Source organism: Phocaeicola salanitronis DSM 18170, from assembly GCF_000190575.1.
Lineage (GTDB): Bacteria > Bacteroidota > Bacteroidia > Bacteroidales > Bacteroidaceae > Phocaeicola > Phocaeicola salanitronis.
The window spans coordinates 2,016,700-2,074,370 of the sequence record NC_015164.1; the positions used below are offsets into that span (position 1 = coordinate 2,016,700).

The window sequence follows — 57,671 nt, forward strand, 5'->3', positions numbered from 1 at the left end:
ATCGTATATTCATTCGTTTGTGAAATATTTCTTCGGACAAATTTTGCAGGAACACCTTTATACCTTTTAATGGGGCAAGAAGATAATGCATATTACACAGATATGATAAATATGCAACGAGGTATTATGGATTTTCGCTTACAGTCCATTTTTGCCCATCCTCTTTCTCTTGGGCAGTATTTTCTTCTGCTTGTCCCTATATTCCTTTGTAAAAGCCGAATGCTAAACGAAAGATTCAGGTGGTTCATGATAATACTTTTAAGCATTGGCATTTTCCTATCCGGCACACGCGGCGCTTTATTCCCCTTAATATTGATTGTAGGATTATTCTTAATGAAAGAAAAGATTCGTTTTGTGTATAAACTGATTCTGACGCTTCCTTTTTTAATCGTTCTCTACACCTTTATGCCTTTAAATTTTCAACGGGATATTGATAAATATTTCACCTCATTTGCAACATACATTCAATTTTGGGATGATACGAAACAGAGTAAAAGTGAAATCGAAGGTTCATCCATGAGTATGCGTTTCGAACAATTCGAAGCTGCTAATGATGAAATTAAAGATAATCCTTTATTTGGAAAAGGACGAATATATAGAGAGTATTATCAAGACCATCATAACCAATTGCATCCAAAGCTCTTAGGATATGAAAGTTTTGTATTATTGAAGTTGGTAGAACAAGGTTGGATAGGGCTTTGCATGTTCATTTTATTAATATTCTATATGTATCGCATATTCAAGAATACTTATTGTAATGTGTGGATTTTGCAATTACTATTTATAGCATTTTTCTTATCCACACTTATGACGGGAATACGCCCATTCTCGTTTTTAATATTGGGCATGTCTGCAGTTATAGTTTCTAATCAAAAATCACTTTCCTCTCACTATACAAATGTTAAACCCTTATGAAAACAAAAATCGTATACGCTGTTACAAGTGACGAGACAGACTTTTATTTAGAACAAACATTGGTTTCTGTATATTCATTACGCTTGTATAATCCAGAGACAAGAGTAGTGTTGATTGTTGATGACAAGACAAATGACACATTGATAGGTAAAAGGGCTAAAATATTAGAATACATTTCAGATAAAGTTGTAGTAAATATTCCTGCTAAGTATACTAAAAAAGAGAGGTCCAGATATCTGAAAACAACAATACGACAACATATTGAAGGAGCATATCTTTTTATTGATTCTGATACAATCATAACAGATAATTTGTCTGATATAGACAATCTTTTAGATAAGGGGATTGATATAGCAGCTGTAAAAGATAGTCATTGTGATTTTAAAGATATGCAAAATTATAAATTAATACTTTCAAGAGCACATATAATAGGTTGGGACACAATACTCAAAAAAGATACAATTCATTTCAATAGCGGTGTAATGTTTGTTTGTGACAATAATTTTACTCACAAATTTTATGATGAATGGCACAACAATTGGATATATGAATTACATAAGGGGTTATTTTATGACCAATTAGCATTAGCTTATACAAATCAGATGTTAAAATATCCAATAAAAGAACTTGATGGAATATGGGACTGCCAAATATGTCAAGATGGTCTTAGTTATTTGTATAAAGCTAAAATAATCCATTACTTTGGAGAAATAGGGAATAGAAGTGCTTACTATTTTCGCAATATAAATGTTTTTGAAAAAGTAAAAGAAAGTGGAAATATCCCTCAAACATTGATTCCCTTTATAAGGAAAGGAAAAGGAGCTTTTATAGGACATCATTTTGTTTGTGACGATGTAGATTTCATGCAATCATTTTTATATAAGCTTTATCGTCGTTTCCCCAAATTGTTTAAAACCATAAATTCCGTTATTGAATGTTCTTTCAAATTACTGCATAAGAAGAGATCGGTAAAATAAAATACTATCTATAAAATTAAGCCTATTACTCGCTCAAATTTGATTTGTTAAGTAAATAATACAGTGAAAATAAAAATATTGATGGATGTTTCTGTAATTATAGTTAATTATAATACCAAGAGTATTACAAACGAATGTATAAAGAGTGTAATTTCTCAAACTAAAGACGTTTCTTATGAAATTATTTTAGTTGACAATAACTCTCAAGATGGGAGTATAGATTACTTTAGCAATGATAAAAGAATATGTTTTATAAAATCAAATAGAAATATAGGATTTGGCAGAGCTAACAATTTAGCATTAAAAAGAGCAAAAGGGAAATATATTTTTTTACTGAATTCTGACACAATCTTATTGAATGATGCAATTTCTATTTTTTATGAGAAAATGGAAAAAGCTTCTAAAAATATTGCTTGCATTGGAGCTTATTTATTAGATAAAAATTTTTGTCCTAATCAGTCTTACGGAGAGTTTCTTACGGTAAGACGTATTTTAAAAATGGCTTTAAATTCTTATTCTAAGAAATTTCATCAGAAAAATAAACAAACATATTGGGGGAAACATTATGATTGGATGGAAGTTGAAATGGTGATAGGAGCAGATTTATTTATTAGAAAAGAAGTGATTGACAAATTAGGAATGTTTGATGAAACATTTTTTATGTACCACGAAGAAAATGACATGCAACGTCGTTTTAACAAATCGGGGTATAAAATGGCATTAATTTTAGGTCCTCAAATAATTCATTTAGAACAAGCAAGTTCTTCAACGTTTACACTCATAGATAAAAAAATAATGAGCGAAAAAGGTATGTTTAATTATATGCGTAATTGGACATCCCAATGTGGTTTCTATTTTTTGAAAACAATTTATATCATACTAAAACTTCCAATGCTTTTTGATAAGAGATATTCACTTTATGACGTATATAGATACCTGAAATTTTTAATCAATATAGATTACAAGCGATAATTAAATGAATTTGAAAATCTTAGTATTTACAGGCGGATTAGGGAATCAGCTGTTTGAATACGCTTTTTACCTCCATTTGAAAAGGAAGTTTCCTAATGAACGGTTTTATGGATTGTATGGAAAGAAATTAGCAGAACACTATGGACTGGAACTTGACAAATGGTTCCGTGTAAATCTTCCTTCACAACCTTGGTGGGTATTGCCTGTGACCGGACTTTTTTATCTATACAAACAATGTTTCCCAAACTCCCGATGGCTGGATTTAAACCAGCGTGACTGGAAACATCCTAAAGCAATAGTCTTTTTTCCTTTCAAATTTAATAAGCGCTTCATTCCAAATAAACAAAATTGGATTCAGTGGAAAGTAGATGAATCTGCTTTGTCTGAATATAATCGGAAAGCGTTGGTTGAAATACGACAATCGAATGCCTGCTTTGTACATGTCCGCCGGGGAGATTATCTGTCAGTTAATTATAAGACCTTGTTTGAAGGTTGCTGTACATCAGAGTACTATCAAAGAGCATTAGCACAGATGAAAGAAATGCATCCCGACGTGAGATTTATTTGCTTTTCGGATGATATCCCATGGATGAAAAAGAATTTAGAGCTGGGAGATAATGCGTTCTATGTAGATTGGAATGTAGGGAAAGATTCTCCTCTTGATATGTATCTTATGTCGCAATGCCGCCATGCCATTATAGCCAATAGTACCTTTAGTTATTGGGGAGCCAGATTAGGTCAAGAAAAAGAATGCGTATTTTACCCAAAGAAATGGTGGAATAGTGAACACGGGAATCCGGATATATTCTTGGACAATTGGATAGGTTTATGATGATTGATACTATGTCATCCAAATTTGATACATAGCATAATAACACATTCCCTTATAGATACATATTGCCGAAAAACTTTTCACAAAACAATGAACATTTTATTCTTATTGAAATCTTTCGAAATTGGCGGTGTAGAAGTCGTAACTTCTATACTTGCCAATAAATTTGTTTCAGAAGGACATCAGGTTATTTTGTGGGCATTTTATGAAAAAAATCCCTCATTAGAGAATCGATTAGATAAACGTATTGAACTTGTATATAACAAAGGTTTTAGTTTTTGTAAGGAAAATGTGGAGTCTTTGCGAAGCATATTAATAAGAAAAAATATTCAAGTTGTTATCAACCAATGGGGACTGCCGTATATCCCGGCAAAGGTTTTAGACAAGGCGAGAAAAGGGCTTGCTATCAAAACAATTGCCGTTTATCACAATTCGCCGGACAGCAATGCAAGAATAAAAGAGGTGGAGATAGCTTTGTCGCAAACAACGAATCACTTGAAACGCTGGATGCTGCAATGCAAGAAGTTTGCATTCAAGCAAATCACCAGCCAAAGCATGCGCTACGTTTACAACCATAGCGACCTATACATGGTATTGTCTCCCAGCTTCATTGATAAATTTAAAGATTTCACAGGCATCAAGCATCCCAATCATTTGATTGTGCAGACCAATCCTATAACAATAGACACTACAGGATTCCAGTTGGATTTGACACGAAAGCAAAAAGAAATAATCTATGTCGGAAGAATCGACTACAATCAGAAACGAGTTTCACGAATTATAGAAACATGGAGCTTGCTTGAAAATAAATACCCGGATTGGTCCGTAAAAATAATAGGAGACGGACAAGAAAGAAAGCAATTAGAAGAAATGTGCAAATCATTGAAACTTAAAAGAGTATCTTTTGAAGGCTTTCAATCACCAATCGAATATTATAAAAAAGCATCTATACTTATTTTGACTTCAGAATACGAAGGATTTGGTCTTGTAATTGTAGAAGGTATGTCGTTTGGTGTAGTACCCGTAGTCTATGGAAGCTACTCCGCCGTGTACGACATTATCAAACACAAGGAAAACGGCATGATTGTACAGCCACAGAATGGTAAGTTTGAGGTAAATGAAATGGCTAAGCAATTGACTTTTGTCATAGAGAATGAATCCAAACGGAATGAAATGGCGCAAAATGCCATGCTGACCAGCAAGCGTGATTACTCATTGGAAAACATTTATCGGTCATGGAAAGAGGTATTTGATGAATGGATGCAATAATCTCATCATTGTTTTTGAGTGGTTTATTCATTTATTTTTCGTACATTTGTTTCGTCAACCCATTAAGCACATGCCATCATGGAAAAAACGGTCAAGAAAATACCTTACGGTATCGCTGATTTCGAACAGGTTCGGAACGAGAATTCTTATTATGTGGACAAGACGATGTATCTCCCTTTACTGGAAGATACAAATAATTTCCTTTTCCTTATCCGTCCACGCCGTTTCGGCAAGAGCGTGTTCGTCAGCATGATGCGTGCTTATTATGACATCGCCAAAGCGGACAAGTTCGACAAATTGTTCGACGGGTTGTGGATACAGCAGCACCCTACGCCGCTAAAGAACACTTTTCAGGTGATTTATTTCGACTTCTCGCTGATAGGCGGGCGCAATGAGGAGGAACTGGAATATTATTTTGACCAGTATTGCGGGATGGTGCTCGACATGTTTGCCACGACTTATGCGGCATTTTATGGTGAAGGGTTCGCCGAGGAAGTCAAGGGACGGCAAGGAGCAAGAAACAAACTGAACTTCATCCACATACAGGCTAAGGGGAGAGGCTATCCGCTTTACCTGATTGTAGACGAATACGACAACTTCACCAACGTCATACTTTCGGACGGAGGCAAGGAAATGTTCCGCAAGCTGACACATGCCAGCGGTTTCTACCGTGACTATTTCAAAATCTTCAAGGCGATGTTCAGCCGGGTGTTCCTGATTGGCGTGTCACCCGTAACGCTCGATGACCTTTCCAGCGGTTATAACATCGACTGGAACATCTCGCAAGACCCGAACTTCAACCACATGCTTGGTTTTTCTGAGACGGATGTCCATGCGATGTTTCAATATTATAAAGACAACGGCAAGCTCCGTGCGGATGCCGACATCGACAGGATGATGGCGGAGATGAAACCGTGGTACAACAACTATTGCTTTGCCGAAGAATGCCTGAACGATGACCGTTTGTATAATTGCGACATGGTGTATTATTACCTGCGCCATCAGATGCTTCATGCCCGTCCTCCACGTGAGATGGTGGACAAGAACATCCGCACGGACTACAAGAAACTGAAGATGCTTGCCGACATCGACCGGGGCAACCAACGGGAGAGCCGCATGAGTGTGATTGAAGAGATTGCAGCGACCGGCGCAGTAGTAATGACCTTGAAGACTTCTTTTCCTGCCGAATATGTGACGGATGACAACAATTTCCGCAGCCTGCTCTACTATTACGGGTTGCTGACCATGGGAGAAAATTATGGGAACATGGTCAAGATGGTGATTCCGAACAATTGTGTAAAAGAACAGTACTGGAGCTTCATGCGGGATTACTATGACCGCAGTTTCAAGATAGACAGCATCCCGATGGAAATGGAGATGACACGCATGGCATTGAACGGCGAATGGGAACCTTTTGTCCGCCGTATTGCCAATGCTTACCGGGAAAACTCTTCCATACGTGACAGCATCTTGGGCGAACACAACCTGCAGGGATTCTTCAAGGCATATCTGGCGCTAAACTCCCTTTACTTGGTAGAACCGGAAATCGAGTTGAACTATGGTTACAGCGACTTCCTGTTGTTGCCCGACAGGATGCGTTATCCGAAAATAGCGCACAGCTACATTATGGAACTGAAGTATGTGAAACCAACGGCTTCGGATGCCGAAGTGGAGGAGAAAAGCCGGGAAGCCGATACCCAATTACAGAAGTATAGCCGGGACAGGGTGGTTCTCCAAATCAGTGAAGGCACGCAGCTGCACTTGCTGAAGGTGGTTTTCAGAGGAGCAGAGATGGCGGTATGCAAGGAACTGTGAATCTGCAGATAGCATCAAACCATGAGGATAATTTTCAAAATGAATATCCGCAAACATCCCATGTAGGGGCGTATCGCATACGCCCGAATGTGTCCACTTATCCACGCGGATGCCTTCAGGGCGTATGCGATACGCCCCTACAGCCAATTAGGGAAAAGGCGGATATTCATGTTGATTTATAATCTGATATTGTAAATTTCTTAAACACTAATTCTACATTTTACTATACTTTATCGGCATCAAAATATGCATTTTCTGCCTCTATGATTTGAAAATTTAGCGTCAATATTTCGCAGGCTTGTCATGGTATCAACCTTTCCGGATAGTATCCTTGCAAGACGCAGCCGGTTGCATAAGCCTGCGAATATAGGTGCGGCGGCAAACGCATATAGGCTCTTTCGCTGTAAGATTAATAATCTTCAAGCTGCAAGATTATTAATCTTACAAGCGGAAGATTATTAATCTTACAGCGAAGGAAGCTATCTGCGCCGAAGCAAGAAGATAATAACGGCAAGCTTTTTAACTAACCTGAATATGAAAGCACAATTTAGTAATGCGCGGCGAACGGAGACGGCATACCGGAACCGTGACATCAACAAAATGCACAAATCCATGCCGCGCATAGTATAATACACTATAAATTGTTAATTCCTATAACACTCAAAAGTTCATCTTCTTGATTTTTAAGAGAGCGAACGCTATTGAGTGTTTACACTTGCACCTATACAAATATGAAAAAGCGTAAATCTAAAATCTGCCTTGTCAGTTCTTGCGGCGGTCACTTCATGGAACTGATACAATTACTTCCGTTGGTTGAGAACAAGCAATATTACATCATTACGGAAAAGAACGTAGCATCTACAGCTTCCGTAGAGAAGCATCCGCATCATTATTTAGTCCAGCAAGAACGTGGAGGCATGAGCTTTATCTTTAAGTTCTGTTGGAATATCCTCCTTTCTTTCATCTATTTCATCATCGAAAGACCGACCACGGTGATAACCACGGGAGCAGGAGCATCTTATCCAACTTGCCTGTTCGCATGGTTGTTCAAGTGCAGAATTATCTATGTGGAAAGCTTTGCTAAGTTGGATAGCAAATCGGTTACGGGTAAAATGCTCTATCCTTTTGCTGACTATTTCTTTGTGCAATGGCCGGAAATGAAAAAAGTATATCCGAAAGCCATTTATAGCGGAAGCGTTTATTAAAAATGGGATGCCCGACTTCCTTTGATAGGAAAATTATTTATCGTTCTTTGACATATTGACACTATGGATAAAATAAAATTGTTTGTCCCACTTGGAACCCAGAAGTTTCCATTCGGGCGTATTATCACAGCCTTGAATCAATTGGTTGGTCAAGGCAAATATAAAGCAGACGAGATAGTGATGCAATCCGCACTCTATCCAGTGCAACCGGAGTTCACGCATTTCGGACTGATTCCGAATGAAGACTTTAATCGTTATATGAGAGAAACGGAAGTCGTAGTCACTCATAGTGGAGTGAACTCCATCATTTCGTGTATGGAAATGGGAAAACCTTTAGTAGTCTGTCCCCGCCTTCATGAATACGGGGAACATGTGGACAACCATCAGATAGAAATCGCCACACTGATGCACGACAAATATGATGTGCTGATTTGTACGGACATGAAAGACTTGCCAGAACTGATAGAAAAGGCAAAGGCGCATAAATACAAATCGTGGGTGAGTCATAGGGAAGAATTGCTGGATACAATCAGAGAGTTGATAATTTAAGAGAATTATAGTCAATCAGAAATGAAATGCAAAAATCATTTGCTTGTCACGCCGGATTTGTAATCCGAAACCATTAGTTGAGGATGCGGATTACAATTGACTTCGTCGACCTACGGTTCCGCCACGTAGGATAAACGACCGCAATTACCAGCTTCCCGTATTGAAAGCTGTGCGGAATGCCCTGCATCAGATTCTGGCCTGCCGATATAAGAACCCTCGTATAGAACTGTCTCCGATGCGGTTTGTTATGGATGAGCAAACAGAAGAAGGCAGCAGAGAAGTACGGATAGAGCAAATGAGCGACGGATATCGGATTATGGTAGCCATGGTAGCGGATATTGCGTCAAGGCTTGCCGAGGCAAACCCGAGCAATGAAAACCCATTGGACGGAAAGGGAATCGTATTGATAGATGAGGCCGACTTGCATCTGCATCCTGCATGGCAGCGGAAAATTTTGCATGATCTTTCAGAAGCTGTTTTGAATTTATCGTGCGATGATTTGGGATGAGTTTTTGAGGCATTTTCGCTTCTGTGATGAGGAAGATAGCGGGCTATCTGACGAAGAACAGGAGCGGAAAGGACCAAAAAAATCGCCCAAAGCACACACGAAAAAGGATACATCAAGCCAAGAAAAACTTTTTGGAGAAATTCAAAACAGCTTCTCAGATGTTTTTAGGAATATCCAGTTTATAGTAACAACCCATAGCCCATTGATAGCTATGGGAGCCGCCGATATAGCTCAGATTTTAGTATTTGATGAAAAGGGAAAACTGCATGAAACAGAAGCGGACGTTTATAGCACCTATGATGTGGGGCAGGTTTTAATGAGCAATTTGTTTAACTTACCTACAGACCGTGCACCACAATGGGACAACATGATAAAGGAACGCTATGATTTACTGGAGAAATCAGAAACTGCTTTGAATTTATCGTGCGATGATTTGGGATGAGTTTTTGAGGCATTTCCGCTTGTGTGATGAGGAAGATAGCGGGCTATCTGACGAAGAACAGAAGCGGAAAGGACCAAAAAATCGCCCAAAGCACACACGAAAACGGATACATCAAGACGAGAAAAACTTTTTGGAGAAATTCAAAACAGTTTCTCAAATTTATCAGAAACGGACAAAAAAAGATTGGACGAGTTGGAAACAGAACTATCCGGTTTATCTTTTGGCGAAAGCGAGGAAGAAATCAAAGCGCGAAAATTGATTATTGATGCCAATCAGGAGTTAAAAGGGAGTTATAGGTAGTTATCGCCCGCCAGTGCGGGCCGGGAGTTAGATGCCAATACCTTTTCCACCGCTTTCAGAAGAAAAGCTATAGACCTTTAACTCCTGAACGAAGTGATAACTCCTGTGAAACTTAACTACGTTTAACTCCTGATTCGCATGTATGGATTTTTTCGCAATTCATTTCTGGTTGACTATGTAGTCATCTCACTTCCGTCTCGCCCTCGATGAACTGCTCCATAAAAAGATTCTCACCATCGAATACAGCATACGAAAAATCCGAAATCCAATCTCCCAAGATAAGTATCCGTGTCGTACGGCTCAACATCAAATCGAGCATAATATGCCGGTGCCCAAAGATAAAATAATTAATATCCGAATGCGTCCTCAGATAATCCTTGGCAAACAATACCAAAGGCTCCTTATCCTCGCCCATATAGGGAGGCTCCTTGCCTCCCTCACGCTTCAGGCGGCTGTGTTTTGCCCATTCCAAACCTAATTCCACACTCCAACGCGGATGCAAGGCAGAAAACATGCGCTGCAATGTATGGCTATGAAAAACAGTACGCAAAAAACGGAAGCTACGGTCGTCATCTCCCAGCCCGTCTCCATGGGCAAGGAAAAACTCTCTCCCATAAATCTCACAAGTCAAAGGTTCCCGGTGCAAAATCGCCCCACATTCCTTCTCTAAATAATCGCCGCACCAAATATCGTGGTTTCCGATGAAGAAATGCACTTCTACCCCCCGGTCGGTCAACTCGGAAAGTTTTCCCAAGAAACGGGTATAGCCTTTGGGCACCACCAGTTTGAACTCGTACCAGAAGTCGAACATATCGCCCAAGAGATAAACAGCCGCAGCCCGATCCTTGATGCTATCCAGAAAATTCACCAATCGGCGTTCTTGCGTACGGCTGTGCGGAATCGCCCTCGAACCTAAATGTGCGTCCGACAGAAAATAAACATTCTTCATCGCTTCCATCATTCTGTAGTTTTACAAGAATCCCAATTCCAATTTTGCCTCCTCACTCATCATGTCCTTATCCCATTCGGGTTCGAACACCAAATTGATTTGTGCCGCATTTACTCCTTCCACCGATTCTATTTTCTGACGGATGTCTTCCATAATAAAATCGGCTGCCGGGCAATTGGGAGCTGTCAAAGTCATATCAATCGACACGTCACCGCTGTCCTGCAAGTCTATCTTGTAAATTAAGCCCAAATCGTACACATTAACCGGTATTTCAGGGTCATAAACAGTTTTCAGCATCTCTATTATCCGTTCTTCTATCTTCAGCTTTTCATCATTATCCATGTCATTTCCATTTTTCAGTACGGGACAAAGATAATAGAAAAATGTGAGAAACTGAGAGCCTGTTTAAATTTTCCAATAAAGTAATATTCTATCAGGTTCTTTTTCGTTTGTTTCCGGTCTGTTTTCCCGATTTTATTCGTCAGATAGCCCGCTATCCTCCTCATAAAATCAGAAAAACATCCTCGAAAACAATTCGCAAAATTAACCTGAGCAAAATTTATAGTAGAACAAAATTGGTTTGCGAAAATACGGAATGCAGTAGAGACGTCACATTGTGGCGTCTCCCCAACCGCAGGGATGCTATATGTTTTTGTATGTGAATGTCTTGCGGATGCATTCAGAGACGCCACAATGTGACGTCTCTACTAAAAACAGGCTATAGTTTTTCGCAATTCATTTCTGATTGACTATAAACAGGCTCTGAGCAGAATTGCAAAAGAATGATTAAAGCTTTCCTTCATCTGAATAACTGTAATAAGCGCCATCGGTCACTATCAGATGGTCGAGCAAACGGATATTCATCGTAGCAGCCGCTTGCCGGACAGCTTGTGTCAAACGGTCGTCATCACTACTGGGCACCGTACTCCCCGACGGGTGATTATGGCATACGACCAATGATACGGCACGTTTCAGCAGCGCTTCGCGCAGGATACAACGTACATCCACTTGCGTAGCAGCCAACCCTCCCTGGCTGATACGCATCCTATCGATAACCTTAGAAGACTGGTTAAGAAGCAATATCCAGCATTCCTCTACGGGCAAGTCGCACATCAACGGATGAAACAATTCGTAAATGTCTTTCGAACAGCGTATCAGCTTGCGCTCTTTCGGTGTTTCTTCCGCACGCCGTTTCCCCAACTCGGAAGCTGCGAGGACTGTTACCGCCTTTGCCGGACCGATGCCCTTGAAACGGCACAAATCTTCGATACTCGCCTTTCCCAATTCATTCAAGCTATTGTGATAACGGTCAAGCACCCTACGCATCAAGCCGACAGCAGACTCTTCGGTATTCCCCGAACCAATCAAAATAGCAAGGAGTTCCGCATTACTCAACGCGAAAGCACCTTGCTGCATCAATTTTTCCCGCGGACGGTCTTCTTCCGCCCACTGGCTAATAGTCAATTTCTCATCCATTACTGATAAAAGTTCTTTTCAAATGCGGCGAACTCGCCTTCCTTGCACACACAGCGTTTCCACCACGCCGAAAGGAAGCCTGTTCCGTAGCCTATCAATTGAATAAACGCAGCAATTACGGAAAGTACACCAATGAAAAGACTTTTATTTCGAATAGAAGCATCTATTAAAATAACCAATACAAATACCAACAAAAGCGACAAGCTCCAAGGGAAAAGCCAAGAGCTAAGCAAAATGGCACAAACGCCCAAAGTAAACAATGCCGGCAGGGTATGCACCAACTTCAACGATTCCGGATATTTCTTATAAAGATTGATTCGCGCAATACCGGAATTATAGACTTGCTTGAAGAACTTCCGCCAGCCGGTACGCCGCTTGTGCCACACCCATGCCTCGGGGAATAGGCGGCAACGATAACCAGCCTTAAAGATTCGAATGCTGAAATCAATATCCTCGCCAAAACGCATCTTCGAGAAACCACCTAACGCCTGATATACATCTCTCCGCACTCCCATATTGAAACTGCGAGGATAAAATTTATCCATTTTTTTCTTCCCACCCCGGATACCTCCCGTAGTAAAGAACGAAGTCATGGCATAATTAATCGCCTTTTGCACACGCGTGAACGAATCATGCGCACGGTCGGGACCGCCAAAAGCATCGGCGGGTTCTCTTTGCAACTCCTCTTCAACCGCATCCAAATAGTTTGGCGGAAGCACACAATCGGAATCTAAAATCAGAAGATATTCTCCCCTGCTCCGCTCTGCACCAAAATTACGTGTCTGTCCGGGACCGGAATTAGGCTTTCTCAAATAATGAATATTCAATAAGTCAGCATATCGGTCTACTACAGACTCACACGGCACAGAAGAACCGTCCTCAACCACCAACACTTCAAAATCCTGAAAATGTTGTTTGGTCAGGCTGTCCAACAATTCGTCTACTTCATCCGGACGATTGTACACGGGTATAATCAATGAATACCGCATCACCTTTTCAATTTAGCACGCAACACCTCAATAATGGCAGGCATCAACGAAATGACAATAATAGCAACTAACAATAATTTCAGATTCTTCTGCACAAAAGGAAGATCGCCAAAGAAATATCCTGCATAGCAAAACAAAGCGACCCACAAAGCACCGCCAATCAGGTTGTAACACATAAAATAATAATAATGCATTTTACCCATACCTGCCACAAAAGGAGCGAACGTACGGACTATCGGAACAAAGCGGGCAATAATAATAGTCTTGCCTCCATATTTCCGGAAAAATTCATGCGTCTTGTCAAGATAGCTTTGCTTAAATATCTTGGAATTGGGATTACTAAACAATTTCTTTCCCAAGAAATGCCCAATCATATAATTGCAGGAATCTCCGGCTACAGCAGCTATAAACACCACCAGCACCAATGTATGTACTTCCAGAGGCATATCCGGCAAAGCGGTTATTGCACCAGCTACAAACAACAACGAATCGCCAGGAAGAAAAGGAGTCACAACCAATCCTGTCTCGCAAAATATCACCAAAAACAAAATAGCATAAGTCCATGTATGGTAATTCTGCACAATCTCGATCATATACTGGTCGATATGCAAAATAAAATCTAGTAGAAAATCCATTCTATGAAAATATAAAGAATTGCCTGATAAAACAACAAGAGGACACTGAGCAAAGAAGTCATATTCATGACCTTTTTCAGTGTCCTCCCATTTTTAATTTAAAACAAAATATGCCTCATACAATATTAAGGTTGGAGTCCTTCCAATGCCTGTTTAGCAGTAGCATTTTCAGGATCGATTGCAAGAATCTTCTCCCAATAAACCTTAGATTGTTCATATTCTTCTTTCACAAAATAATAATATCCCAAATAGCTTTCGCACTCGATAAGTATATTCTTCGAAGCTTTCGGATTCTGCTCTAAGACAGCCAATGCTTTTTCATAATACGGCTTTGCCAAACCTTGAGTGGTTTCAGGGTCGAGCATCGCGTTCGTACGCGCACGCCAGAAATTACCCAAATAATTATTAGGCACACGTTCAGCCACTTGAGCGAAAATCGTATCAGCTTCTATCAAATAAGCCTTCATCTGAATGGTATCAACGGCAGCAACGACAGGCGCTTCCGCTTGAGTAGTATCAGCAGCCGCTGCAGACAATGCCCCGGCAGCCATATAATACAAACGTCCGAACATAAACAAGTCTGTAACTTCAGCCTTATCCTTCATTTCATCCAAATATTGTTTATAAAGACGAATCGCTTCCGGATAATTCTGAACTTTCTGCATTGCTTCTGACGCTTCCTTCGCAATTTCAGGATGCACATTCGCGTCATCAGCCTTCATGGCTTTATCGAACTCGACCATTGCTTTGTCGATTTCATTATTTGCCGCATACAAACGTGCACGATACAAATAATCCATGTATACGTAATCCGGATTGCTCGGGTCTGCAAAGAACACATCACTTGCCTGAATACCTTCTGCATACGCCTTTGTCTCATACAAATCGTACATCTTCAAACGCTTCAGCAGATGGTTATCGGCTTCCATAGACAAACCCTTATTCACCATTTCCAAAGATTGGGCATAATCCTTGTTCAAGTAAAGCAGCATCGAATAACGGGAATAATCCTGTACGTCAGGCTGTCCCTTCTTCATATATTCATCAAATACCTGCTTTGCCTTACTATAACTACCCATTTGATAATAAGCGTTCGCCAGCTCACGGTCTACACGGAGTTCATCGGGATGTTTTTCCTTCAGCTTCAGCAACATATTTACAGAAAGCTGAGGATTTACACCGATATAGGCATTGGCATATTTATAATAAGCCTCAAAACAATTTTCATCAAACAATATCGCTTGTTCATAATAGCCACAAGCTGTACCGACATCTTTTACAGACAATGCAATATCACCGTTCAAGACATAGCTTGCACCATTCTTTGAATCAGCCTTTCTTGCATCTTCTGCATATTCTTTCGCTATATCTGTCTTGCCATTGTCCAAATAAGCTTTTCCAATGGCAGCCAACAAAGAAGCATTCTTTTTATTTTTACCTTTCAGAAGTTCATTGAACCCATCTTCAGCCGCATCCGGATTATCTTTAATCTGCGCCGCAATTTTCTCTATCTGCTGTGTCAAGTCAGAAGAAAGCGGTTCCTGCGCATACAATGAAGCAGATAATAAAAAACTGAAGCAAATCGCACTTAAAAATCTAATTTTCATAACTATATATTAAATTCTTATTAAAACTCATCTTTCACGTTTACCAAACGAACAGGCTGCGTTGCCGGTACAATGCCTGACTTCAGAATAATGCGTTGACCTCTTTCACCGGTCAAGAACCTCATCAGACCGGTAGGCAAAGCCGTACGCGGATCGTTTATCAAAATAAATACATCGTGAACCAATGGATATTCTCTCAAAGCAAGGTAAGCCTGGTATGGCTTATAACTATTACCAACCGTTGCATATCCTGAGCCGCTGACCGCCATTACCTTCACCGCTTCATTAAACGAAAGACGAGTAGAATCTGCCGAATTGCCAACCCAATTTGCTCCGATCACTCCCAAAGCATTGGGGGTTTTAGACACATAATCGATAACCTCATCATTCGATTTCAGAGCGGTAAGTGTGGAAGCCAACTTCTCACCTCTACAGATTGAATCGATAGCATAATGAATAGTCCCGGAATTAGGATTGTCGAACACAACACTCAAGTCTCCTAAACGAGATTCAGGATTCAACTCTTTCCAGCTCGTCATCTCCCCTGTGAGGATTTTGCGGAACTGCCCTACCGTAATCAATGAATCCGTATTTTCCGGATGTGTGATTAAGGCAATTCCACTGATAGCCATCAGGACAGATTCAGGAAAGAATTTCCGTGTATGAAAAGAATTCAGTTCTTCTTCACTCAACCGACGGTTTGCAACTACCAGACGCACACTGTCTTGCAAAAACAATTTGATGGCATCTACTTCGCTGCAATAGATTGGAGTGACTTCTGCTTCAGGGAACAATGCCCGGTACACCTGCAACTCTTCTTCCATTATCGGTTTCAGAGATTCGTCTACCGCTATCTGTATCGACCCCGAATACCACGTCTGCCCGTCACTCTTTGTTGCCTTATTGTTGCAAGAAACCAACAGCAAGAGAAGACAAATACATGCGACTAAACTTCTTTTCATACACGCATCCTTTATAATAATAAATTACTGCAATCTAAATACAACCGGCAAAGTGTAATATACAGGCACATTACGTCCGTTTTGCTTACCCGGAATCCATTGTGGCATAGACTCTACCACGCGAACGGCTTCCTTATCACAATACGGGTCCAAAGAACGCAATACCTGAACATCTTCAACCTTACCAGAAGCAGACACGACGAATCTCAAGATTACACGTCCTTGAATACCGTTTTCTTGAGCGATAGCCGGATAACGCAAGTTCTTGGAAATGTACTTCATCAATTCCTGTACACCACCCGGATACTGCGGCATCTGTTCTACCATCGTATACGGTTCTTCTTTTTCTTCAGCCGGAGCTTGAGTAAGCGCTTCCAAATCGGCGATATCCACAGCATCCAAATCATCCGAACCTTCTACGTCCTTAATAGAAATCTGAACCTTAGACTCAGTCAATTCATCCTGACTCTTCAATTCATCTTCGTCTGCCACTTCTTCATCCTTCTTGATGACCGGAGCGGTAAACTTGATGGTACTCTTCAACTGAGGAGGAGGAGCAATCTGTTCAACCGGTTTTACAATTTCCTCTTGCTTCGGTTCCGGTTCATCCAACTGAGAAAGCTGGGTTACTTCTGTCATCACCTCTTCTTTCTCCGGAATCGCCATCTTAATCAACCGCGGAAGGGAAAAACCTACAGCAGCAACTACAATCACGATAATGATAGCAGCCAGCTGACGTCGACCAAAATCGCGACGCATCTTATATGCGCCATACGCTTTATTTTTATCTTTGAAAATGAGGTCACACCATTCCAAAGAAATCAAATCTATTTTTGCCATATATTTTCTTTTTTAGGTGTTACACATTTCAACTTACTGCCTCACTGCTCAATTGACCTTTCGAATTGTAGTTGTCAATCAAGAATTGGTCACCTTCTGTGATGTCCACGATTACATACTTACCAATACTGCAAATCTGCATCTCGTCCAATGCATCAATCAAGTTCTTGTAAGTCGACTTGTCTGTTGCCTTGATAATCACCGTCGGTGTATTCTTCGCGCCCTTAATTTCAGAGACTTGTTCCTTGTACTCGTCTTCTGTAATTTCCAGATTCGCCTTCTTCACTTTCAGCTCTTCCACTTTCTTTACAGCATCGTAGTTCTTGCGAAGCAATACCTTACGGATGCCATCAGCCGTGTAAGTAGTTTCTTTCAAAGAAGTATAATCTTCGTAGTTGGGCTCTCCTTCATAATAATAAATCTTATTATTCGCATCGAGCAACAACGTAATAGCCTGCGAAGCCTTTACCTTGTTCTGCTGATCCTCAGTAATATTTTCATCATTAGTAGGCATACTGATTTCCATCGTTTGAGGCTTGCTCAAAGAGGTACACAGCATAAAGAAAGTGATCAGAAGCATGTTCATATCCACCATCGGCGTAAAGTCGACACGGACAGCCATTTTCTTCTGCTTCGAGCCTTTTCCTTTTTTGCCTCCACCATTATCTTGTATTTCAGCCATATTTTAACTTCTCCTTATTTTTATTCGTCAGACATTTTTTTCAATGAAGTAATCAGATTGTATCTGTTTTCCTTCAAATCTTGAAGAGAACTCATCACGTTCTTGATGACAGAATAAGGAGTGCTTTGGTCGGCCTTGATAGCGATGCGCAGGTCACGGTTTGTCATGCGTGCGTTACGTATCCAAGACTTGAACTGATTGTCCACACTGTCACAAGGGATTCCGTAATCCTTCAATATCTTGTCCTGCTCTTCGCCCGGAAGCGCAAGGAACTGCTTCATGTTCTTCATCGGAACGCCGAATGTCTGGAATACAGAGAACTTCTTAATCTCCTCAGGAGTGAAGGTCAGGCCATATTCTTTCCCTACTGCTTCCAATGTAGCTGCCATATCCTGTTGCTTGTCAAGACTCATGAAAATCTTGCCACTCGGCTCGACAAGAATCTGCAGGATGTTCGTTTCCGGAATCTTGATTTCGGAAACCGAACCCGGAGTAACGACCTGTACCGGCTCTTTCTTGATGAAGTTACCTGTCAACATAAAGAAAGTAAGCAGCAACACGGTCACGTCACTCATGGCAGTCATGTCGATAAACATGGACTTCTTTTTAATTTGAACTTTACCCATAATTAACTATTTAAAAATTAGTTATACGATTCGTTTACACGAGAGACTACCGTCAGTCCCTTCGATTATTTATGGGTAGCGTTGAATGTCTGTACGATAGAGAAGCCTACTTCGTCAAGGCTGTAAGTCAGTTTATCAATCTTGTTAGTAAAGTAGTTGTAAGAAATAACTGCCAACGCACCAGTCAAGATACCGAATGCAGTGTTGATCAAGGCTTCAGAAATACCGGTTGACAACGCAACTGAGTCAGTACCACCACCAGCAGACAGAGCGGCAAATGAACGGATCATACCGATAACTGTACCGAGCAATCCCATCAATGTACCCAGTGTAGTAATCGTACCGATAATCGGCAAGTTCTGCTGCAACATCGGCATTTCCAATGCAGTAGCTTCTTCCAATGACTTCTGGATAGCCAATACCTTCTGGTCTTTGTCCAATTCAGTGTTTGCTTCCATTTCGCGGTAAGTCTGCAAAGTTGCACCTACTACGTTTGCAACAGAACCACGTTGCTTGTCGCACAATGTTTGAGCAGTCTGCATGTCGTTCTTTGCCAAAGCGTCTTTGATTTGAGCTACGAATTTAACCAATTTACCACGGCCGAAAGCAGCACGGATAGTGAAATAACGTTCAACGCTCAATGCAATAACAGTCAGCAACAATGTCTGGATAACCGGTACGACAACACCACCTTTGTAGATAGTACCCAACATGTTACCCGGCAGCGGGTGGTTATTCGGGTCATTATTCATAAAGTTCGAAGGATCTCCCAACACGAACTTATAAATACACAATGCAACGATAAAGCATGCGATAATAACTAAACCAGCAGCTTCAATTCCCTTAAATCCTTGTTTTTGTTTTTTAGTAGTTTCCATAAAATTACTTGTTTTATTAATTAGAAATTATTGAATGTCAGTAAAAATAGTAAATGCAATTAAATAGGTTTTACAACCTCCGATACACTGCTGTACCGGAGTAAGAACAACTAAAATAAAACCGCTAAATGATAATCTTTCTCAACGCAAATACATAGTATTCGCTTGGAAAGATCACACAATGAAAATGGGTTGACGGGAAACGTTTGATTTTCCCAGCCAACAGCCCTACATCACGCAGGGAACAATAATGCAGCAACAAACGCAAATGCGTGTTTTGCCCTTGTATCGCACAACGGCGGAACCGCGCTGTATTACCTTTATAATAAAGAGCCAGATGAGAAAGATCGCAACTTAAGTTCCGAATCCGTTCAAGCCCTCTATGAATGGCATGGAACAGCACGCTCCCTTCGTTCAACTCATCACCATAAAATTCACGGATAGCCTCTTCCTCTATTGCAAGAGGAGCCAATGCTGCATGTGTTTCTCCAACCACAAACATCAAAGAAAACACAAACAATATACGACCAATCCATTGTTTCATGATATAGCGTTGTTCTTCCTTTTTCACGACACAAAGAAAAAGTAAATTCATGACATATCAAAATATAGAGGTGTTATTTTGGTTTAAAATCGAAATTTTATTTAAATAAATGCCCCGATATTACAAAACAATCGTATAAACGCCCCTTATGTCTGAACAAAAACCGCCTTATCCGTGTTATCAGACAGCCTTCTTTTATTTTTCAAAGCCAGCCGCTCATCCAAACGCCGGATGCCGTTTCATCCGGAAACGCAAATAGCCGCACACGCCCTCGCTTATAATTCCGCTGACCCGCGAAGCTATCTCCATCCCCGAAGGCAACTACTTGCACTACCCCTGAAAATAGACACGCTTTACCCGATTGGACACGCTGGTCAGGATTTCGTAAGGGATGGTACCGAGTGCCTCAGCCAGTACCGTCACCGGCAAATCATCTCCAAAGATGATAGCCTTGTCCCCTTCCTTGCAATCAATATCCGTCACATCAATCATGCATACATCCATGCAGATATTGCCAACATAGGGTGCCTTCTTCCCGTTCACCAGGCAATAAGCGTGCCCGTTGCCCAAATGCCGGTTCAGCCCGTCGGCATATCCGATAGGGATAGTGGCAATCCGCGAGTCGCGGTACAAGACCCCTTTCCGGCTATAACCTACAGTCTCATCCGCCGGAATATCATGTATCTGCAAGATGGTGGTTTTCAACGTGCTTACATTATGTAAAATATGGTTGGTAAACGGGTCTATGCCATACAGCCCGATGCCCAGCCGCACCATGTCGAACTGTGCTCCCGGATAACGCTCTATGCCTGCCGTATTGCATACATGACGCAAGATTTTAACCCCGAATCCGGCTTGCAGCTCAGCCGCCGCGGCTTCGAACGTCTCAATCTGTTTCCGTGTAAACGCATCGAAGCGCTCCGAGTCGCTTCCTGCCAAATGCGAGAAGACCGAACGGGGAATAACCGCCGACTGGCGGTGCAAACGTTCTACCAGGCGCTGCATATCCTGATGCGGAGAGAATCCCAAACGGTGCATACCCGTATCTATTTTGATATGAATCGGGAAATTAGACACCCCTTCACGTTCTGCTGCCTTTATCATTTCCTCCAGTATCGGGAATCCGTAAATATTCGGCTCCAGCCGGTAAGCGAACATGGTCTTGAATGCCGTAGCTTCAGGATTCATAATCACAATCGGACACGTAATGCCTGCCTTGCGCAAGTCGGCACCTTCATCCGCCACAGCTACCGCCAGGTAATCCACCCGATGCTCTTCCAATGTTTTTGCCACTTCGAACGGACCGGCTCCATACGCCGATGCCTTCACCATGCACATCAGCTTCGTTTCCGGCTTCAGCTTATTGCGGTAATAATTCAGGTTATCCACCAACGCATTCAGGTTGATTTCGAGAATCGTCTCATGTACTTTCAGTTCCAGAAAATCCGAAACGGCGTCAAAATGGAAAGCGCGTGCACCTTTTATTAATACAATGTCATTCCGCAACGTTTCCAGCACACCCGATGCCATCAGCTCTTCAGTCGTAAGGAAGAACTGCTTTTCCTTCACATCGAAACGGGAAGACGATGCGGATATCTCCTCGCCTACTCCAATCAGCCGGTCTACTCCGCGGCTATGCACCAGTTCTGCCACTTGCCGGTAGAGCAATTTGCCCGGCTGCCCCGTCTCCAGGATATCCGACAAAATCAATGTGCGCCGGCGCGCTTTATCTTCCGAACGTCTCGCCATGAAATCAAGCGCGATATCCAATGAAGCGAAATCCGAGTTATAACTATCGTTTATCAACACACAGCCGTTTTTGCCTTCTTTCACCTCCAGACGCATAGCCACCGGTTCCAGATGTGCCATCCGCTCGGCTATCACCTCCGTAGGTACCATCAGATACAAAGCCACCGCCAGGCAATGCAATGAATTTTCAATCGAAGCGTCGTCGATATAAGGGATGCGGAATTCCTTAAAAAAACCCAGATAACGGTACTTGATGGTAGTGCCCGCCGCATCTTTTTCGATTTTCTCGATAAAAAGCGGACGTTCAGGGTCCTTCATCGACCATGCGATTTCACGAGCTGTAAACAAGGACTTCGACACGCAATCCCGAATCAGTTCGTTATCGCCGTTATACACTATCACATCACATTCCTTGAACAAAAGCAGCTTTTCCATGCACTTGTCCTGCAACGAAGAGAAATTTTCCTGATGCGCCCCGCCGATATTGGTCAGCACACCGATAGTCGGACGGATAATCGGCTCCAAGGTTTCCATTTCACCCATTTCAGAAATACCGGCTTCGAAGATTCCCAATTCGGTATGTTCGTCCATCATCCATACAGACAAAGGCACTCCGATTTGCGAATTATAGCTGCGCGGCGAACGGATGATTCGCTTGTCCGGACTCAACAACTGGTAAAGCCATTCCTTCACGACGGTCTTTCCATTGCTTCCGGTTATTCCGATTACGGGCACCTGATATTGTTCCCGATGTTTCCCCGCAAGGCGTTGCAGGGCTTTCAACACATTGCCTACCACCAGAAAATTCACATCGGTGCAGTTTTTCATTTCTTCCGGAACCTCTGCAACCACAAAGTTATACACACCTCGCGCATACAATTCCGGGATGTATTTATGCCCGTCATTGCGTTTGGCCTTCAATGCGAAAAAAAGCGTTTCCTCCGGGAAACACAATGAACGGCTATCGGTCAGAATCCAACTGATGGATGCTTGCCGCTCTCCGATACGGGTTGCCCCCACCACAGAGACTATTTCTTCAATCGAGCTTGACATAGTTCTATTTCATTTTGGACGTCTAAGTACGTGAATTTTTCTTTTAGCTCTTCTATGTTTAACAGTATTTGACTTAAAAAACGCCGATATTGTTCCGATTCCGCGTCAAACGGACGATGAGCCAAGGCTTTTTTCACCTTTTCCCATGCATCAAGGAAACTTCGTGCCGAAGGAGAAAAGAACGTCTTGCCGAAACATTCCCACAAATAATCAACCGCCACCGAAGAGGGATGCAGCATATCATCGGCATAAAAGCGGTAATCGCGCAACTCGTCCATCATGATTTCGTATGAGGGGAAATACAGACAAGAAGGATATTGCCCGGTCAGGCGCTGGATGGCAAGCAGCAGCACCGCTTTGCTCACCTGATTGCCATGCATGCCGTCCTTAATATGCCGGATCGGGCTTACGGTAAACAAACAATGCATACGAGGGTTGAGCGAAAGCAGTCTTTCTATCAATGCGCCGTACGCCTCAACGATATCCTCCACCTTTAATATATACCGGTTGAAAAGACGTTCCGGCAATTTATGGCAATTCCCTACAACCTCACCCGTTTCTTTCCATTCGTACACCCAAGAAGTCCCCCAGGTGAAAATCATCCATTGAGTTTGGGCAAGCGTTTCTTCTGCCTGCCGGATACGCGCGTTTATCTTCTTCAGGCATTCCTCCGCACTTCCCGATGAGAAACTGCCATGGTGCATCAGGCTCAGCCAAACGCCCCGCTCACACTTCAAATCAGATTCTTCGTATCGCTTATGACACAATACCTGTCCCAGTGCATTGGCTATCGACAAAGGATTATACAACACGCCGAAAGGATTCACATCACACCGGAATTTATTGTCTATAAACAGTTTTCCTATATTTTCCGCGAAACAAGACCCCCATAGCATCAACCTATCCGAATGATTGATAAGAGGCACATTCACAGGCAATTCGACTTTCGTTCTAAATTCCATAAACAAACCGCATTCGTTATTTTTGGTACAAATGTAACACAATATGCATATTTATTGTACTTTTGTAGCGCATAATATTGAACTTAATTCAGATGGAACAAACTACGTCTTACAAATTGTTGAGTAAAATAGACAGCCCGAAGGATTTGCGCCAACTACCTGTCGAGTCTTTACCTGAAGTCTGCAAAGAGCTCAGGGAAATGATTATCGATGAACTTTCGCGCAACCCCGGACACTTCGGGTCGAGTTTGGGAGTCATCGAGTTGACAGTTGCTCTACATTATATATATAATACGCCCTACGACCGTATTGTGTGGGATGTAGGCCATCAGGCGTACGGACATAAAATCTTAACCGGAAGGCGCGACCGTTTTTGCACCAACCGGAAACTGAACGGGCTATGCCCTTTCCCCTCTCCCGCCGAAAGCGAGTATGACACATTCACCTGCGGCCACGCTTCCAATTCCATTTCGGCTGCATTGGGCATGGCTGTAGCCGCAGACAAGAAAGGAGAAGCCGACCGTCATGTCGTAGCCGTTATCGGCGACGGTTCCATGAGCGGAGGATTGGCTTTCGAGGGACTGAACAATGCTTCATCCATCCCCAATAATCTGCTCATCATCCTGAATGACAACAACATGGCCATCGACCGAAGTGTCGGAGGCATGAAACAATATCTGCTCAACCTGCAGACCTCGGAAGGCTACAACCGCCTGCGGTACATCGTTTCCCAAAAGCTGCATAAGATAGGCATTCTGAATGATGAACGGCGGAAGAGCCTGTTGCGGTTCAACAACAGCCTCAAATCTGTTCTTGCCCAACAGCAGAACATCTTCGAAGGAATGAACATCCGATACTTCGGACCGGTAAACGGACACGATGTCTGTGCCCTTGCCAAAGTATTGAAAGAAATAAAGGACATGAAAGGCCCTAAACTGCTGCATGTCCATACAGTAAAAGGAAAAGGATACAAGCCGGCAGAAGAAGAAGCGACCATTTGGCACGCCCCCGGCATGTTCAATAAAGAAACCGGCGAACGCATCGTAAAAGATACCACCGGCATGCCTCCCCTTTTTCAAGAGGTATTCGGAAATACCTTATTGGAATTAGCGGAGCAGAACGAAAAGATCATCGGAATTACCCCTGCCATGCCTACAGGATGCGCCATGAACATTCTGATGAAAGCCATGCCCGACAGGGCATTCGACGTAGGCATTGCCGAAGGGCATGCCGTCACGTTTTCGGGAGGAATGGCGAAAGAAGGATTGCTGCCGTTCTGCAACATCTATTCTTCTTTCATGCAACGTGCCTATGACAACATCATCCACGATGTAGCCATTCAAAAGCTGAACGTAGTATTGTGCTTAGACCGCGCCGGCTTGGTAGGCGAAGACGGACCGACTCACCACGGTGTATTCGACATGGCTTATCTCCGTCCGATTCCGAACCTGACCATTGCCTCGCCTTACGACGAACACGAATTGCGCCGGCTGATGTACACAGCCCAACTTCCCGACCAGGGACCGTTCGTTATCCGGTATCCGCGGGGAAGAGGCACGCAAGTCGACTGGAAATGTCCATTAGAAGCAATCCCCATAGGCAAAGGGCGAAAGCTGAAAGAAGGTGCAGACCTGGCTGTAATCACCATTGGCCCCATCGGGAACAATGCGGCTAAAGCCATTGCAGAAGCCGAAGGGCAAACCGGCAAAAGCATCGCCCACTACGACCTGCGCTTCTTAAAACCGCTTGATAAAGAAATGCTGCACGAAATCGGGAAGAAGTTCCGGTTCATCGTTACCGTAGAAGACGGCGTATTGAAAGGAGGCATGGGAAGTGCCATTCTGGAATTCATGTCAGACAACGGCTACACACCCGTAGTGAAACGACTGGGCATTCCCGACCAATTCATCCAACACGGACCGGCAGAAGCCTTGCAGGCTATTTGCGGAATAGATAAAACAACTATTTATCACACACTTACTCATATTCTGAACTCATGAAAATCATCATTGCAGGTGCAGGAGCCGTAGGCACACATTTAGCGAAACTGCTGGCAAACGAAAAGCAGGACATCATCCTGATGGATGAAAATGAAGAAAGATTAGGAAAGTTAGGAAATAACTTTGACCTGATGACGGTGAACATTTCTCCTACCTCCATCTCCGGCTTGAAAGAAGCCGGTACAGCCAATGCAGACTTGTTTATAGCAGTCACCCCCAATGAAAGCCAAAACATGACGGCATGCATGCTTGCTTCCGGATTGGGAGCCAAGAAAACCGTAGCCCGCATCGACAATTACGAATACCTCTTGCCCAAGTATCAGGAGTTTTTTGCCCAACGGGGCGTCCATTCGCTTATCTACCCCGAAATGCTGGCGGCCAAGGACATTGTAGACGCGGTAAAGATGAGTTGGATACGCCAATGGTGGGAATTTGCCGGAGGCGCCTTGGTCCTGTTAGGAACCAAGATGCGTGAAACAGCGGAAATCCTGAACATTCCCCTCTATGAATTGGGCGGACGCAACATTCCGTTCCACATTGTTGCCATCAAACGGGGAAACGAAACCATCATCCCGCGAGGCGACGATTCCATCTTGCTGAATGACATAGTCTATTTCACAACAACAAAGAAATACATCCCCTATATCCGGAAAATTTCCGGAAAAGAGAGCTATGCCGATGTGCGCAATGTCATGATTATGGGCGGAAGCCGCATTGCCGTACGTACGGTGCAATACATGCCCGAATACATGCGCACCAAAATTATCGAGAACGACCTTGCCCGATGCAACCGGCTGACCGAACTGGTAGACGACAAAGTAATGATTATCAACGGAGACGGACGCGACTTAGACTTATTGACCGAAGAAGGCATCCAAAATACAGAAGCGTTTGTCGCTCTTACCGGAAGTTCGGAAACCAATATCCTTGCCTGCCTTGCCGCCAAGCGGATGGGCGTCAGCAAAACGGTGGCCCAGGTGGAAAACATCGACTACATCAGCATGGCGGAAAGCATGGACATCGGTTGTGTCATCAACAAGAAATTCATCGCGGCAAGCCACATTTACCAAATGATGCTGGATGCCGATGTATCCAACGTAAAATGCCTGACCTTCGCCAATGCCGATGTAGCTGAATTTACCGTCAAGGCAGGCGCACGCATCACCCGTACCCAAGTAAAAGATGCCGGATTGCCCAAGGGAGCGACCATCGGAGGGCTGATACGGAACGGCGAAGGAATCCTGGTTACAGGTAACACTACCATCCAAGAGAACGACCATGTCGTGGTATTCTGCCTGAATATGATGATTAAGAAGCTGGAAAAATTCTTCAACTGACACCTGCCATTCTACAAATGCAATCTAACGGCGTTGCCGGTACGATTACTAATTGTCATGCCACACTATTACTAATCATCACGCCACACGATTACTAATTGTACCGGCAACGCAGCCATACATCTTTCCGTTCAAGAACAAATCCTGCGGATTACGCAGCCCGGCCTTACAGAATGAAACACAGAGACACGAAGGCACAGAGTTTTTTATAGTCAATCAGAAATAAAATGCGAAAAAACATTTGTCATGCTGAACGAAGTGAAGCATCTCGGATGCGCCCACGTGGATGTACACGAGATCCTTCACGTTCGTTCAGGATGACAATACATCAAGATTTTTTCGCAAACCAATTTTGTTCTACTATAATCGACAATTGTTAATTCCTCCGTGCCTCTGCGCCTCTGTATTCAATAAATTGCCCGTAAGGCTGTTCGAGGAATTCACTGTCTTTATTTACCCGCAAATTCTTTTATTTTTATGCCGCCGTACGCCCTGCTTATTAAAAATAAATATGTATCTTTGTCGCGTTTTTGAACAGGCAGCAATGAAAAGACAGAAAAGCCCCATGCCCACATCGATATGCTCTCTTGTCACGTCCTTGATAAGAGATTGGGCAACATGCGCTTTCCCGTTGGCTTGTTCCCGCTCCATTCGTAGAGAAATATCACTAAATATCAATTATATATATGTTTTTTACGTTTTTAGTTGTTGCTATCTTGACGGCAGTAGTGCTCGTGGTAGCAGCACTGACTATTTCAAGACTAATCGCGCCACGCTCGTTCAATCCTCAGAAAGGCGAGCCTTATGAGTGCGGTATCCCGACGCGCGGACAGTCGTGGGTACAGTTCAAGGCAGGCTATTACCTGTTTGCCATTCTGTTCCTCATGTTCGACATCGAAACCGTATTCCTCTTTCCGTGGGCGAATGTGGTGAATGAAGTCGGTGCTTATGCATTAGTGTGTGTGTCATTCTTCTTATTGGTATTAATTTTAGGCTTAGCTTACGCTTGGCGGAAAGGAGCGCTGGAATGGAAATGAAAAAGCCGAAAATCCGTTCGATGAAGTACGATGAGTTCAAGAACAATGATTACTTGGAACGTCTCGTACAGCAAGTAAACCAAGACGGAGCAGGTGTCATTCTGACCACTTTCGACGAACTGATTAATTGGGGACGAAGCAACTCGGTATGGGGACTCTTGTTGGGTACCAGCTGTTGCGCCATCGAATTTATGGCGTTAGGAGCAGCCCGCTACGACATGGCACGCTTCGGATTCGAAGTAACACGCAACTCCCCTCGTCAGGCAGACGTATTGGTCGTTATGGGAACCATTACCTACCGCACCGCACCGGTCATGAAACGTTTGTACGACCAAATGGCAGAGCCTAAGTATGTGGTTGCCGTAGGCGGTTGTACCATTTCCGGAGGCCCGTTCATCAAGTCATACAATGTCGTAAACGGCATCGACAAGGTAATCCCTGTCGACGTGTATATCCCCGGTTGCCCTCCGCGTCCCGAAGCTTTCTATTACGGGCTCATGCAGTTGCAGCGCAAAATGAAGGTAGAGCGCTACTTGGGTGGCGTAAACCGCAGTCATGCTCATGACGAAGGGACAGAAAATGAAACCGAAAAGGCGAAAGGAGGAGAACAATGAAACGTGACGATGTACTGAAAATACAAGGAGCTGAAGTGTGTGCAGGAAACGCAGGCGTAATCAAACTGCCGCTCAGCGAATTCCGTAAAGTGATGGAAGGTCTGCGCAACGACCCGCAAAGTCCGATGGATTTCTTGCGTGAAATTGTAGGTATGGACTGGGGAGAAGAAGGTTTAGGAGCAGTCTACTTCATGGAATCGACCGTAACAGGCGATACCGTAGCCATCCGGACCGCTACAACCGACCGTGAAGAAGCTTATCTGCCTACCGTAAGCGACTTGTGGAAGACCGCACTGATTAAAGAACGCGAAGTATATGATTTCTTTGGCATCCGTTTCATCGGACATCCGGACATGCGCCGTCTCTTCTTGCGTGAAGACTGGATTGGATGGCCTCTCCGCAAGGATTACGACATGAATTCGAATCCGTTGCGTCTGGACAATGAAATCAATGCCGATATTACGAAAGAATACCGCCTGATGCCCGACGGCACCCTGCAAGGCTTCGACAATCAAGTCTTTGGAGAAGACGATTTCGTGGTAAGCATGGGACCGCAGCACCCTTCTACCCACGGTGCGTTGCGTATGCGCATCGCGCTCGACGGTGAGTTCGTCAAGAAGGTAGACCCGATTTTAGGATACATCCACCGCGGCATCGAGAAGATGAACGAAAGCCTGACTTATCCGCAGACATTGGGCATGACCGACCGCTTGGACTATTTGAGCGCGCATCAAAGCCGCCATGCGTTGTGCATGTGTATCGAGCAGGCTGCCGGCATCGAAATCTCCGACCGCGCCAAATACATCCGTACCATCATGGACGAACTGCAACGTATTGATTCACACTTGTTGTTCTATTCTTGTCTGGTATTGGATATGGGTGCGATGACACCGTTCTTCTATGGCTTCCGCGAACGTGAAATGGTGCTCGACATCTTCGAAGAGACTACCGGCGGACGCCTCATCCAACATTACAACGTCATCGGCGGTGTGCAGGATGACATTCATCCTACTTTCTGCCAGAAAGTAAAAGAGTTCATCAAGCACCTGCGCAGCGTCATTAAGGATTACCACGACATTTTCACCAACAACGTCATTGCCGATACCCGTATGAAAGGCGTAGGCATTCTGTCAAAAGAAGACGCCATATCATTGGGATGCACCGGAGGTACCGGACGTGCTGCCGGATGGGCAAACGACGTACGCAAGCGTCATCCGTACGGATTGTACGACAAGGTAGACTTCCGCCAAATCACGTACAATGAGTGTGATACCTTCGCCCGCTACATGGTTCGTATGGACGAAATCATGGAATCCTGCCGCATCATCGAACAACTTATCGACAACATTCCGGAAGGCGAATTCCGCGTGAAGACCAAACCGATTATCAAGTTGCCGGAAGGCATCTGGACATCGGCTGTGGAATCAAGCCGTGGCGAGTTCGGCGTTATGATTGAAAGCCATGGCGACAAGACTCCGTACCGTATGCACTTCCGTTCTACCGGTTTGCCGTTGGTACAAGCCATGGACACGATGTGCCGCGGATGGAAATTTGCCGACTTGATTGCTATCGGTGCTTCGGCTGACTTTGTGATTCCGGATATCGACCGGTAAAAAAGAAGAAACAACGTTCAAAATTAAGTATTACAAATATGAACCAAGCATTTTTAGATTATTATAACCTGCAACCGCTTTGGGAACTCATCCATTCTGCCTTGTGCAGTGTGATGCCCGAAGGACTTGCCATTTTTCTGGAATGTGTCGTTGTAGGCGTTATTATTATGGTAATGTATGCCGTGCTTGCCATCATCCTTATTTATATGGAACGTAAGGTCTGCGCGGCTTTCCAGTGCCGTATCGGTCCGAACCGCGTAGGAGGTAAAGGCGGATTGCTGCAAGTGCCTGCCGACGTCATCAAGATTCTGATTAAGGAAGTCTTCAAGCTGAAGAACGCCGACCAGCTCTTGTACGCCGCGGCACCGTTCTTAGTCATTCTGGCTTCTATCCTGACTTTCTCCTGCCTGCCCTGGCATAACGGCGGGGAAATCCTGCACATGAACATCGGTATCCTTTTTGTGCTGGCTGCCTCTTCAATCGGTATTTTGGGAATCCTGCTTGCCGGCTGGAGCAGTAACAGCAAATATACCCTTATCGGTGCCGTGCGAAGCGGTGCGATGCTCATCAGCTACGAAATCTCTATCGGACTGATTGTGTTGACCATGGTCATGCTGAGCGGGACAATGGATATCCACGAAATCGTTATGGGACAGGCGAACGGCTGGAACATCTTCAAGGGGCACCTCATTGCCGTAGTGGCATTCGTCATCTATCTGATTGCCGGAAATGCCGAAGCCAACCGTGGCCCGTTCGACCTTGCCGAAGCCGAACAGGAATTGACTGCCGGATACCATACCGAATATTCAGGTATGCACTTCGGATTCTTCTATCTGGCAGAATACCTGAACCTGTTCATCACAGCCGGAATCGCTACTACCCTCTTCCTGGGAGGATGGATGCCGCTGCACATTGCAGGCCTCGACGGATTCAATGCTGTCATGGATTACATTCCGGGCATTGTCTGGTTCCTGGGCAAGACATTCTTTGTAGTCTTCCTGCTGATGTGGATTCGCTGGACCTATCCCCGTCTGCGTATCGACCAGGTTCTGACCTTGGAATGGAAATACATCATGCCGCTGTCACTGGTAGTCTTGCTGGTAATGGCAGTTTGCAAAGTTTATGGACTCGTTTTTTAATATAGAATAACAATGGAAAGTTTCAGCGACTATATAAAAGGGTATGCTTCAGGACTGAAAAGCCTGCTAGTAGGGCTTCGCACTTCAATGAAAGTATTCTTGGAGCCGAAAGTGACCGAGCAGTATCCTGAAAACCGTCATACCACGCTACACATTCCCGAACGCCACCGTGCACGGCTGACAATGATTCACGACGAAGAGAATCACCACCATTGCATCGCGTGCGGGCTGTGTCAGATGAATTGTCCGAACGGCACCATCAAGCTCACGACCGAAATGCGTGAAGATGCCGACGGGAAAAAGAAAAAAGTATTGGTCAAGTATGAGTACAACTTAGGCTCGTGCATGTTCTGCAACCTGTGTGTGAACGTTTGTCCGCACAATGCCATCGAATTCTGCAACGACTTCGAGAATGCGGTGTTCGAGAAAGACAAACTCGTCCTGACCCTTAACCATGAAGGTTCAACCCTCGCTAAATAATCAATAGGACATGGAAATAATGGAACTATTATCATTTCAAAATATCGTATTCTACGTAGTAGCGGCAGCCATCGCGCTCTGTTCTGTACTTGCCGTAACCTCGGGCAAGCTTCTGCGTGCGGCTACCTACTTGCTGTTTGTCCTTTTCGGTACTGCGGCTATCTTCTTCATGCTCGGCTATACCTTCCTGGGTGCAGTCCAGCTGATGGTTTACGCCGGAGGTATCATCGTTTTGTATGTGTTCTCCATAGCCTTGACCCGTTCGGACAAAGACATGAGATACAAAATCAGCAAAGCACGGCTCTTCAGCGTACTTGCCACCACCGTGGTAGGCGCCGCATTGGTCCTCTTGCTGCTTTTCACCAATGGATTCGCCCTCAATGCCATCCCGTTGGGTGAGGAACTTCCTTCCCGCGAGGTCGGCATGGCACTCATCGGAACCGAGAAATATCAATTTGTATTGCCTTTCGAGGTAGTCAGTGTATTGCTGCTGGCATGTATGATTGGCGGCATCCTGATTGCACGGAAAGAAAAATAACTGGAGGATTAGATTTATGGAAATACATGTAATACATTACCTGGTTATCAGTACCATCATGATGTTTTGTGGCATTTACGGATTCTTTACCCGCAAAAACCTGCTGGCACTGCTCATTTCCGTTGAGCTCATGCTGAACGCAACGAACATTAACTTTGCCGTATTCAACCGTTATCTTTTCCCGGGACAGCTGGAAGGACATTTCTTCACCCTGTTCGGCATTGCCATTGCCGCAGCCGAAACAGCCGTAGCGATTGCCATTATCATCAATGTGTACCGCAATGTGAAACAAGTCCTTACCGATGACATCACCGACTTGAAAGGATAACTAAAACATTTTATCGATTATGGAATATACAATTCTGATACTCGCGCTACCCGTCCTGAGCTTTCTGATACTGGGGCTGACGGGCATGTACATGAAACATCGTGTGGCAGGGCTTATCGGTACGCTCTCACTCGCGGGAGTGACGTTTCTGAGCTACCTCACTGCCTACGAATACTTCACGGCTCCGCGCACAGCTGAAGGAGTCTTCGAAACGTTGATGCCTTGGAACTTCCAATGGCTGCCGTTCAACACCTCGCTGCACATCGACATGGGAATCCTGCTCGACCCGATTTCCGTCATGATGCTGGTAGTCATCTCTACCGTCAGCCTGATGGTGCACATTTATTCATTCGGTTACATGAAAGGCGAAGTCGGCTTCCAGCGCTACTATGCGTTCCTGTCGCTCTTCTCGTTCTCTATGCTGGGACTGGTGCTCGCCACCAACATCTTCCAGATGTACGTGTTCTGGGAATTGGTGGGTGTGTCTTCTTACTTGCTCATCGGATTCTATTACACGAAGCCCGAGGCTATCGCTGCCAGCAAGAAAGCGTTCATCGTAACCCGTTTCGCCGATTTGGGCTTCCTTATCGGTATCCTGATTTACGGTTTCTATATGGGAACCTTCACCTTCACTCCCGAACAGGAACAACTGATGAAATGCGGCATGTTGCTGCCGTTGGCGCTTGGACTGATGTTCATCGGCGGTGCCGGTAAGAGTGCCATGTTCCCGCTGCACATCTGGCTGCCCGATGCCATGGAAGGCCCGACTCCGGTCAGTGCCCTTATCCATGCCGCAACCATGGTCGTTGCCGGTGTATACCTGGTAGCCCGCATGTTCCCGCTGTTCATCGGCTATGCGCCCGAAACCTTACATCTTGTAGCCTACGTGGGTGCCTTCACCGCATTCTATGCGGCTTCCGTAGCCTGCGCCCAGAGCGATATCAAGCGTGTGCTTGCCTTCTCTACCATTTCACAAATCGGTTTCATGATGGTAGCCTTGGGTGTCTGCACCACTGCCGACCCGCACGAAGGCGGACTGGGATACATGGCAGGCATGTTCCACTTGTTCACTCACGCCATGTTCAAGGCTTTGCTGTTCCTCGGCGCCGGATGCATCATCCATGCCGTTCACAGCAACGAGATGTCTACCATGGGCGGCTTGCGCAAGTATATGCCGATTACCCACATCACCTTCCTCATTGCCTGTCTGGCGATTGCAGGTATTCCTCCGTTCTCGGGCTTCTTCTCTAAGGACGAGATTCTGACCGCCTGCTTCCAGTTCAGCCCGGTAATGGGATGGATTATGACGATTATTGCCGGTATGACCGCATTCTACATGTTCCGTCTGTATTACGGCATCTTCTGGGGAACTGAAAACAAAGAACTGCACGCACACCATACACCTCACGAAAGCCCGTTGTCCATGACTTTCCCGCTGATGGTGCTGGCAGCCATTACCATTGTCTGCGGCTGGATTCTTCCGTTCGGACATTTCGTATCGGCTAACGGACACGCATACGACATCCACTTGAATACCCAAGTAGCTGTAACCAGCATCGTCGTAGCCCTGATAGCCATCGGCTTGGCTACCTGGATGTATGCACGCGACAAGCAACCCGTTGCCGATATGCTGGCAAAACGTTTCGCTACCCTTCACCGTGCGGCTTACAAGCGTTTCTACATGGACGAAGTTTGGCTGTTTGTCACAAAACGGATTATCTTCCGTTGCATCTCTACCCCGTTGGCTTGGTTCGACCGTCATGTCATCGACCAGTTCATGAACTTCATGGCATGGAGCACCAATGCTGCCGGCGAAACGGCACAACCCATCCAGAACGGTAAAATCCAGAGCTACACCCTGTGGTTCCTGGGCGGTGTCATTGTGCTGTCAATTATACTTTTGCTCAATTAATAGGAAGAATGAACAGCAACCCGGTTATTCACTATTAATTGTTAACTATTAATTGAATACAAAATGAATATATTAAGTCTTTTCGTATTAGTTCCTCTGCTGATGTTGCTCGGCTTGTGGATTGCCCGCAACGTGAATCAGGTAAGAGGAGTGATGGTAGCAGGCTCCAGCGTCTTGCTGGTTCTTGCCGCATACCTCACCGTTTCTTATATCGGACTCCGCAACGGAGGCGCCACCGAAGAAATGCTGTTCACCGACAGCATCACGTGGTATGCCCCGCTGCACATTGCTTACTCGGTAGGCGTTGACGGCATCTCGGTCGTAATGCTGTTGCTGAGTGCCATTATCGTGTTCACCGGCACCTTCGCTTCCTGGAAGCTGAAGCCGCTCACCAAGGAATACTTCTTGTGGTTCACCCTGCTGAGCACCGGTGTATTCGGATTCTTTATCTCTACCGACCTGTTCACCATGTTCATGTTCTACGAAGTGGCGCTGATTCCGATGTACCTGCTGATTGGCGTATGGGGCAGCGGCCGCAAGGAATACTCAGCCATGAAGCTGACCCTGATGCTGATGGGCGGCTCGGCATTCCTGCTCATCGGTATCTTAGGCATCTTCTACGGTGCCGGAGCCGAAACCATGAACGTGATTGAAATCGCGAAGCTGAAAATCCCGACTGAGTTCCAGCAAATCTTCTTCCCGATGGTATTCCTGGGATTCGGCGTATTGGGCGCACTTTTCCCCTTCCATACATGGAGCCCCGACGGTCACGCTTCGGCGCCGACTGCCGTATCTATGCTCCACGCCGGTGTATTGATGAAATTAGGAGGTTACGGATGCTTCCGTGTCGCAATGTACCTGATGCCTACCGGATTGGCATACTGGGGCGACTTCTTCCTGGTGTTGACTACCATTTCGGTGGTTTACGGAGCGTTCAGCGCCGTTGTGCAGACCGACTTGAAATACATCAACGCCTACTCGTCTGTAAGCCACTGCGGCCTGGTATTGTTCGCCCTGCTGATGGCTACGCGTGTCAGCTCTACCGGTGCCATCCTGCAGATGCTGAGCCACGGCTTGATGACGGCACTCTTCTTTGCCCTCATCGGTATGATTTACGGACGTACGCATACCCGTGACATCCGCCAGCTGAGCGGCTTGATGAAGATTATGCCTTTCTTGGCTGTAGGCTATGTGATTGCCGGTCTTGCCAACCTCGGTTTGCCGGGCTTGAGCGGCTTCATTGCCGAGATGACCGTATTTGTAGGCTCGTTCGAGCATACCGATGTATTCCACCGCGCCTGCACCATTATCGCTACTACCAGTATCGTGATTACTGCGGTCTACATCCTGCGTGTGGTCGGCAAGATTCTGTATGGCACTTGCCAGAATCCCGAACACCTGAAACTGACCGACGCCACTTGGGACGAACGCTTCGCCGTTATCTGCCTCATCGCAGCGGTAGCCGGACTGGGTCTTGCACCGTGGTGGGTCAGCGATGTCATCAATGCCAGTGTAGAACCTATTATTTCACAACTCATACATTAATTCAGACATTATGGATATAAGTGCAATATTCTCTACCATGCAAGCAGAAATCAGTCTGGCTATCATCCTGATTGTCGTATTGCTTGCCGACCTGATCCTGAAACAGCCCAACCACAAGGCATTGCAGGGTCTGTCATGCGGGCTGTTAGTGGTGCAAATCGCGCTGAATATCGTCCCCGTAACGGGCGAGGCTTTTGGCGGCATGTTTGTCAACACCCCCATGTCGTCTATTGTCAAGACGGTACTTACCGCCGGAACCTTGCTGGTCTTCATGCAGGCTGATTCATGGATTAACCGTGAAGACACCCGCCACAAGGCAGGCGAATTCTACGTCCTGACCCTCTCCACCCTGCTGGGTATGTATTACATGGTAAGCGCGGGCAGCTTCCTCCTCTTCTACGTAGGCTTGGAACTTGCCAGCATCCCGATGGCATGCCTGATTGCATTCGACAAATACCGTCACCACAGCGCGGAAGCCAGCACCAAGTTCATCCTGAACGCCATGTTCTCTTCTGCCCTCATGCTTTACGGCTTGTCGCTCATCTACGGAACATGCGGAACCATGTATTTCGAAGACATGACCACGATGCTCACCGGAAGCCCGTTGCAGATTCTTGCCATGGTGCTCTTCTTCGCCGGCTTGGGCTTCAAGCTGAGTCTGGTTCCTTTCCACATGTGGACCCCCGATACCTATCAGGGTGCTCCCACAGCCGTTACTGCCTACCTGTCTGTCATCTCGAAAGGTGCGGCAGCCTTCGCGCTGATGAGCATTCTGGTCAAGGCATTCGGTCCGATGATAGCAGACTGGAGCCTGCTGGTGGCTATCGTAACCGTAGTAACCATTACGCTTGCCAACATCATGGCTATCCTGCAGCACGACCTGAAACGATTCATGGCGTACAGTAGTATCTCGCAAGCCGGCTACATTATGCTGGCTGTGCTGGGAGCCGACGGACAAGGCATGGCATCATTGGTATATTATGTCATCGTCTACATCGTGGCAAACCTCGCCGTCTTCGGCGTCATCACCACCGTAGAGCAACACAACGGCGGACGCGTAGACCGCGAAGCCTACAACGGTTTCTACAAGACCAACCCGCACCTGAGCTTCATCATGACGCTGGCACTCTTCTCGTTGGGTGGTATCCCTCCGTTTGCCGGCTTCTTCTCGAAGTTCTTCGTGTTTGCTTCTGCATTCCATGCCGGACACTGGCTGGTAGTATTCTTAGCATTGGTCAACACCATCATCTCGCTCTACTACTACCTGCTGATTGTAAAGGCAATGTACATTACGCCCAATGACAATCCGCTGCCTGCGTTCCGCAGTTCAGGCATGACCCGCGCCTGCCTGGTTATCTGCCTGCTGGGCATCGTATTGCTGGGTATCTGCAGCAGCGTATTCAACACGCTGAGCAACGTAGCGTCATTATAATATCAAACATACAAAAAACGGAGACGCAGAGGAATATCAATTCCTCCCTGCGTCTCCGTTTTTTTTGTGTCTCTGTGTTTCGCCACGCATGTCACGCACGTCACACATGTCACACACTGTTTGCAGACACCATCACAGTAGAGACGATGTGCACATCGTCTCCCAAGAAACGGTGCAAACCGTACAAATCCCGATGCACATCAGAACGTCTCTGCTTATGTAGTGCCACGACAAGGAAAAGCATAGGAATTAGAGTGAAATCAGGAAAAGACAAGTCATTACAGAAATATCATGTTTGAGGTTATAACTCGGCAATCTTTTCCGGGCTAAGTCCTGTCGCTTGTGAAATAATATCAATAGAGACTCCCTATTTTTTAAGTTCCTTTATCTAAAATAAACAGACAAAAGTTTCGTATTTACGAAACTTGTTATTAGCTTTGCAGATGAAAACATTTAGATGCAGATATGGCAACATTCCAACTTACACTATTAGAAGAAGCTAAAGACTTCCTCCAAAACCTGCCGATGCAGACATACAAAAAAAATATTGTATAACATTTGGCGAGTTGCAGGCGGAAACTATAATGAAACGATATTTTGAACTCAAAAAACGATAAGAAATGAAACACGTAGGAGATATGAAACTCTATTCCTTAGAAGAAGTTACCGACGAACTTATAGGGCAAAAAGGAACTCCGGAAAGAGAAGACTTTGACAATAGCGTAGAAGAGGCTCTGCACGCTTATCGGATAGGCGAGGCTATCAGGAATGCACGCCTGAAACAGAACCTCACACAAGAGGAACTGGGTGAACGTATAGGAGTGCAAAAGGCTCAGATATCCCGTATGGAAAGAGGGTATAGTATAAGTATTCCCACAATGAGCCGAGTTTTCAAAGCTCTGGGTATCACTACAGCTACGCTTGACTTAGGTATGGCTGGGAAAGTCGCTTTGTGGTAATTTACATGGGGAATTTACCGACACACATAATAAAAGGCACATACATAATACGAATATCATCACAGTAGAGACGATGTGCACATCGTCTCCAAAGAAACGGTGCAAACTGCACAAATTCCTATATGCACATCAAGCATGTGTTTTGACGAACATATAGTAAAACAAAATTGGTTTGCGAAAAATTCTTGATGTATTGTCATCCTGAACGGACGTGAAGGATCTCGTGTACATCCACGTGGGTGCATCCGAGATGCTTCACTTCGTTCAGCATGACAAATCATTTTTCGCAATTTATTTCTGATTGACTATAAGTGAGTGGGTCTTTAACATAAGTAACTCGGGCGTTTCACATAAGTAAGTTGGCTGAGTCACTTATGTTCGCAAAAACAACCAGACCACACAGGCAGACACCTCTTTCTCTGTGCCCGTCTGTGTGGCCTGTGTTCCAATTGCTGAATATGCGGTTAGTCGGCTACGCTGAGCGATTGAGTTTCCGGATTAAATTCAAAAATCAACGTATAGCACTTGCCGTTTGCTACCTCTGGTGTGCCAGACAATGTCACTGTTTCATCATCGTCATTTCGAGAAACCAATGTATAATTTAACTTGGAGTTTTCCTCCAAATAGAAATAAACGTATGTACTGCTCTGCTGACCGGCATCCAGCGTGACGTTTCTACCGTTACACATCAGTGTCAGTTCTGTTTGTTCCGTTTTGAAGTAAGTACCAAAGTTATCTCCTAATTGGAATGTAATGCCAAAGTTATACAAAGACACTTCAAGGGTTACTTCCGTGTGGGTATCTGCGGTTATGGTAAATGTTTCTTCACCATAAAAAACAGGTTCGCCTTGTGCGTCCTCTGCCCACGATTCATACGTTTGATAAGCCGCATTATACGCTTTTGCCGTATAGGTTCCGATGGGAAGCGGAATCTGTTCGGGCACTTCGCCCGGCTCGTATGACAACACCTTTTTGTCTCCTTCGCAGATTTCCACATACAAAGCGGCTTTGTCTACCGAAGGCAGGGCACGGCTTGCCGATTGGTTGACATTTTCCACCGTTGCCACTACACTCTTTAAAGAGAGATAACCGTAACCGGATTGATTTTCTGTAACTTCTTCCTGTTGGCAGCTTGCCAAAAGGAAGATTCCTAATAATAGGTATAGTAGGTTTTGTTTCATTGTATATTATTTAATCATTATATTTTTCATATTATTTAGCATATACTAATTCTACATCATCAATATAAAGTTGACTACCTACTCTCAATACATCATTAATTTGTTTGTTGCGCTCAACAGATTCTTTTACCCCTGATTTAAATACCAAAATTAACTTATTTGGAATGAGATCCATATTCTCTTGATATTTATTATAGTCAATCTCTAATTCATCTGTTACTTCTGTCCAAGAAGATATTGTAGAAGATTGTTGAAAAGATTTTTCACCTAAAACAATATCATCGCACAAAACCTGCACAAAAATATCAGTATGATCACCATCATAAGGTTCATATTTATATTTAAATGAAACAGAAGTTGGACGAGAATAAAAACTTATACCATAATTTCTTGAAGCCACATCATCATCATGATCTACATCGGTTAATGAGCCAAGAAAAAGTTCACCTGGAGTTATATATTTTATTGTTCCTCGATCTCCAAATATCGTAGCCCAATTAGAACTTCCATACCCCCATCCAATAGTGGCAATCCATGCTGCGGTTGAATTATCAGGTCCAATAATTGGTTGTGTACCAGAACGAGAATTGTACCAGCACTGCATTCCTACAGCATTATCACACGTCAACTCATTTAATGTAGCCCAATTATCCCAATAATAACGTGTACCATAATTAGCATTACTTTCAGTAGGAGTATAAATATTCAAATTTCCATTTACCAAAGGGGTCTCTGGATAAGTCATAACCTCAGTAACTTCTCCCGGCACTTCACCACGATACAATCCACGAATATAATAAGTCGTGCCCGGCAACAATCGGTCTTGACGCATACCATCATTTAAAGTCATCCAATTTGTTTGCCCATCAATACTATATTGATAAGTCATATCCCTACTCAACGTAGTAAAATCACCGCTTGTCACCTGTTCTTCACGCAAGGTGCTTACCGTAAATTCTTTAGTCCATATATTGCCCGGATAAGCATCCACAGTAAATTCCGGCTTATTACAAGTCAACTTATAAGTCAAATTCGCCGTTTTATTCTCACTGCTCCAGCGGTCGTTTGCCTTTACATCTACTTCGATAATATTCGTAGTAGTTGCTCCCGCATTTGTTTGGAGCTTGGCAAGCAGGCCGTTCAAATCAATACTATTGTCTGAAACAGCAATACCTAATTGCTCGCTTATTACTTTTCTATTTTCCTCATCAGACCATAGATATTCTTTCTCTTCACCTAATGATGCAAACTGTTCATCCTCAAAATTAAACTTAAACTTGATATCCTGCAATGCCGAAGAAAGCGTCAATTTCAGTTTTGCATCTTTCTGTTCCGTTTCTACAAATGACAATTCATTATCCGTAAATCCTTCCGCCTCCACTTTCGGCTTCGGCAACCATTCCATCGGTATTTCTTCCGTCAGTGAAGCTTCTACTACATCGACATCTACTATACTCAACGGAATATCGAAGCGGTCCAGTTTGGGTGATAAGGTAAGTTTCAGGTGGTCGCCGGCATTTAGCGTAGCCGGTACTTCGAACTCGCTGCCTAACGTAACCGCCTTATCTGTTCCGTCTATTGTTCCATGGAAAATCACTTCAAAGGCAGAGCCAGCCTGCATGTAAGCACTTTTTTCTCCCGTCTTATCAATCTGAACCGGAGTTGCGCTTCCCACCTTTACCTCTACATAATAGTTACTATACACATCTTCGAACGAAGCTTTCGAGTTGTCATACGTTACCGATACCAATGCATTGGCTACCTTGCAAGCTATCGTAACCGGTGTGGTCTGATCGTTGAACACTTCTACTCCGGTAGTTTCCCCCTTAAAGTAAGGCGCATCCAGTGCCAATACCGGATTCTCCCCATACGTTGCGGTCAAGTCATACACACCGCTATAGGCATCAATCACCCCCGTACCGACTTTTTTATTATAGATTTCCTCCTTCGTTTCCACATTAACAATCCGCAGGTTGAAGTCTGCGCCTTCTATCCCTTCGCTATCCACGATGTCTCCCGGTGTAGCACGCGATACATCCAGTTTTGTTCCGTCTGTCAGCGAAACGATAAAGCCCGTCTTGCCTTGTGCGGTTTCCAATTCATCGGTCTGCGTGCACGAAAAGAGGCACAAGCCGATGCAAGCCATCCATACATGCTGAATCAATTTCATATCCCTAAACCTTATCTTTTTATTCATAAATCAACTCAAAATTATCAATCAACAACTTGCTGGTGTCTCCACCCGTGAAATAATCGCCATACTTGCTTGCCGTTGCAACCACCAAGATATACTTAGGCGTGCGGTTCGTATAGCGGTAGTCCAGCACCAAGTCACGCTGCTGGTATTGCGAATCGGAACTTCCGCTGATGTATTCCGCATAAGCTATCACATGCGAATCATTCTTATTAAATAACTGACGTTCCGATTTCCGTGTGCGGATTTCGTATGGCTGGTCCCAATCGGTCAAGGCGATGTAAATATGGCAAGAGTCTGCCCGCCCCGACAGATACGTCAAATCATCATCACCGATACGGTTAATGGTGGAAGAAGTATATTTATAATTAATCCGCAGCTTCGTAGGGAAAGCGTTGAATTCCCTGCCAAAGCTCAACACGCCGTTTGTACCGTCCGTCTTCACATAACTTCCCGTAAAGATATTCCCTGCTGCCAGTTTCATTACCACCCACCGTGTCTCCAATGAAGCGGCACGCCCAGAGCCGTTGCAGGTTTCTTCCGTGGGGATGCTGTTGCTGTCCCCTATCGTTGTGGCTCCTTTATTGCCTGTATCCCAAAAAGAAGTAGTAGACCACGGCTGCCACAACGTACCATTTTTTGCCGGTTCGCTTGACCAATTATCAAAACTGCCGTTCTCCAACGGCGTAGCCGGGGCAGTAGTAAACGATTGTGCTGCTCCGGCTACGCCGTCCACCGACACACGGCATTGATAAGAAGTGTTAGCTTGCAAACCGGTAAAGGTCGCCGTGTAGCGCGACCCGTTGACCGATACAGCCGATGACGGCAATTCGCTCCATGCAGAAGCGCTTGCCGTTTTATATTCTACCACAGGAGTCTTTCCGCTTACGATGCTTCCGCTTAGCGTGGCACGGGTGCTCATCGGAAACACAGAAGCAGTTCCTGTCGTATTTTCCTCATGGAACACCCGTACCGTCCATTTAGTGAAATGTTCCGGATCCCAAGCATTGGAAACCATAAACTCTTGCCCTGCAGAAAAGTCATGTATGGTAGTAGGGTCAGGTTCTACACTACCCGAAGGGCCTCCCAACGGTAATGAATGAATCTGTATATTACGTAAATCCTTATCTGGCGACACATAAATGTATGCCCGATGGTTTTCTTCGTCAATTACATGGCGAATCATACCGTCTACATCCGGAGTACGGTCAATCACTTGTGTCACGTTTACCGTCCACACATAATCTTGATACGTACGAAGGGTAAACTGCACCGGAGAGGAGAAATCCACGCGGGTATCCGCCAAGTTGTCGGGTATCTCGAAACCGGCTGTCGGGAAACGGTCTTTATCCACACACGCCTCTTCATCAACTATCAGTTCTGTACCTTCCGGTGCGATAGTCAGACGCATAATGCGCAATTTGGTCAGGTCTACCGTATCATCTACATACAGCGTTACGGTACGGGTATCCCGGTTAATGCCTGCCTGCGTGGCTCCTTCGGGTGCACTGCTAAGCTGCCCTTCCACTTCAAAGTTTTCGATGTTCGCTTCTTCAATGGGATAAGGAATATCGTTCTCAATCTTGCATCCGTGAAGTGCCAGCAAGCATAAAGTCGTATAGAGTAGTTTCTTTATCATGTAATGAGTTTATAAGTTTTTAAGTTTGTCGTCTTGCCAACGAGAGTATATCAAAATAGAATTTGGTTATCAAAAAGTAATGTCATGCTGAACATAGTGAAGCATCTCGGATACATCACCTTACGTTTTCGAGATCCTTCGCTTCGCTCAGGATGACAAAATGAAAGCTGATTCCATTTTTGAGACACCCTCATGTATGACATACTATAATTCTTCATTCTTCATTTTCAAAGGTAGAACGTCATGCCGATGTTAACGGAAAACAAGTTTATCTTAAAGTTTCCCGAACTGGTACGCCGTTTTCCGGTCTCTACCTGATTGGTCTTCTGGTCTACCCACTTAAAGTCGAATCCCATCACGCCCATCGACACTTCTACGGCAGCAAAATCGGTCACAAAAGCCGTTATACCCGGCGCAAAGCCTATCTCCAAGTTGTTGACGGTCTGATACGTCCCGTCGTATTGCGTCCCCGAGCCAGTCGAGTTCTTGCCTTCGGCATACCCGTAAGTAAGGCGTATCTCGTTGAAGAAACCGAATATCTTGCTTTTGCCTATCGGCATATACGAACGGAAAAAGCCCGAAGCCTCGTACTTATGCTCCAGGTAATACACGTCCTCCAGATTGATATTGAAATCTTCTCCTAAGTTTAAGTCGAAATTTCCCAAGTCGAGGTAAGTGCGGTTGTAGGCAAAACGCACACCGGCTGCCAAGTTGTTGCTGAAGAAATAACCGACAAACGGGCTTACCTTGAAATCATACCCTTCGCCGGTGATGTTTTTCAGCACCGTAAAGTTGAGGTTGTCCTCGTTGTGCTCGGTATAAGAAACCGTTCCGCCTACCATCCATTGCCCTTTCGGGATAAATACATACTTCTGGGTTTCACGATCGATGCGTTGCACCCGATGCGGATTGATAGCGGAGGCAGAAAGCACACTCATCGCTAACATCGCAAAAAAGAAAAATTTAGTCTTCATTTATTCATAAGGATAACCGGAAGAGGAAAATGCTCACGCATTTCCTCTCTCGGTTATGGTTATTGAGTTTTGTTTTTTAATTATTCTTGAACGGACGGTTCGCCATCGTAAACCAGTTCGAAATCATCCACGTACATTACACTTGAATCACTACCGACAAAATAATCACCGTATTTACTTGCACTCATCACAATAATTATATGTGTAGGCTTACGTTCAAGACTTCGATATACCAACGGAATATTTACTTCCTTCCACCCATCTGTCGCCACGCATTCCGCCTGTGGAAGTTCACCGTAAGCAATTATGTTAGGATCATTATCAAAATCAATAAATTGTTTTTTACCATTATTTACTTCATAAGGAGCACCTTTGTCAGACAATGCTATATAAATTGCATTTTGATCTGTATCACCCAAATGCAAAGTTGCATCTGACGGCAAATTTGTATCTTTCCCTCTATTCACTTCGCCCGGTGCATACTGAATCCAGCCATGCAAGGCAATTGGACGTGCTGTAAAAGGTTGTCCAAAATTAATACGTGCACCCATCGGATTCATTATCGTTTCCTGATAATTTCCCGTATAAATATTACCAGCAGCAAACTGTATAACTACATACGTTGAAGCCAATTTGGCTGACTTCCCAGAAGTATGAACAATTGTTTCCTCAGGGGAAGTAGGGTTTTTAGCTCCAAGCGTAGCAGCCATTCCTGTAGAAGTGCCTACATTACCGGAATCCCAGAAAGATTTATTGAAATCCGCACTAACTGCCGCATCTGCAAACCAAGTATTCTTATAGTTACCTGTACCCTTATTCCAATCCTCGAAACTACCGTTATATAATGCTGTAGCCGCTTCCGTAGTAAATTCCTTCACATCACTTGTAAACGTATTTTCTTCACCATATACTAACCGACTTTCGTATGCCGTTGCAGGGGGCAGTTGGGTAATTGTAGCTTTATACGTTCCATTTTCATTGACAGCTGCCACTTTAATCCAATCCTCATCAGTCGCATCCGCTTTTTTCTCCCGATACTGAAATGCCACTTTAGTAGGATCTACCTCCACCACGTTGTTTCCGTTCATCGTACCTTCCAAATAAACGAGCTTCGCCCATGCATTGGCAGAAGAAACCGCTAAGGTCGGCTGGTCGGGCACAACCAATGGGAATTCAATGTTGAATGTGTATGTTTTGGTTGCCGGATCCACTTCCACCGTTACATTACCGCCTGTGGTTTCCCCTACCTTATAGTTTAAGATATAATGGTCGCGGGCTTTCACATCGGTAATTTCATTGACTTGTGTATTGGTTACACTGTTTTTATTTGTTGCCGATACGGTTGCTTTCAGGTCTGTTACCGGGAAATAGCCTGATTGAGTGGTCTGATTCATGATAAAGTCTAACGGACTGATACCGGCATCGCCAGCTTTATCATCTATTTCCACCTCCGCCCCGGTAAAAGCATCCTTAAACGTTTGGTCGAAGTTAACGGTTACTTTCACATTGGCAAGCGTACATTCGATAGTAGCGTTTGCACTCTTTTCACTTTTCACAGTTACTTGCGTGCTTCCGGCATAATAAGGTTTGTCAAACCCTGAAGTAGCTCCGTCGAATCCAGCCGAAGAAGCTTTTACGGTATAGGTACCGACAGGCAGCTCAATGGTTTCGCCTTTCCAGTTTGTTTCAAAGTTTGTTGTTTCCTTTACCACTTCGCCGCTTGCATTGACAATCTGCACAGCAAGTTGTTTCGGATTATAAGCAGCTTCCGCACGAGTAATGGAAGATGTATTTACTTCCAATCCCAAACGGAGATAGCCTATAGCATTGCTTCCTAATTCTTCTTCGCTTTGACAAGCGGAGAATGTAATCAGTAAGCAACATATTATAATAAATGTATACCAATTCCTTTTCATATTATTCAACAATATTAATAGTCAAAGTAGCAGTTTTTTGCTGGTTATTAGCATCAATTACTGTTAAAATGAAATCATGTTTTCCTGGGAAACCTATAGTGCTCTCAGTTCCACATAAAAGGTTAAATAAAACGTCATTCATTGTAAATTCATATTCTGTAGAATTAACTGTAGGTAAAGCAAACATACTTTCTAAATCAGATACAACGTCACTGGTCAAATCCAATCCATCGCCCGTGGTCAAATTCATATTCCCAGCAGCTTCTTCAAAAGCCTCATTATCTGTATCAACTTTCACATAAAGACTCTTGATTCCATTTTTTACATTCATTACAATAACCACATCATCAGGGTATTTACCTCCAACCACTGTTACACCATTCGTCAAATACCCCGTATCATTATCCGAAATAGTAATGGCTTCAGACGGTTCCGGATCTGGCTCTTGACCTCCACCACCTTGGTTCGGATCATCCGTAGGCTCATCATCGTCGTCTCCCGAATCTCCGGTACCCGGAGTGATAGGAATCGTCACGCTTTCGTCATGATTTGAGAAACTTAAGATAACCGATACATCAAAGCCAATCTGCGGCTGTTCCGGTTGTTCGGGAGTTTCTTCTTGGGTTACATCGATATTGATAGCCAATGCGTCACCTCCTACAAAGTTCGGGTTATCGTTCTCGCCAAAGTTTTCAACCGCATCTGCTTTCGTCAAGGTTTGTGCCTTCGTATAGGTTACCCCCTCTTTTACAGCCATTATATTCATTTTCAATGTAGGTACACCTGTCTCGCCCAAATACCAATAAGCTGTATGATTATCATAATTGTCCGCATTGCTGAACTCCAACGTATGATTATTGCCACCATCCAACGTAATGGTCCAGCTATCGAAAGAATCGAAATCGCTTGGCAAATCCAATGCCACCCTGGTATTCGCCAACGTACATACGACATTCACGTCTTCCGTAATACCCTCGGTTACCGTCAAATCGGCTACACCTTGATAATAAGGGTCTTTCATAATAGAAAATCCGACCAATGTTCCCTGCGTATGGGCTTTAACTACATACGTACCTGCAGCCAAAGGCACTACATTGTCCAACTCTACAATTTCGGCATACGAAGCAAAAGTCTTGCTATTCGCCGGTGTATCCTCGCAAGTGATTTCTACCGGGAATGTTGTTACATCGTTGTTAGCCCGGCCTGTTCCCGGCTCTTTCACCGACAAGCCCAGTTGCAATGCACCCATAGCTTCGGATGTGCCTGTACCAGCCAGCTCGTCTTTCATTTCGCAAGACGCCAATGCCCCTGTAAGCAATACGCCCAGCATCCATTTATTCATTGTCTTCATATATCTTCTATTCCGTTTTTAATTGATTCATTATTCTTTATCTGTTACCCAGTCGGACGGCACTTCGATATCTTGCTCAATATCGTTCGTCTTTTCATTGATGGTAATCTCAATACCCAACTTGCCGTCTCCTTCCGGAGCGATATGCAGCGTCAAACCATCGGACGGGCTTAAGGTATAAGTTCCGCTTTTCACAGCATCCGCTATGCTTGTATCTTTGTATTTCGCCGTTACGGTGTATTTTATACTTTCGTTTGCATCTACTTTCATATAAACAGGGTCAGTATCATTTTTCTTCCATGTAAATGAACCGCTGCCCAATGCCTTGGTTTCGAACTTAACCGAATAATCGCTGAAATAAGTATCCAATGCTTCAGCATCGAACTCTACCAAAACTTTTGCGCAAACGGGTTTACATACTACGCTCAGCTTGGCAGGCTCTTCCTGATCTGCCGTAACTTCCACTTCCTCGCCAATACCTTCTACGTACATAGAGGTGGTTGAAGCAGCTTTGTCTTCGCCATAAAAAGCCTTTAACTGATAAGTACCAGGATCTACTTTCGTAGTAACAGGGAGCACATTTTTTTTCCATTCATTTTGCACTTCACCATCTTTCAACAGCTGTACCGTATAATTATTAATATTAGCATAGTCGGCTTCATTCACCGCCCGTGACTGGAAGCCGGTTTCTGTTGTCACATCGAAAGAAATCAATCCTTCGCCTTCTGCTGCGCCCTGCACCGCTTCATCCTCCGAAGAGCAAGAAACCGTCAATGCGCCCATTGCCAGCATTGCGCAAAACATTGTTGCATACGTTTTCATCTTTCCCATATTTTAGTTTGTTAGTTTTTAAGTTAATTCGTTTTTATGAATTCCTCATTTTATCCAATTGGCTGTAGGGGCGTATCGCATACGCCCTGAAGACATCCGCATGGATAAGTGGACGCATTCGGGCGTATGCGATACGCCCCTACATGGGATGCCTGCAGTATTCAAATCCGTTTTATGCATTCCGCATTTTGCCCCTACGTTGGCTAATTGCGGACATTCGTTTTCATTTTTTACCCTATGCGGCATGGATTTGTGCATTTCCTCCTTGTTTCTGTAGAGACGATGTGCACATCGTCTCTACTGTAAGGGCATCGGCAACGTGTGCCACTATCCTTGGGAGGACGGGGAGACGCCACGGTGTGACGTCTCTACTGCCTGCACCACTTCCTGTCCTATTATCAAATTTTTCCGGTTGCAAAATAACAACCTTTCACAAAAACTCACAATGTCTATTTTTACTATTTTTGTTCCATTCTTTACGATTTTTCAAAAATCCGGCTTAAAATGAGGTTTTTTAATGCCTTTTCTTCATAATTGGCACTTTTAAAGAAGGAAAGAAAGAAGTACGCCCGGCATCCCTCGAAAGCCTCCTTCGGGAGGGTCTTGCCGCTGCATTGGGAAAGCCTTCAGGGTACGTTAGAAAAGCCAATGGGCTTCTCGCCCAGTTTCAGTATACTGAAACTACAGTTTCAAGGCGCTGAAACTAAAGTTTCATACGGCTAAAACTAAAGTTTCAGCAATATGGAGCAACCCTGAAACTACTATGTGTTGGGAATCACGGCTATACAGCTTATTACAATTGACAATGAACAATTAATAATGCGAATCAGGAGTTATACTTTGCGTGTTTTAGAATTGTGCATTCCCACATCGCCTGCACGGACAACCTCAAAGAGGTTGAACCTCGCACGTCCGGATCTTTCTTGCCTCGCACACTCGACAACCTCGAAGAGGTTGAACTATGCTTAACCGCTGGTGGCTCCCCGAAGGGGGACACCTGCGGATTATCCCGTCTCCCTTCTCTTCCATCGACCTCGAAGGGGTCGAACTATGCTTAACCGCTGGTGGCTCCCGAAGGGAACACCTGCGGATTATCTCGCCTCCCCTCTCCTCCATCGACCTCGAAGGGGTCGAACTATGCGTAACCGCTGGTGGCTCCCGAAGGGAACACCTGCGGATTATCTCGCCTCCCCTCTCCTCCAACGACCTCGAAGGGGTCGAACTATGCTTAACCGCTGGTGGCTCCCGAAGGGGAACACCTGCGGATTATCCCGTCTCCCTTCCCCTCTTCCAACAACCTCGACGGAGATGGGGCAATCAGAAGAATGTGGCTGGACATGTGTGGTTCGACCCCTTCGGGGTCGGTGGAAGAGAGAAGAGGCGACTATCCGCAGGTGTTCCCTTCGGGAGCCACCAGCGGTTAAGCATAGTTCAACCTCTTCGAGGTTGCCGAGTATGCGAGGCAAGAAAGAACCGGACGTGCGAGATCCAACCTCTTCGAGGTTACCGGGTATGCGAAGCAAGAAAGGGCCGGACGCGCAAGGTTCAATCTTTTTGAGGTTGTCCGTGCAGGCGATGTAGAAATACACAAACCTGTACCGCGCAAAGTATAAATCCAGCGTGACAAGCGTCACCCCAATTGTCAATTGAAAACAACGGCTGCTATACGAAAATGAAAGCGGCGAAAGAATTGCTTCTCTCGCCGCTTTGGTCGGAATGAGGCGACTCGAACGCCCGACCCCTACGTCCCGAACGTAGTGCGCTACCAACTGCGCTACATTCCGATCTTGTATCGTTGTCTTTCGATAACGGGTGCAAAGGTAGTGCTTTTTTCGATATGTGCAAAATATTTTCGAGTTTTTTTCATGAATATTGTAAATGAACACAGATTGAACACAGAGACACGAAGACACAAAGCTTTTTTATAGTCAATCAGAAATAAAATGCGAAAAATCATTTGTCATGCTGAGTGCCTATTTCCAATGGAAACTCCATTCGATTATGACAGGTATTGTCATCCTGAGCGTCAGCGAAGGATCTCGTAGGCATCCACGTGGATGTGAGATTCTTCCTCCCTACGGTCGTCAGAATGACAAGAGGGTTAAGGATAATCCGTCATTGGTAACGAAGTGAAGCATCTCGGATGCGCCCACGTGGATGTCTACGAGATCCTTCACGTTCGTTCAGGATGACAATACATCAAGATTTTTCCGCAAACCAATTTTGTTCTACTATAATTGACAATTGTGGTGCCGCATGGTTAATTATTAATTGTTAATTATTAATTGTCAACTCTCCGTGTCTCTGCGCCTCTGTGTTCAATAAAAGCTACGTTCACCCGTATCCAAACGGTTTTACCAGATGTTCACACGCTTTTCGGGAGCGATGTAGAGCGGGTCTTCCGGAGTGATTTGGAAGGCGTCATACCATGCATTGATATGAGGCAGCGCACCGTTTACACGCCATTCGCCCAACGAGTGCGGGTCGATTTTGGTATATACGCGGATTTGCTCGTCGCGGATGTTGCCTGCCCACAAGGTAGCGTATGCGATGAAGAAACGCTGGTCGGGGGTAAAGCCGTCTTTCACTTCCAGCGGAGCGTCTTTCGTCGCATTCTGGTATGCCAGGTATGCGATGTTCAGACCACCGTGGTCGGCAATGTTCTCACCCAATGTCAGCTGTCCGTTGGCATGCAAGCCCGGAAGCACTTCGATGTTGTTGAAGAAATCCACCATCACCTGCGTACGTTCCTGGAAGCGTTCGGCATCGCCTTCTGCCCACCAGTCTTTCAGGTTGCCGTCTTTATCGAACTGACGTCCCTGGTCGTCGAATCCGTGTGTCATTTCGTGCCCGATTACGACACCGATAGCGCCATAGTTGGCAGCATCGTCGGCATTCATGTTGAAGAACGGCGGCTGGAGGATGGCAGCCGGGAAGCAGATTTCGTTGGTAGACGGATTGTAGTATGCGTTTACGGTCTGCGGCGTCATCAGCCATTCGTCTTTGTCAACCGGCTTGCCCAGACGGCTCATCATGTCATCATAACTCCATTCAGAAGCACGGCAGATGTTTGCCCAATACGAGTCGTTCTTGATTTCCAGTTTCGAATAGTCTTTCCATTTGTCGGGATAACCCACTTTCACATGGAAAGCATCCAGTTTCTCGTGCGCACGCATCTTGGTGCTGTCGCTCATCCATTCTTGCGCGTCGATGCGTTCGCCCAGCGCTACCTGCAGGTTCTTTACCAACTGTACCATGCGTTCCTTAGCGGCTGCAGGGAAATATTTTTCCACATACATCTGCCCTACCAGTTCGCCCAATACGCCGTTGACCGTATTCACGGCACGCTTCCAGCGCGGCTGGTTCACCTGACGTCCCGACATTACCTTGCCGTAGAAATCGAAGCGGGCAGCCACAAAGTCGTCGCTCAGGCAAGAAGCGGCTGCATCCAACAGGTTGTATTGCAGGTAAGAAACGTGTTTCGAAAGCGGCAGGGAAGCAATCAGCTTGCCTACTTCCTGAATCGGCTCGATTTGCTCTACGTTCAGTTCGGCAGGAGCCTGAATGCCCAACGCCTTCATGTAAGCGTCCCAATCGATGCCTTTGATTTGCTTCTTCAGTTCCTCGTAAGACATCTTGTGATAGTTGGCTTCGGGGTCACGGCGTTCGGTAGCGGTCTTTGAAACCTTGGCAATCGCGGTTTCGATTTCCATCACATCGGCTACTTTCTGCTGCGCTTCGGCTTCGGAGAATCCGGCAAGGGTAAACAGTTTGCCGATGTATTTCTTGTATTCGTTGCGGATGTTCTCGGTGACGCTGTCGGTATCGAGGTAATATGACTTTTCACCCAAGTTGATGCCGCCCTGGCTCATCTGGAAAATATTGAGCGAACTGTTCTTCGGGTCGGCATATACATAGCAACTGAAGTAGGTGCCGACTCCCTGCGTGCGCAACAGTTCGATCGAAGTCGGGATAATCTGTGCCTTATCGGTCAATGCCGCAATCTTGTCCAGCATCGGCTTGACAGGCGTAACGCCCTGTTCGTTAAGTGCCACGCTATCCATTGCCAGGTTATACAAGTCGCCCACTTTCTGGGCAGTAGTGCCCGCCTCGTTCTGCTGGGCAGCCAGTCCTTCGATTAATTCGCGCAATTGTTTCTGGTTGTTCTCTGCCAGTTCATCGAATGTGCCAAAGCGTGAATATTCGGCAGTCAAGGGATGTGCATCGTTCCAGCCTCCGCATGCATAGCGGAAGAAGTCAGCTCCTGCGGATACGGTAGTGTCCATATTCGCCAAATCAATGCCCGAAGTGTTCGTGGCATTTTGTTGTCCGGTGCAGCTTGCCATAGCCAAGGTGGCAAACGCTGCTACAGCTACATAATGTTTTGTCTTCATACGTTTATTATATTGTTAAAAAACTTGTTCTTACCTAGAAGCTGTTTTGAATTTCTCCAAAAAGTTTTTCTTGGCTTGATGTATTCGTTTTCGTGTGTGCTTTGGGCGATAAATTCAAAACAGCTTCTATATTCCTTTTATTGAATATCCGCAAACAGCCAATGTAGGGGCGTATCGCATACGCCCGGATGCACCAACTTATCCACGTGGACGTTTTCGGGCGTATGCGATACGCCCCTACAGCCAATTTGGTAAAATGAGGACATTCATATTTCTTTTTACCTGTCATCATTCACCCTGCAACGGGGAGACTGTCTCAAAATAGAAATAGGCTTCCATTTTGTCATTCTGAACGTAGTGAAGAATCTCGAAAACACGAGCCGACGCACACGAGATCCTTCACGTTCGTTCAGGATGACAACACACCAATATATTTCCTGCCATGCCGGAAATTACGGATTGCAAATCCGCAAGGACAAAGTGTCCATCCGCATGGAAATTCTTATAGTAAAACAAAATTGGTTTGCGAAAAATTCTTGATGTATTGTCATCCTGAACGAACGTGAAGGATCTCGTGTACATCCACGTGGGCGCATCCGAGATGCTTCACGTTCGTTCAGCATGACAAATGATTTTTCGCAATTCATTTCTGATTGACTATAATTCTTCATTCCCTCAGCTCTTCCAGTTCCAGCGAAACGTTTTCCCATTCCGCCTCGGCTTCGGCAATCTGCTTTTTCAATGCCTGATGGGCTTCGTAAAGCTTCATGTCGGACGCGCCTTCGGGAGTTGCCATACGTTCCTCCAGCTGCGCGACCTGTTGTTCCATATCGCCGATGGAGGTTTCCAGGCTTTCTACCTGCTTCTCCAGTTTCCGGATTTTACGGTTGAGGTCCTTTTGCGCCTCATACGAAAGCCTGCCTTCGCTTGCCGGCTCCTTTTCTTCTTTTCCCTTCGAAACGGAAGGCGAAGACGAAAGCTGCAGTTCGTTCAGGTTGTCTATCTGTTTCTTTTGCAGGAAATCGTAAATGCCGCCGATGTGTTCCTTCACCAGCCCCCCGCCGAACTCATAAACCTTGGTCACCAGTCCGTCGAGGAACTCACGGTCGTGGGAAACAATGATGGCAGTGCCGTCGAACTCACGGATAGCGTCTTTCAAGACATCCTTCGAACGCATGTCCAAGTGATTGGTCGGCTCGTCCAATATAAGCAGGTTCACCGGTTCAAGCAAGAGCTTTATCATTGCCAAGCGGCTCCGTTCGCCGCCTGAAAGCACTTTCACCTTTTTGTCGGACGCCTCGCCTCCAAACATAAACGCCCCCAGAATGTCGCGTATCTTCAGGCGGATGTCTCCTTTTGCCACCCGGTCGATGGTATCGAACACCGTCAGGTTCTCGTCTAACAATTGTGCCTGGTTTTGTGCAAAATAGCCGATTTGCACGTTATGCCCGATGGTGAGCTTGCCTTCGTAGGGGATTTCGTCCATGATGCACTTCACCAGTGTAGACTTTCCCTCGCCGTTCTTTCCTACAAAAGCGACTTTCTCGCCCCGGCGGATGGTGAGGTCTACATCGTGGAACACGACATGAGCGCCGTATGCCTTCTTCAGATTCTCACAAATCACGGGATAATTGCCCGAACGGATGGCAGGAGGGAATTTCAGGTGGAGGGAAGCCGTTTCTTCTTCATCGATTTCGATGGGAACAATCTTCTCTAATTGCTTGATGCGGCTCTGCACCTGTACGGCTTTGGTCGCCTTGTAACGGAAACGCTCGATAAACTCTTCGGTATCCTTTATTTCTTTCTGCTGGTTTTCGTAAGCACGGAGCTGCTGCTCGCGGCGCTCTTTCCGAAGCACGACAAACTGGTCGTAGGGTACACGGTAATCGTAGATACGCCCGCAAGAGATTTCGATGGTGCGGTTAGTCACGTTATTGATAAAAGCCCTATCGTGGCTCACCAGCACCACAGCTCCCGGCTCGGTCTTCAGGAAGTTCTCCAGCCATTGGATGCTTTCGATATCCAGGTGGTTGGTAGGCTCGTCCAGCAACAGGACATCGGGATGACGCAACAACAGTTTGGCAAGTTCGATACGCATGCGCCAGCCACCGCTAAACTCGCTGGTCGGACGATGGAAATCAGACGGACTGAAGCCCAATCCCATCAACGTACGTTCGATGCCTGCCTTGTAATTGGCACCGCCCATCATCAGGAAACGTTCGTTCTCATGCGTAAAACGCTCTATCAAGTCGTGATACTCCTTCGAGTCGTAATCGGTACGGTCGGCAAGTTCCTGATTCATTTGCTGCAAACGATTCTGCATCTCGAAGATGTGCTCGAACGCCCTTTCGGCTTCTTCCATCACCGTGCGTGTATCGCTCAGCACCATGACTTGCGGCAAATAACCGATGGTTACGCCACGCTGCACGGCAACTGTTCCTTCTGTAGGGCGTTGAAGTCCGGCAAGGATTTTCAACATGGTCGACTTTCCTGCCCCGTTCTTCCCCACCAAAGCGATGCGGTCTTTCTTATTGATGACAAACGATACGTCTTCGAACAACGGAGTCACACCAAACTCCACCTTTAAACCTTCTACTGAAATCATATATCCGTTCTTGCTTTACAAAGTGTCGGCAAAGTTAGCATTTATTTCTGACTTTTTGCGCATTATATCTATAAAAAACAAACACAGAGACACGGAGACACAGAGGCTTGATTATAAATATCCGCATTTCACCCAATGAGCTGTAGGGGCGTATCGCATACGCCCTGAAAGCATACGTGTGGATAGGTTGACGCATTCGGGCGTATGCGATACGCCCCTACATGGGATGATTGCGGATATTCATTAAACAAAAAAACTCTGTGTCTTCGTGTCTCTGTGTTCAAAATATGCGATGAGATTTTATTCCGTATAACGTTCGATGGTCTGCGCACGGTCGGGACCTACCGATACAATCTTGACAGGTGTTCCGAGCTGTTCTTCGAGGAACGAGATATAGGCATTGAATTCTTCGGGGAACTCGTCTTCGCTCGTCATCTTCGTCATATCGGTCTGCCAGCCCGGCATTTCTACGTACACCGGTTCTACACCTTCGGTAATGTCGAAGGGGAAATCGCAGGTCTCTTCACCGTTCACCTTGTATGCCACGCATGCCTTTACCGTAGGGAATCCGTCGAGGACATCGCTCTTCATCAGAATAAGCTGGGTTACACCGTTGACCATAATGGCATAACGCAAAGCTACCAGGTCTATCCATCCGCAACGGCGTTCGCGTCCGGTTACCGCTCCATATTCATGTCCCAAATCGCGGATGGTCTTTCCGGTTTCATCGAACAGTTCGGTAGGGAACGGACCTGCACCTACACGGGTGCAATAGGCTTTCATAATGCCATACACCTCTCCTATCTTGTTCGGACCCAAGCCCAAGCCGGTGCAAGCGCCCGCACAAATGGTATTGGAAGAAGTTACGAACGGATACGAGCCGAAATCGACATCAAGCATCGTGCCTTGCGCACCTTCGCACAATACGCTCTTGCCTTCATTCAAGAGGCGGTTGATTTCGTGCTCGCTATCCACCAAGTGGAACTGGCGCAGGTATTCGATGCCTTCCATCCATTGCTTCTCGGCTTCGGTGATATCATACGAATAGTTCAGGCTTTGGAGAATTTTCTCGTGACGCGCCTTGGCAGCCGCGTATTTCTCGTCAAAGTGATGCAGGATATCACCTACACGCAACCCGTTACGGCTTACCTTATCGGTATAAGTGGGACCGATGCCTTTTCCGGTCGTACCAACCTTCGAAGCTCCCTTTGCCGCTTCGTATGCCGCATCCAGCACGCGGTGGGTAGGCAGGATGAGGTGCGCTTTCTTCGAGATATGCAGACGCTCCTTCAACGGATGTCCGCTTGCTTCCAGCGCTTCGGCTTCCGCTTTGAACAAAGCCGGGTCGAGCACCACGCCATTTCCGATAATATTGACTTTATCTCCTTGGAATATTCCCGAAGGAATCGAGCGGAGCACATATTTCTGACCTTCAAATTCCAGTGTATGACCGGCATTAGGTCCTCCTTGGAAACGAGCAACCACATCATAACGCGGAGTCAGTACGTCTACGACTTTCCCTTTTCCTTCATCGCCCCATTGCAAACCTAATAAAACATCTACTTTCATATATTTTAGTTTTTAAGTTTTCTTTCTTCTTTTCATCGACATACACTTGTTGCATACACCATATATATATAAGGAGTAATGCGATACGTGAAAGCCTTTCACTTTGGTATCGACAATGGCTTGTTTCAAGTTCTCGTCTTCGAACTCGGAAACCTTCCCGCACATCGTACAGATGATATGGTGATGAGTCTCGTTGTTGTACGAACGTTCATATTGCGAAGTATTGCCAAACTGGTGCTTGATGACCAGCCCCGCGTCTATCAACAAGACTATCGTATTGTACAAGGTAGCACGGCTGACCCGGAACTTTTCTTTCTCTGCCATGTACGAATACAGCATATCGATGT

General features: G+C 45.1%; 52 protein-coding genes and 1 tRNA gene (2 of these 53 only partly in view). 26 read left to right on the top strand and 27 right to left on the bottom strand.

Annotated features, from left to right (window positions below; all coding sequences use genetic code 11):
• The 11 genes from BACSA_RS08660 to BACSA_RS08710 all read left to right on the top strand — a co-directional run.
• Positions 1-915: the 3' portion of an O-antigen ligase family protein gene (locus tag BACSA_RS08660; RefSeq protein WP_169311450.1), read on the top strand. It extends 117 nt beyond the left edge of the window; the window shows 915 of its 1,032 coding nt (coding positions 118-1,032); its start codon lies off the left edge, out of view; it ends in the stop codon at positions 913-915.
• Positions 912-1,892: a glycosyltransferase family protein gene (locus BACSA_RS08665; protein WP_013617733.1), complete on the top strand. Its 981-nt coding sequence runs from the start codon at positions 912-914 to the stop codon at positions 1,890-1,892. Before BACSA_RS08660 ends, BACSA_RS08665 begins: the two co-directional genes overlap by 4 nt.
• Before the next feature lie 81 nt (positions 1,893-1,973).
• Positions 1,974-2,864, top strand: coding sequence for a glycosyltransferase family 2 protein (locus BACSA_RS08670; RefSeq protein ID WP_013617734.1), 891 nt, complete (start codon positions 1,974-1,976; stop codon positions 2,862-2,864).
• A gap of 4 nt (positions 2,865-2,868) precedes the next feature.
• Positions 2,869-3,696 carry an alpha-1,2-fucosyltransferase gene (locus BACSA_RS08675; protein ID WP_013617735.1) on the top strand — a complete coding sequence of 276 codons (828 nt, stop codon included), beginning with the start codon at positions 2,869-2,871 and terminating at the stop codon, positions 3,694-3,696.
• Between the two features lie 90 nt (positions 3,697-3,786).
• On the top strand, positions 3,787-4,965 hold the full coding sequence (locus BACSA_RS08680; protein WP_013617736.1) for a glycosyltransferase: 1,179 nt from the start codon (positions 3,787-3,789) through the stop codon (positions 4,963-4,965).
• A gap of 78 nt (positions 4,966-5,043) precedes the next feature.
• Complete coding sequence (locus BACSA_RS08685; RefSeq protein WP_013617737.1) at positions 5,044-6,780, top strand: ATP-binding protein; 1,737 nt, start codon at positions 5,044-5,046, stop codon at positions 6,778-6,780.
• Positions 6,781-7,511: 731 nt separating this feature from the next.
• The gene (gene pssD, locus BACSA_RS08690) at positions 7,512-7,985 is read left to right on the top strand and encodes a PssD/Cps14F family polysaccharide biosynthesis glycosyltransferase (RefSeq protein WP_041583953.1); all 474 of its coding nucleotides are present in this window, start codon (positions 7,512-7,514) and stop codon (positions 7,983-7,985) included.
• 63 nt (positions 7,986-8,048) lie between these two features.
• Positions 8,049-8,534 (top strand): glycosyltransferase, encoded by a 486-nt coding sequence (locus tag BACSA_RS08695; RefSeq protein ID WP_041583954.1) that lies wholly within the window; start codon positions 8,049-8,051, stop codon positions 8,532-8,534.
• A 247-nt stretch (positions 8,535-8,781) separates the two neighbouring features.
• Positions 8,782-9,042: an AAA family ATPase gene (locus BACSA_RS08700; protein WP_169311451.1), complete on the top strand. Its 261-nt coding sequence runs from the start codon at positions 8,782-8,784 to the stop codon at positions 9,040-9,042.
• Positions 9,029-9,484, top strand: coding sequence for a hypothetical protein (locus tag BACSA_RS20185; protein WP_041583956.1), 456 nt, complete (start codon positions 9,029-9,031; stop codon positions 9,482-9,484). Before BACSA_RS08700 ends, BACSA_RS20185 begins: the two co-directional genes overlap by 14 nt.
• Positions 9,471-9,743 carry a hypothetical protein gene (locus BACSA_RS08710; protein ID WP_041583957.1) on the top strand — a complete coding sequence of 91 codons (273 nt, stop codon included), beginning with the start codon at positions 9,471-9,473 and terminating at the stop codon, positions 9,741-9,743. The genes BACSA_RS20185 and BACSA_RS08710 overlap by 14 nt, the downstream gene beginning before the upstream one ends.
• 222 nt (positions 9,744-9,965) lie before the next feature.
• On the opposite strand, the gene BACSA_RS08715 is transcribed toward BACSA_RS08710, so the two are convergent.
• The 14 genes from BACSA_RS08715 to BACSA_RS08780 form a co-directional block, all read right to left on the bottom strand.
• The gene (locus tag BACSA_RS08715) at positions 9,966-10,733 is read right to left on the bottom strand and encodes a UDP-2,3-diacylglucosamine diphosphatase (protein WP_041584324.1); all 768 of its coding nucleotides are present in this window, start codon (positions 10,731-10,733) and stop codon (positions 9,966-9,968) included.
• 21 nt (positions 10,734-10,754) lie between these two features.
• A complete protein-coding gene (locus BACSA_RS08720) occupies positions 10,755-11,075 on the bottom strand; it encodes an iron-sulfur cluster assembly protein (protein WP_013617742.1) in 321 nt (106 codons plus the stop codon).
• 444 nt (positions 11,076-11,519) lie between these two features.
• Positions 11,520-12,209 carry a RadC family protein gene (gene radC / locus BACSA_RS08725; protein WP_013617743.1) on the bottom strand — a complete coding sequence of 230 codons (690 nt, stop codon included), beginning with the start codon at positions 12,207-12,209 and terminating at the stop codon, positions 11,520-11,522.
• Complete coding sequence (locus tag BACSA_RS08730) at positions 12,209-13,198, bottom strand: glycosyltransferase (RefSeq protein WP_013617744.1); 990 nt, start codon at positions 13,196-13,198, stop codon at positions 12,209-12,211. The genes radC and BACSA_RS08730 overlap by 1 nt, the downstream gene beginning before the upstream one ends.
• Positions 13,198-13,833 carry a DedA family protein gene (locus tag BACSA_RS08735; RefSeq protein WP_013617745.1) on the bottom strand — a complete coding sequence of 212 codons (636 nt, stop codon included), beginning with the start codon at positions 13,831-13,833 and terminating at the stop codon, positions 13,198-13,200. Before BACSA_RS08735 ends, BACSA_RS08730 begins: the two co-directional genes overlap by 1 nt.
• Positions 13,834-13,958: 125 nt before the next feature.
• A complete protein-coding gene (locus BACSA_RS08740; RefSeq protein ID WP_013617746.1) occupies positions 13,959-15,440 on the bottom strand; it encodes a tetratricopeptide repeat protein in 1,482 nt (493 codons plus the stop codon).
• A 20-nt stretch (positions 15,441-15,460) separates the two neighbouring features.
• Entirely contained in the window at positions 15,461-16,402 is a 942-nt protein-coding gene (locus BACSA_RS08745) for a PstS family phosphate ABC transporter substrate-binding protein (protein ID WP_013617747.1), read from the bottom strand.
• A gap of 24 nt (positions 16,403-16,426) precedes the next feature.
• Positions 16,427-17,242 carry an energy transducer TonB gene (locus tag BACSA_RS08750; RefSeq protein WP_013617748.1) on the bottom strand — a complete coding sequence of 272 codons (816 nt, stop codon included), beginning with the start codon at positions 17,240-17,242 and terminating at the stop codon, positions 16,427-16,429.
• Positions 17,243-17,270: 28 nt separating this feature from the next.
• Positions 17,271-17,924, bottom strand: coding sequence for an ExbD/TolR family protein (locus tag BACSA_RS08755; RefSeq protein ID WP_013617749.1), 654 nt, complete (start codon positions 17,922-17,924; stop codon positions 17,271-17,273).
• A 20-nt stretch (positions 17,925-17,944) separates the two neighbouring features.
• A complete protein-coding gene (locus BACSA_RS08760) occupies positions 17,945-18,550 on the bottom strand; it encodes an ExbD/TolR family protein (RefSeq protein ID WP_013617750.1) in 606 nt (201 codons plus the stop codon).
• 65 nt (positions 18,551-18,615) lie between these two features.
• Positions 18,616-19,428, bottom strand: coding sequence for a MotA/TolQ/ExbB proton channel family protein (locus BACSA_RS08765; protein ID WP_013617751.1), 813 nt, complete (start codon positions 19,426-19,428; stop codon positions 18,616-18,618).
• A gap of 124 nt (positions 19,429-19,552) precedes the next feature.
• The gene (locus BACSA_RS08770; RefSeq protein ID WP_144005207.1) at positions 19,553-19,972 is read right to left on the bottom strand and encodes a hypothetical protein; all 420 of its coding nucleotides are present in this window, start codon (positions 19,970-19,972) and stop codon (positions 19,553-19,555) included.
• A 330-nt stretch (positions 19,973-20,302) separates the two neighbouring features.
• Positions 20,303-22,774, bottom strand: a complete 2,472-nt coding sequence (locus BACSA_RS08775; protein ID WP_013617753.1) for a bifunctional UDP-N-acetylmuramoyl-tripeptide:D-alanyl-D-alanine ligase/alanine racemase — start codon at positions 22,772-22,774, stop codon at positions 20,303-20,305.
• Positions 22,750-23,736, bottom strand: a complete 987-nt coding sequence (locus BACSA_RS08780) for a GSCFA domain-containing protein (protein ID WP_013617754.1) — start codon at positions 23,734-23,736, stop codon at positions 22,750-22,752. The genes BACSA_RS08775 and BACSA_RS08780 overlap by 25 nt, the downstream gene beginning before the upstream one ends.
• 92 nt (positions 23,737-23,828) lie before the next feature.
• Here BACSA_RS08780 and dxs point away from each other — a divergent pair, with 92 nt between their 5' ends.
• From dxs to BACSA_RS08850, 13 genes are all read left to right on the top strand, one after another.
• Positions 23,829-25,736 (top strand): 1-deoxy-D-xylulose-5-phosphate synthase, encoded by a 1,908-nt coding sequence (dxs, locus tag BACSA_RS08785; protein WP_013617755.1) that lies wholly within the window; start codon positions 23,829-23,831, stop codon positions 25,734-25,736.
• Positions 25,733-27,073, top strand: coding sequence for a Trk system potassium transporter TrkA (trkA, locus tag BACSA_RS08790; protein ID WP_013617756.1), 1,341 nt, complete (start codon positions 25,733-25,735; stop codon positions 27,071-27,073). The genes dxs and trkA overlap by 4 nt, the downstream gene beginning before the upstream one ends.
• A 686-nt stretch (positions 27,074-27,759) precedes the next feature.
• Positions 27,760-28,110, top strand: a complete 351-nt coding sequence (locus BACSA_RS08800; protein WP_013617757.1) for an NADH-quinone oxidoreductase subunit A — start codon at positions 27,760-27,762, stop codon at positions 28,108-28,110.
• Positions 28,101-28,724 carry an NADH-quinone oxidoreductase subunit B gene (locus BACSA_RS08805; protein ID WP_041583959.1) on the top strand — a complete coding sequence of 208 codons (624 nt, stop codon included), beginning with the start codon at positions 28,101-28,103 and terminating at the stop codon, positions 28,722-28,724. Before BACSA_RS08800 ends, BACSA_RS08805 begins: the two co-directional genes overlap by 10 nt.
• Positions 28,725-28,816: 92 nt before the next feature.
• Positions 28,817-30,337 (top strand): NADH-quinone oxidoreductase subunit D-related protein, encoded by a 1,521-nt coding sequence (locus BACSA_RS08810; protein WP_245546627.1) that lies wholly within the window; start codon positions 28,817-28,819, stop codon positions 30,335-30,337.
• A 38-nt stretch (positions 30,338-30,375) separates the two neighbouring features.
• Positions 30,376-31,476: an NADH-quinone oxidoreductase subunit NuoH gene (gene nuoH, locus BACSA_RS08815; protein ID WP_013617760.1), complete on the top strand. Its 1,101-nt coding sequence runs from the start codon at positions 30,376-30,378 to the stop codon at positions 31,474-31,476.
• A 12-nt stretch (positions 31,477-31,488) separates the two neighbouring features.
• Positions 31,489-31,956, top strand: a complete 468-nt coding sequence (locus BACSA_RS08820) for a 4Fe-4S binding protein (RefSeq protein WP_013617761.1) — start codon at positions 31,489-31,491, stop codon at positions 31,954-31,956.
• 19 nt (positions 31,957-31,975) lie between these two features.
• Positions 31,976-32,494, top strand: coding sequence for an NADH-quinone oxidoreductase subunit J family protein (locus tag BACSA_RS08825; protein WP_041584326.1), 519 nt, complete (start codon positions 31,976-31,978; stop codon positions 32,492-32,494).
• 16 nt (positions 32,495-32,510) lie between these two features.
• Positions 32,511-32,822 carry an NADH-quinone oxidoreductase subunit NuoK gene (nuoK, locus tag BACSA_RS08830; RefSeq protein ID WP_013617763.1) on the top strand — a complete coding sequence of 104 codons (312 nt, stop codon included), beginning with the start codon at positions 32,511-32,513 and terminating at the stop codon, positions 32,820-32,822.
• A 19-nt stretch (positions 32,823-32,841) separates the two neighbouring features.
• A complete protein-coding gene (nuoL, locus tag BACSA_RS08835) occupies positions 32,842-34,734 on the top strand; it encodes an NADH-quinone oxidoreductase subunit L (protein WP_013617764.1) in 1,893 nt (630 codons plus the stop codon).
• 63 nt (positions 34,735-34,797) lie between these two features.
• Entirely contained in the window at positions 34,798-36,279 is a 1,482-nt protein-coding gene (locus BACSA_RS08840) for a complex I subunit 4 family protein (protein ID WP_013617765.1), read from the top strand.
• A gap of 10 nt (positions 36,280-36,289) precedes the next feature.
• Positions 36,290-37,711, top strand: coding sequence for an NADH-quinone oxidoreductase subunit N (locus BACSA_RS08845; protein ID WP_013617766.1), 1,422 nt, complete (start codon positions 36,290-36,292; stop codon positions 37,709-37,711).
• A 620-nt stretch (positions 37,712-38,331) separates the two neighbouring features.
• Complete coding sequence (locus BACSA_RS08850) at positions 38,332-38,670, top strand: helix-turn-helix domain-containing protein (protein ID WP_013617768.1); 339 nt, start codon at positions 38,332-38,334, stop codon at positions 38,668-38,670.
• A 464-nt stretch (positions 38,671-39,134) separates the two neighbouring features.
• Here the strand turns inward: BACSA_RS08850 and BACSA_RS08855 are convergent, their stop codons facing one another.
• The 7 genes from BACSA_RS08855 to BACSA_RS08885 form a co-directional block, all read right to left on the bottom strand.
• Entirely contained in the window at positions 39,135-39,851 is a 717-nt protein-coding gene (locus tag BACSA_RS08855; protein ID WP_013617769.1) for a DUF4493 domain-containing protein, read from the bottom strand.
• Positions 39,852-39,882: 31 nt separating this feature from the next.
• On the bottom strand, positions 39,883-42,021 hold the full coding sequence (locus BACSA_RS08860) for a DUF4493 domain-containing protein (protein WP_013617770.1): 2,139 nt from the start codon (positions 42,019-42,021) through the stop codon (positions 39,883-39,885).
• A 19-nt stretch (positions 42,022-42,040) separates the two neighbouring features.
• Entirely contained in the window at positions 42,041-43,684 is a 1,644-nt protein-coding gene (locus tag BACSA_RS08865; protein ID WP_013617771.1) for a PCMD domain-containing protein, read from the bottom strand.
• A gap of 227 nt (positions 43,685-43,911) precedes the next feature.
• Entirely contained in the window at positions 43,912-44,631 is a 720-nt protein-coding gene (locus BACSA_RS08870) for a hypothetical protein (protein ID WP_013617772.1), read from the bottom strand.
• Positions 44,632-44,738: 107 nt separating this feature from the next.
• The gene (locus BACSA_RS08875) at positions 44,739-46,466 is read right to left on the bottom strand and encodes a DUF4493 domain-containing protein (protein ID WP_169311452.1); all 1,728 of its coding nucleotides are present in this window, start codon (positions 46,464-46,466) and stop codon (positions 44,739-44,741) included.
• Positions 46,467-46,575: 109 nt separating this feature from the next.
• Positions 46,576-47,925: a DUF4493 domain-containing protein gene (locus BACSA_RS08880; protein ID WP_013617774.1), complete on the bottom strand. Its 1,350-nt coding sequence runs from the start codon at positions 47,923-47,925 to the stop codon at positions 46,576-46,578.
• Positions 47,926-47,955: 30 nt separating this feature from the next.
• The gene (locus tag BACSA_RS08885; protein ID WP_041583962.1) at positions 47,956-48,756 is read right to left on the bottom strand and encodes a DUF4493 domain-containing protein; all 801 of its coding nucleotides are present in this window, start codon (positions 48,754-48,756) and stop codon (positions 47,956-47,958) included.
• 1,238 nt (positions 48,757-49,994) lie between these two features.
• Here BACSA_RS08885 and BACSA_RS19875 point away from each other — a divergent pair.
• Positions 49,995-50,180 carry a hypothetical protein gene (locus BACSA_RS19875; RefSeq protein WP_144005208.1) on the top strand — a complete coding sequence of 62 codons (186 nt, stop codon included), beginning with the start codon at positions 49,995-49,997 and terminating at the stop codon, positions 50,178-50,180.
• A gap of 284 nt (positions 50,181-50,464) precedes the next feature.
• Here the strand turns inward: BACSA_RS19875 and BACSA_RS08890 are convergent.
• Positions 50,465-50,540 (bottom strand) — tRNA-Pro (locus BACSA_RS08890).
• A 178-nt stretch (positions 50,541-50,718) separates the two neighbouring features.
• Between BACSA_RS08890 and BACSA_RS20190 the strand changes: the two genes are divergently transcribed.
• Entirely contained in the window at positions 50,719-50,889 is a 171-nt protein-coding gene (locus BACSA_RS20190; protein ID WP_013617776.1) for a hypothetical protein, read from the top strand.
• A 221-nt stretch (positions 50,890-51,110) separates the two neighbouring features.
• Here the strand turns inward: BACSA_RS20190 and BACSA_RS08895 are convergent, their stop codons facing one another.
• The 5 genes from BACSA_RS08895 to BACSA_RS08910 form a co-directional block, all read right to left on the bottom strand.
• On the bottom strand, positions 51,111-53,150 hold the full coding sequence (locus BACSA_RS08895) for a M13 family metallopeptidase (RefSeq protein ID WP_013617777.1): 2,040 nt from the start codon (positions 53,148-53,150) through the stop codon (positions 51,111-51,113).
• Between the two features lie 137 nt (positions 53,151-53,287).
• Positions 53,288-53,416 carry a hypothetical protein gene (locus BACSA_RS20750; RefSeq protein WP_262501256.1) on the bottom strand — a complete coding sequence of 43 codons (129 nt, stop codon included), beginning with the start codon at positions 53,414-53,416 and terminating at the stop codon, positions 53,288-53,290.
• 401 nt (positions 53,417-53,817) lie between these two features.
• Positions 53,818-55,755 (bottom strand): ABC-F family ATP-binding cassette domain-containing protein, encoded by a 1,938-nt coding sequence (locus tag BACSA_RS08900; protein WP_013617778.1) that lies wholly within the window; start codon positions 55,753-55,755, stop codon positions 53,818-53,820.
• A gap of 300 nt (positions 55,756-56,055) precedes the next feature.
• Entirely contained in the window at positions 56,056-57,324 is a 1,269-nt protein-coding gene (locus BACSA_RS08905; RefSeq protein WP_013617779.1) for an adenylosuccinate synthase, read from the bottom strand.
• 12 nt (positions 57,325-57,336) lie between these two features.
• Positions 57,337-57,671 carry the 3' portion of a Fur family transcriptional regulator gene (locus BACSA_RS08910; protein ID WP_041584327.1) on the bottom strand. The gene runs 127 nt beyond the window's last position, so the window shows 335 of its 462 coding nt (coding positions 128-462); its start codon lies beyond the right edge, outside the window; the stop codon is at positions 57,337-57,339.

Bases quoted from the DNA above. Each gene is read 5' to 3' on its own strand.
- BACSA_RS08665 (WP_013617733.1), top strand. From the start codon at position 912: ATGAAAACAAAAATCGTATACGCTGTTACAAGTGACGAGACAGACTTT.
- BACSA_RS08670 (WP_013617734.1), top strand. From the start codon at position 1,974: ATGGATGTTTCTGTAATTATAGTTAATTATAATACCAAGAGTATTACA.
- BACSA_RS08675 (WP_013617735.1), top strand. From the start codon at position 2,869: ATGAATTTGAAAATCTTAGTATTTACAGGCGGATTAGGGAATCAGCTG.
- BACSA_RS08680 (WP_013617736.1), top strand. From the start codon at position 3,787: ATGAACATTTTATTCTTATTGAAATCTTTCGAAATTGGCGGTGTAGAA.
- BACSA_RS08685 (WP_013617737.1), top strand. From the start codon at position 5,044: ATGGAAAAAACGGTCAAGAAAATACCTTACGGTATCGCTGATTTCGAA.
- pssD (WP_041583953.1), top strand. From the start codon at position 7,512: ATGAAAAAGCGTAAATCTAAAATCTGCCTTGTCAGTTCTTGCGGCGGT.
- BACSA_RS08695 (WP_041583954.1), top strand. From the start codon at position 8,049: ATGGATAAAATAAAATTGTTTGTCCCACTTGGAACCCAGAAGTTTCCA.
- BACSA_RS08700 (WP_169311451.1), top strand. From the start codon at position 8,782: ATGGATGAGCAAACAGAAGAAGGCAGCAGAGAAGTACGGATAGAGCAA.
- BACSA_RS20185 (WP_041583956.1), top strand. From the start codon at position 9,029: ATGATTTGGGATGAGTTTTTGAGGCATTTTCGCTTCTGTGATGAGGAA.
- BACSA_RS08710 (WP_041583957.1), top strand. From the start codon at position 9,471: ATGATTTGGGATGAGTTTTTGAGGCATTTCCGCTTGTGTGATGAGGAA.
- BACSA_RS08715 (WP_041584324.1), bottom strand. From the start codon at position 10,733: ATGAAGAATGTTTATTTTCTGTCGGACGCACATTTAGGTTCGAGGGCG.
- BACSA_RS08720 (WP_013617742.1), bottom strand. From the start codon at position 11,075: ATGGATAATGATGAAAAGCTGAAGATAGAAGAACGGATAATAGAGATG.
- radC (WP_013617743.1), bottom strand. From the start codon at position 12,209: ATGGATGAGAAATTGACTATTAGCCAGTGGGCGGAAGAAGACCGTCCG.
- BACSA_RS08730 (WP_013617744.1), bottom strand. From the start codon at position 13,198: ATGCGGTATTCATTGATTATACCCGTGTACAATCGTCCGGATGAAGTA.
- BACSA_RS08735 (WP_013617745.1), bottom strand. From the start codon at position 13,833: ATGGATTTTCTACTAGATTTTATTTTGCATATCGACCAGTATATGATC.
- BACSA_RS08740 (WP_013617746.1), bottom strand. From the start codon at position 15,440: ATGAAAATTAGATTTTTAAGTGCGATTTGCTTCAGTTTTTTATTATCT.
- BACSA_RS08745 (WP_013617747.1), bottom strand. From the start codon at position 16,402: ATGAAAAGAAGTTTAGTCGCATGTATTTGTCTTCTCTTGCTGTTGGTT.
- BACSA_RS08750 (WP_013617748.1), bottom strand. From the start codon at position 17,242: ATGGCAAAAATAGATTTGATTTCTTTGGAATGGTGTGACCTCATTTTC.
- BACSA_RS08755 (WP_013617749.1), bottom strand. From the start codon at position 17,924: ATGGCTGAAATACAAGATAATGGTGGAGGCAAAAAAGGAAAAGGCTCG.
- BACSA_RS08760 (WP_013617750.1), bottom strand. From the start codon at position 18,550: ATGGGTAAAGTTCAAATTAAAAAGAAGTCCATGTTTATCGACATGACT.
- BACSA_RS08765 (WP_013617751.1), bottom strand. From the start codon at position 19,428: ATGGAAACTACTAAAAAACAAAAACAAGGATTTAAGGGAATTGAAGCT.
- BACSA_RS08770 (WP_144005207.1), bottom strand. From the start codon at position 19,972: ATGAAACAATGGATTGGTCGTATATTGTTTGTGTTTTCTTTGATGTTT.
- BACSA_RS08775 (WP_013617753.1), bottom strand. From the start codon at position 22,774: ATGTCAAGCTCGATTGAAGAAATAGTCTCTGTGGTGGGGGCAACCCGT.
- BACSA_RS08780 (WP_013617754.1), bottom strand. From the start codon at position 23,736: ATGGAATTTAGAACGAAAGTCGAATTGCCTGTGAATGTGCCTCTTATC.
- dxs (WP_013617755.1), top strand. From the start codon at position 23,829: ATGGAACAAACTACGTCTTACAAATTGTTGAGTAAAATAGACAGCCCG.
- trkA (WP_013617756.1), top strand. From the start codon at position 25,733: ATGAAAATCATCATTGCAGGTGCAGGAGCCGTAGGCACACATTTAGCG.
- BACSA_RS08800 (WP_013617757.1), top strand. From the start codon at position 27,760: ATGTTTTTTACGTTTTTAGTTGTTGCTATCTTGACGGCAGTAGTGCTC.
- BACSA_RS08805 (WP_041583959.1), top strand. From the start codon at position 28,101: ATGGAAATGAAAAAGCCGAAAATCCGTTCGATGAAGTACGATGAGTTC.
- BACSA_RS08810 (WP_245546627.1), top strand. From the start codon at position 28,817: ATGGAAGGTCTGCGCAACGACCCGCAAAGTCCGATGGATTTCTTGCGT.
- nuoH (WP_013617760.1), top strand. From the start codon at position 30,376: ATGAACCAAGCATTTTTAGATTATTATAACCTGCAACCGCTTTGGGAA.
- BACSA_RS08820 (WP_013617761.1), top strand. From the start codon at position 31,489: ATGGAAAGTTTCAGCGACTATATAAAAGGGTATGCTTCAGGACTGAAA.
- BACSA_RS08825 (WP_041584326.1), top strand. From the start codon at position 31,976: ATGGAACTATTATCATTTCAAAATATCGTATTCTACGTAGTAGCGGCA.
- nuoK (WP_013617763.1), top strand. From the start codon at position 32,511: ATGGAAATACATGTAATACATTACCTGGTTATCAGTACCATCATGATG.
- nuoL (WP_013617764.1), top strand. From the start codon at position 32,842: ATGGAATATACAATTCTGATACTCGCGCTACCCGTCCTGAGCTTTCTG.
- BACSA_RS08840 (WP_013617765.1), top strand. From the start codon at position 34,798: ATGAATATATTAAGTCTTTTCGTATTAGTTCCTCTGCTGATGTTGCTC.
- BACSA_RS08845 (WP_013617766.1), top strand. From the start codon at position 36,290: ATGGATATAAGTGCAATATTCTCTACCATGCAAGCAGAAATCAGTCTG.
- BACSA_RS08850 (WP_013617768.1), top strand. From the start codon at position 38,332: ATGAAACACGTAGGAGATATGAAACTCTATTCCTTAGAAGAAGTTACC.
- BACSA_RS08855 (WP_013617769.1), bottom strand. From the start codon at position 39,851: ATGAAACAAAACCTACTATACCTATTATTAGGAATCTTCCTTTTGGCA.
- BACSA_RS08860 (WP_013617770.1), bottom strand. From the start codon at position 42,021: ATGAAATTGATTCAGCATGTATGGATGGCTTGCATCGGCTTGTGCCTC.
- BACSA_RS08865 (WP_013617771.1), bottom strand. From the start codon at position 43,684: ATGATAAAGAAACTACTCTATACGACTTTATGCTTGCTGGCACTTCAC.
- BACSA_RS08870 (WP_013617772.1), bottom strand. From the start codon at position 44,631: ATGTTAGCGATGAGTGTGCTTTCTGCCTCCGCTATCAATCCGCATCGG.
- BACSA_RS08880 (WP_013617774.1), bottom strand. From the start codon at position 47,925: ATGAAGACAATGAATAAATGGATGCTGGGCGTATTGCTTACAGGGGCA.
- BACSA_RS08885 (WP_041583962.1), bottom strand. From the start codon at position 48,756: ATGGGAAAGATGAAAACGTATGCAACAATGTTTTGCGCAATGCTGGCA.
- BACSA_RS20190 (WP_013617776.1), top strand. From the start codon at position 50,719: ATGCTGAGTGCCTATTTCCAATGGAAACTCCATTCGATTATGACAGGT.
- BACSA_RS08895 (WP_013617777.1), bottom strand. From the start codon at position 53,150: ATGAAGACAAAACATTATGTAGCTGTAGCAGCGTTTGCCACCTTGGCT.
- BACSA_RS20750 (WP_262501256.1), bottom strand. From the start codon at position 53,416: ATGTCCTCATTTTACCAAATTGGCTGTAGGGGCGTATCGCATACGCCC.
- BACSA_RS08900 (WP_013617778.1), bottom strand. From the start codon at position 55,755: ATGATTTCAGTAGAAGGTTTAAAGGTGGAGTTTGGTGTGACTCCGTTG.
- BACSA_RS08905 (WP_013617779.1), bottom strand. From the start codon at position 57,324: ATGAAAGTAGATGTTTTATTAGGTTTGCAATGGGGCGATGAAGGAAAA.